53 protein-coding genes and 1 pseudogene (2 of these 54 running past the window's edge) are annotated in these 56,001 nt (G+C 68.4%); 27 read left to right on the forward strand and 27 right to left on the reverse strand.

The features are described 5' to 3' along the window. A protein-coding gene (locus tag U5771_RS06325; RefSeq protein WP_322023191.1) for an EAL domain-containing protein crosses the window boundary here: on the forward strand, positions 1-150 show its final stretch. Its footprint begins 1,137 nt before the window's first position; the window shows 150 of its 1,287 coding nt (coding positions 1,138-1,287); its start codon lies beyond the left edge, outside the window; the stop codon is at positions 148-150. A 77-nt stretch (positions 151-227) separates the two neighbouring features. Then, a complete protein-coding gene (locus U5771_RS06330) occupies positions 228-953 on the forward strand; it encodes a copper homeostasis protein CutC (RefSeq protein WP_322023192.1) in 726 nt (241 codons plus the stop codon). A gap of 94 nt (positions 954-1,047) precedes the next feature. On the opposite strand, the gene bioB is transcribed toward U5771_RS06330, so the two are convergent. The 9 genes from bioB to aceK form a co-directional block, all read right to left on the reverse strand. Continuing rightward, the gene (gene bioB / locus U5771_RS06335) at positions 1,048-2,067 is read right to left on the reverse strand and encodes a biotin synthase BioB (RefSeq protein ID WP_322023193.1); all 1,020 of its coding nucleotides are present in this window, start codon (positions 2,065-2,067) and stop codon (positions 1,048-1,050) included. A 36-nt stretch (positions 2,068-2,103) separates the two neighbouring features. Then, entirely contained in the window at positions 2,104-2,823 is a 720-nt protein-coding gene (bioD, locus tag U5771_RS06340) for a dethiobiotin synthase (protein WP_322023194.1), read from the reverse strand. After that, the gene (gene bioF / locus U5771_RS06345; RefSeq protein ID WP_322023195.1) at positions 2,820-4,031 is read right to left on the reverse strand and encodes an 8-amino-7-oxononanoate synthase; all 1,212 of its coding nucleotides are present in this window, start codon (positions 4,029-4,031) and stop codon (positions 2,820-2,822) included. Before bioF ends, bioD begins: the two co-directional genes overlap by 4 nt. After that, positions 4,031-5,374, reverse strand: a complete 1,344-nt coding sequence (gene bioA / locus U5771_RS06350; RefSeq protein ID WP_322023196.1) for an adenosylmethionine--8-amino-7-oxononanoate transaminase — start codon at positions 5,372-5,374, stop codon at positions 4,031-4,033. Before bioA ends, bioF begins: the two co-directional genes overlap by 1 nt. Before the next feature lie 578 nt (positions 5,375-5,952). After that, positions 5,953-7,227 carry a dienelactone hydrolase family protein gene (locus U5771_RS06355; protein WP_322023197.1) on the reverse strand — a complete coding sequence of 425 codons (1,275 nt, stop codon included), beginning with the start codon at positions 7,225-7,227 and terminating at the stop codon, positions 5,953-5,955. A gap of 107 nt (positions 7,228-7,334) precedes the next feature. Continuing rightward, a complete protein-coding gene (locus U5771_RS06360) occupies positions 7,335-7,772 on the reverse strand; it encodes a YchJ family protein (RefSeq protein ID WP_322023198.1) in 438 nt (145 codons plus the stop codon). 39 nt (positions 7,773-7,811) lie between these two features. Continuing rightward, positions 7,812-8,489 carry an SDR family oxidoreductase gene (locus tag U5771_RS06365; RefSeq protein WP_124615109.1) on the reverse strand — a complete coding sequence of 226 codons (678 nt, stop codon included), beginning with the start codon at positions 8,487-8,489 and terminating at the stop codon, positions 7,812-7,814. A gap of 245 nt (positions 8,490-8,734) precedes the next feature. Next, entirely contained in the window at positions 8,735-9,502 is a 768-nt protein-coding gene (gene can / locus U5771_RS06370; protein WP_322023199.1) for a carbonate dehydratase, read from the reverse strand. Between the two features lie 67 nt (positions 9,503-9,569). After that, positions 9,570-11,390: a bifunctional isocitrate dehydrogenase kinase/phosphatase gene (gene aceK, locus U5771_RS06375; RefSeq protein WP_322023200.1), complete on the reverse strand. Its 1,821-nt coding sequence runs from the start codon at positions 11,388-11,390 to the stop codon at positions 9,570-9,572. A 341-nt stretch (positions 11,391-11,731) separates the two neighbouring features. On the opposite strand from aceK, the gene U5771_RS06380 reads away from it, so the two are divergent. From U5771_RS06380 to U5771_RS06390, 3 genes are all read left to right on the forward strand, one after another. Next, the gene (locus U5771_RS06380) at positions 11,732-12,808 is read left to right on the forward strand and encodes an MBL fold metallo-hydrolase (RefSeq protein WP_322023201.1); all 1,077 of its coding nucleotides are present in this window, start codon (positions 11,732-11,734) and stop codon (positions 12,806-12,808) included. Positions 12,809-12,884: 76 nt separating this feature from the next. Then, complete coding sequence (locus U5771_RS06385) at positions 12,885-14,669, forward strand: SWIM zinc finger family protein (protein ID WP_322023320.1); 1,785 nt, start codon at positions 12,885-12,887, stop codon at positions 14,667-14,669. Between the two features lie 23 nt (positions 14,670-14,692). Then, positions 14,693-14,953 (forward strand): DUF6429 family protein, encoded by a 261-nt coding sequence (locus tag U5771_RS06390; protein ID WP_322023202.1) that lies wholly within the window; start codon positions 14,693-14,695, stop codon positions 14,951-14,953. 3 nt (positions 14,954-14,956) lie between these two features. On the opposite strand, the pseudogene U5771_RS06395 reads toward U5771_RS06390, so the two are convergent. Further along, a pseudogene (locus U5771_RS06395) lies at positions 14,957-15,142 on the reverse strand (ABC transporter ATP-binding protein); the annotation flags it as partial. Between the two features lie 300 nt (positions 15,143-15,442). Then, a complete protein-coding gene (locus tag U5771_RS06400) occupies positions 15,443-15,646 on the reverse strand; it encodes a hypothetical protein (protein ID WP_322023203.1) in 204 nt (67 codons plus the stop codon). A gap of 284 nt (positions 15,647-15,930) precedes the next feature. Between U5771_RS06400 and U5771_RS06405 the strand changes: the two genes are divergently transcribed. After that, positions 15,931-16,560, forward strand: a complete 630-nt coding sequence (locus U5771_RS06405) for a hypothetical protein (protein WP_322023204.1) — start codon at positions 15,931-15,933, stop codon at positions 16,558-16,560. A 147-nt stretch (positions 16,561-16,707) separates the two neighbouring features. Here the strand turns inward: U5771_RS06405 and U5771_RS06410 are convergent, their stop codons facing one another. The 5 genes from U5771_RS06410 to argS form a co-directional block, all read right to left on the reverse strand. Continuing rightward, entirely contained in the window at positions 16,708-18,303 is a 1,596-nt protein-coding gene (locus U5771_RS06410; RefSeq protein WP_322023205.1) for an ABC transporter substrate-binding protein, read from the reverse strand. 484 nt (positions 18,304-18,787) lie between these two features. After that, complete coding sequence (locus U5771_RS06415) at positions 18,788-19,561, reverse strand: SDR family oxidoreductase (protein WP_322023206.1); 774 nt, start codon at positions 19,559-19,561, stop codon at positions 18,788-18,790. 19 nt (positions 19,562-19,580) lie between these two features. After that, a complete protein-coding gene (locus tag U5771_RS06420) occupies positions 19,581-20,222 on the reverse strand; it encodes a thiol:disulfide interchange protein DsbA/DsbL (protein ID WP_322023207.1) in 642 nt (213 codons plus the stop codon). 69 nt (positions 20,223-20,291) lie between these two features. Then, positions 20,292-21,194, reverse strand: a complete 903-nt coding sequence (locus U5771_RS06425) for an SPOR domain-containing protein (RefSeq protein ID WP_322023208.1) — start codon at positions 21,192-21,194, stop codon at positions 20,292-20,294. Between the two features lie 98 nt (positions 21,195-21,292). Next, the gene (gene argS / locus U5771_RS06430; RefSeq protein WP_322023209.1) at positions 21,293-23,074 is read right to left on the reverse strand and encodes an arginine--tRNA ligase; all 1,782 of its coding nucleotides are present in this window, start codon (positions 23,072-23,074) and stop codon (positions 21,293-21,295) included. A gap of 201 nt (positions 23,075-23,275) precedes the next feature. On the opposite strand from argS, the gene U5771_RS06435 reads away from it, so the two are divergent. After that, a complete protein-coding gene (locus tag U5771_RS06435; protein WP_009693452.1) occupies positions 23,276-23,599 on the forward strand; it encodes a DUF1840 domain-containing protein in 324 nt (107 codons plus the stop codon). A 121-nt stretch (positions 23,600-23,720) separates the two neighbouring features. Here U5771_RS06435 and metH read toward each other — a convergent pair whose 3' ends face one another. The 5 genes from metH to U5771_RS06460 all read right to left on the reverse strand — a co-directional run bounded on the left by metH (position 23,721) and on the right by U5771_RS06460 (position 30,542). Further along, positions 23,721-26,438, reverse strand: a complete 2,718-nt coding sequence (metH, locus tag U5771_RS06440; RefSeq protein ID WP_322023210.1) for a methionine synthase — start codon at positions 26,436-26,438, stop codon at positions 23,721-23,723. Between the two features lie 46 nt (positions 26,439-26,484). Further along, a complete protein-coding gene (locus U5771_RS06445) occupies positions 26,485-27,552 on the reverse strand; it encodes a homocysteine S-methyltransferase family protein (protein WP_322023211.1) in 1,068 nt (355 codons plus the stop codon). 240 nt (positions 27,553-27,792) lie between these two features. After that, positions 27,793-28,050: a DUF3567 domain-containing protein gene (locus tag U5771_RS06450; RefSeq protein ID WP_006477667.1), complete on the reverse strand. Its 258-nt coding sequence runs from the start codon at positions 28,048-28,050 to the stop codon at positions 27,793-27,795. A 245-nt stretch (positions 28,051-28,295) separates the two neighbouring features. Continuing rightward, on the reverse strand, positions 28,296-29,543 hold the full coding sequence (locus U5771_RS06455) for a DUF3108 domain-containing protein (protein WP_322023212.1): 1,248 nt from the start codon (positions 29,541-29,543) through the stop codon (positions 28,296-28,298). A 123-nt stretch (positions 29,544-29,666) separates the two neighbouring features. Then, positions 29,667-30,542: an IclR family transcriptional regulator gene (locus tag U5771_RS06460; protein WP_124615098.1), complete on the reverse strand. Its 876-nt coding sequence runs from the start codon at positions 30,540-30,542 to the stop codon at positions 29,667-29,669. Positions 30,543-30,669: 127 nt separating this feature from the next. On the opposite strand from U5771_RS06460, the gene U5771_RS06465 reads away from it, so the two are divergent. The 6 genes from U5771_RS06465 to rfaE2 all read left to right on the forward strand — a co-directional run bounded on the left by U5771_RS06465 (position 30,670) and on the right by rfaE2 (position 36,703). Further along, a complete protein-coding gene (locus U5771_RS06465; RefSeq protein ID WP_322023213.1) occupies positions 30,670-31,662 on the forward strand; it encodes a fumarylacetoacetate hydrolase family protein in 993 nt (330 codons plus the stop codon). A 109-nt stretch (positions 31,663-31,771) separates the two neighbouring features. After that, on the forward strand, positions 31,772-32,599 hold the full coding sequence (locus tag U5771_RS06470) for an enoyl-CoA hydratase/isomerase family protein (protein WP_175909246.1): 828 nt from the start codon (positions 31,772-31,774) through the stop codon (positions 32,597-32,599). 79 nt (positions 32,600-32,678) lie between these two features. Then, positions 32,679-33,440 (forward strand): PhaM family polyhydroxyalkanoate granule multifunctional regulatory protein, encoded by a 762-nt coding sequence (locus U5771_RS06475; protein ID WP_322023214.1) that lies wholly within the window; start codon positions 32,679-32,681, stop codon positions 33,438-33,440. A 24-nt stretch (positions 33,441-33,464) separates the two neighbouring features. After that, the gene (locus U5771_RS06480; protein ID WP_322023215.1) at positions 33,465-34,691 is read left to right on the forward strand and encodes a patatin-like phospholipase family protein; all 1,227 of its coding nucleotides are present in this window, start codon (positions 33,465-33,467) and stop codon (positions 34,689-34,691) included. Between the two features lie 485 nt (positions 34,692-35,176). After that, entirely contained in the window at positions 35,177-36,055 is an 879-nt protein-coding gene (locus U5771_RS06485; RefSeq protein WP_322023216.1) for a ferritin-like domain-containing protein, read from the forward strand. 162 nt (positions 36,056-36,217) lie between these two features. Continuing rightward, the gene (rfaE2, locus tag U5771_RS06490) at positions 36,218-36,703 is read left to right on the forward strand and encodes a D-glycero-beta-D-manno-heptose 1-phosphate adenylyltransferase (protein WP_322023217.1); all 486 of its coding nucleotides are present in this window, start codon (positions 36,218-36,220) and stop codon (positions 36,701-36,703) included. Between the two features lie 16 nt (positions 36,704-36,719). On the opposite strand, the gene U5771_RS06495 is transcribed toward rfaE2, so the two are convergent. The 5 genes from U5771_RS06495 to U5771_RS06515 all read right to left on the reverse strand — a co-directional run bounded on the left by U5771_RS06495 (position 36,720) and on the right by U5771_RS06515 (position 42,114). Then, positions 36,720-36,962 carry a hypothetical protein gene (locus tag U5771_RS06495; protein ID WP_322023218.1) on the reverse strand — a complete coding sequence of 81 codons (243 nt, stop codon included), beginning with the start codon at positions 36,960-36,962 and terminating at the stop codon, positions 36,720-36,722. 229 nt (positions 36,963-37,191) lie between these two features. Continuing rightward, entirely contained in the window at positions 37,192-37,983 is a 792-nt protein-coding gene (locus U5771_RS06500) for a type III pantothenate kinase (RefSeq protein ID WP_322023219.1), read from the reverse strand. Next, positions 37,980-38,900 (reverse strand): biotin--[acetyl-CoA-carboxylase] ligase, encoded by a 921-nt coding sequence (locus U5771_RS06505; protein WP_322023220.1) that lies wholly within the window; start codon positions 38,898-38,900, stop codon positions 37,980-37,982. Before U5771_RS06505 ends, U5771_RS06500 begins: the two co-directional genes overlap by 4 nt. A 287-nt stretch (positions 38,901-39,187) precedes the next feature. Continuing rightward, positions 39,188-40,033, reverse strand: a complete 846-nt coding sequence (locus U5771_RS06510) for a tetratricopeptide repeat protein (protein WP_322023221.1) — start codon at positions 40,031-40,033, stop codon at positions 39,188-39,190. Between the two features lie 14 nt (positions 40,034-40,047). Further along, positions 40,048-42,114: a bifunctional 2',3'-cyclic-nucleotide 2'-phosphodiesterase/3'-nucleotidase gene (locus U5771_RS06515; protein WP_322023222.1), complete on the reverse strand. Its 2,067-nt coding sequence runs from the start codon at positions 42,112-42,114 to the stop codon at positions 40,048-40,050. A 306-nt stretch (positions 42,115-42,420) separates the two neighbouring features. On the opposite strand from U5771_RS06515, the gene U5771_RS06520 reads away from it, so the two are divergent. The 10 genes from U5771_RS06520 (at position 42,421) to U5771_RS06565 (ending at position 51,544) form a co-directional block, all read left to right on the forward strand. Continuing rightward, a complete protein-coding gene (locus U5771_RS06520; RefSeq protein ID WP_322023223.1) occupies positions 42,421-43,545 on the forward strand; it encodes an ABC transporter permease in 1,125 nt (374 codons plus the stop codon). Further along, positions 43,542-44,477, forward strand: a complete 936-nt coding sequence (locus U5771_RS06525; protein ID WP_322023224.1) for an ABC transporter ATP-binding protein — start codon at positions 43,542-43,544, stop codon at positions 44,475-44,477. Before U5771_RS06520 ends, U5771_RS06525 begins: the two co-directional genes overlap by 4 nt. Before the next feature lie 24 nt (positions 44,478-44,501). Continuing rightward, entirely contained in the window at positions 44,502-45,437 is a 936-nt protein-coding gene (locus tag U5771_RS06530; RefSeq protein WP_322023225.1) for an MlaD family protein, read from the forward strand. A 74-nt stretch (positions 45,438-45,511) separates the two neighbouring features. Then, the gene (locus tag U5771_RS06535) at positions 45,512-46,165 is read left to right on the forward strand and encodes an ABC-type transport auxiliary lipoprotein family protein (protein ID WP_415859391.1); all 654 of its coding nucleotides are present in this window, start codon (positions 45,512-45,514) and stop codon (positions 46,163-46,165) included. A 19-nt stretch (positions 46,166-46,184) separates the two neighbouring features. Further along, positions 46,185-47,336, forward strand: a complete 1,152-nt coding sequence (locus tag U5771_RS06540; protein WP_322023227.1) for a VanZ family protein — start codon at positions 46,185-46,187, stop codon at positions 47,334-47,336. 146 nt (positions 47,337-47,482) lie between these two features. Then, positions 47,483-47,800 carry a (2Fe-2S) ferredoxin domain-containing protein gene (locus U5771_RS06545; RefSeq protein WP_011694422.1) on the forward strand — a complete coding sequence of 106 codons (318 nt, stop codon included), beginning with the start codon at positions 47,483-47,485 and terminating at the stop codon, positions 47,798-47,800. Positions 47,801-47,813: 13 nt separating this feature from the next. Beyond that, positions 47,814-48,458: an alpha/beta hydrolase gene (locus U5771_RS06550; RefSeq protein ID WP_322023228.1), complete on the forward strand. Its 645-nt coding sequence runs from the start codon at positions 47,814-47,816 to the stop codon at positions 48,456-48,458. A 485-nt stretch (positions 48,459-48,943) separates the two neighbouring features. Then, on the forward strand, positions 48,944-50,260 hold the full coding sequence (locus U5771_RS06555) for a D-alanyl-D-alanine carboxypeptidase family protein (protein ID WP_322023229.1): 1,317 nt from the start codon (positions 48,944-48,946) through the stop codon (positions 50,258-50,260). Positions 50,261-50,309: 49 nt separating this feature from the next. Then, positions 50,310-51,236 carry a D-amino acid aminotransferase gene (locus tag U5771_RS06560; protein ID WP_322023230.1) on the forward strand — a complete coding sequence of 309 codons (927 nt, stop codon included), beginning with the start codon at positions 50,310-50,312 and terminating at the stop codon, positions 51,234-51,236. Beyond that, positions 51,236-51,544: a YbeD family protein gene (locus tag U5771_RS06565; protein ID WP_057928637.1), complete on the forward strand. Its 309-nt coding sequence runs from the start codon at positions 51,236-51,238 to the stop codon at positions 51,542-51,544. The genes U5771_RS06560 and U5771_RS06565 overlap by 1 nt, the downstream gene beginning before the upstream one ends. On the opposite strand, the gene U5771_RS06570 is transcribed toward U5771_RS06565, so the two are convergent. Further along, positions 51,528-52,517, reverse strand: a complete 990-nt coding sequence (locus U5771_RS06570) for a transcriptional regulator GcvA (RefSeq protein ID WP_322023231.1) — start codon at positions 52,515-52,517, stop codon at positions 51,528-51,530. The two genes, U5771_RS06565 and U5771_RS06570, sit on opposite strands and share 17 nt — an antisense overlap. 102 nt (positions 52,518-52,619) lie before the next feature. Here U5771_RS06570 and U5771_RS06575 point away from each other — a divergent pair, with 102 nt between their 5' ends. From U5771_RS06575 to tauA, 4 genes are all read left to right on the forward strand, one after another. After that, a complete protein-coding gene (locus tag U5771_RS06575) occupies positions 52,620-52,946 on the forward strand; it encodes a DUF2917 domain-containing protein (RefSeq protein WP_322023232.1) in 327 nt (108 codons plus the stop codon). 83 nt (positions 52,947-53,029) lie between these two features. Further along, positions 53,030-53,785: a lipoyl(octanoyl) transferase LipB gene (lipB, locus tag U5771_RS06580; RefSeq protein ID WP_322023233.1), complete on the forward strand. Its 756-nt coding sequence runs from the start codon at positions 53,030-53,032 to the stop codon at positions 53,783-53,785. Beyond that, entirely contained in the window at positions 53,778-54,770 is a 993-nt protein-coding gene (gene lipA / locus U5771_RS06585) for a lipoyl synthase (RefSeq protein WP_322023234.1), read from the forward strand. Before lipB ends, lipA begins: the two co-directional genes overlap by 8 nt. A 255-nt stretch (positions 54,771-55,025) precedes the next feature. Continuing rightward, on the forward strand, positions 55,026-56,001 hold the 5' portion of the coding sequence (gene tauA, locus U5771_RS06590) for a taurine ABC transporter substrate-binding protein (RefSeq protein ID WP_322023235.1). 41 nt of this gene lie beyond the right edge of the window; the window shows 976 of its 1,017 coding nt (coding positions 1-976); it begins with the start codon at positions 55,026-55,028; the stop codon falls past the right edge of the window.

The raw sequence follows: 56,001 nt of genomic DNA on the forward strand, positions 1-56,001 counted from the left end.
CCCGGACGCGTGCAGGTGACGCGCCCGTACCTGTCGATCAACGAGGCGCAGCCGTGCGTGACGCTGTCGGTGGCGGTGCGGATCGGCGATGCGCAGCACGTGCTGTGCGGCGATATCGACTGGCACGACGACGCGGCCGACGGCGCCTAGCGCCGGCCGGCATGCTGGCGCGGTTCACGCCGCTCGGCTAGGATGCGCGAATTGTCCTGACGATTCGCGAGCCGCCGATGAACCGAACCGCCGCTTCCTCCGTCCTCCTCGAAGTGATCGCCACCACCGTCGGCGATGCGAAGGCCGCCGCCCGCGCGGGCGCCGACCGGCTCGAACTCGTGACCGCGATCAGCGAAGGCGGGCTCACGCCGAGCGTCGGCCTGATCGAGGCCGTCGTGGCCGCCGTGGCGATTCCCGTCAACGTGATCGTGCGGCCGCACAGCCGCGCGTTCGTCTACGACGCCGACGACCTGCGCGTGATCGAACGCGACGTGCGCGCGGCCGTCGCGGCCGGTGCGAACGGCATCGTGTTCGGCGCGCTCGATGCGCGCGGCGACGTCGACCTCGATGCGCTCGAGCGCGTCGCGGCGGCCGCGGACGGACGCGACCTGACGTTCCATCGCGCGTTCGACGTGTCGCGCGACCTCAATGCCGCGTTCGACACGCTGCTGCGCGTGCCGGCCGTCACGTCGGTGCTGACCTCGGGCGGCCATCCGGCGGTGCTCGACGCGGTCGCGACGATCACGCGGCTGGTGCGGCAGGCGGCAGGCTCGACCTGCACGGTGCTGGCCGGCTCCGGCCTCACGATCGACGCGGTCGGCGATTTCGTCCGCGCCACCGGCGTGCGCGCGGTGCATTTCGGCTCGGGTGTGCGGCCGCGCGGCGAGGTGCTGGCACCGGTCGACGAACAGCGCGTTGAGCGCGTGCGCGCGGCGCTCGACGGCGCGGCGGCGCACGTGTGACGCGCACGCTGAAGCCGCACGGCGGCGATCGGGTGAAAAAAAGCCGAGGCATGCCCCGGCTTTTTCATGTGCCCGCGTCGCGCGACGTTGCCGTTTACGCGTTCTCCGCCAGCGCGTCGGCCTGGCTCGCGCGGATGCCGAGGCGCTCGAACAGCGCGCGGTCGCGCTGCGTCTGCGGGTTGCTCGTGGTCAGCAGCTGGTCGCCGTAGAACATCGAGTTCGCGCCCGCGAGGAAGCACATCGCCTGCATCGCGTCGTCGAGCTGCTCGCGGCCGGCCGACAGGCGCACGACGGCCTTCGGCATCGTGATGCGCGCGACCGCGATCGTGCGCACGAACTCGAACGGGTCGAGCGGCGCGGTGCCTTCGAGCGGCGTGCCTTCGATCGCGACGAGGTTGTTGATCGGCACCGACTCCGGATACGGGTTCAGGTTCGCGAGCTGCGAGATCAGGCCCGCGCGTTCGCGGCGCGATTCGCCCATCCCGATGATGCCGCCGCAGCACACGTTGATGCCCGCGTCGCGCACGTGGTCGAGCGTGTCGAGACGATCCTGGTACGTGCGCGTCGAGATCACCTGGCCGTAGAACTCCGGCGACGTGTCGAGATTGTGGTTGTAGTAGTCGAGGCCCGCGTCGGCAAGCTGCCGTGCCTGCTCGTTTTCCAGCATGCCGAGCGTCATGCAGGTCTCGAGGCCCAGTTCCTTCACGCCGCGCACCATCTCGGTCAGCGCCGGCATGTGGCGCTCCTTCGGGTTGCGCCATGCGGCGCCCATGCAGAAGCGGCTCGCGCCGCTCGCCTTGGCCGCGCGCGCGGCGTCGAGCACCGTGTCGACGTCCATCAGCTTCTCGGCCTTCAGGCCCGTTTCGTGGTGCGACGATTGCGAGCAGTAGCCGCAATCCTCCTCGCAGCCGCCCGTCTTGATCGACAGCAGCGTCGACAGCTGCACCGCGTTCGCGTCGAAGTGCTCGCGATGCACCTGCTGCGCGCGGAACATCAGGTCGTTGAACGGCAGCTCGAACAGCGCGACGACGTCGGCGACGCGCCAGCGCTGCGGCGCCGGAGCGGCCACGGGGATCGCGTCGGGTTGCACGGCGGCGGTCTGGGCTTGGGTCATGGTGGTTTTCCTGTCGTGAATGCGGGGATCGGGGCGTCAATGCCGCGCGTGGCGCAGCGTGTCGACGAGCGCGGCGATGTCGAGCATCGCCGCGGCGGATTCGGGGGCGGCCGGGCACAGGTGCGCGATACGGCCAAGGAGCGGCGCGCGATGCTCGCGCGCGAGCCAGTCGCGGATCGTCGCGACGTTCTCGTCGGCGTACGACATGGCCGGGTCGACGTGGTTCGCGACCCAGCCGGCAAGCGTGAGGCCGCGCTGGCGAATCGCGTCGGCAGTGAGCAGCGCGTGGCTGATGCAGCCGAGCCGCATGCCGACCACGAGCACGACGGGCAGGCCGAGCGCGACCGCGAGATCGGCCGTGTCCTGCGTGTCGTTCAGCGGCACGCGGAAGCCGCCGACGCCTTCGACCACGACGACGTCCGCGCGCGTCAGCGCTTCGCGGTGGCTCGCGACGATCGTGTCGAGGTCGATCGTCACGCCTTCCTGCGCGGCGACGATGTGCGGCGCGGCCGGCGCCTTCAGCAGGAACGGCGTGCGCAGCTCGGGCGGCAGCACGACGTTCGCGGCCGCGTCGAGCTGGTCGGCGTCCTCGTTGCGCCAGACGCCGTCGCGTTCATACGCACCGGCCGCGACGGGCTTCAGCGCGGCCGCGCGCAGGCCGTGCCGCGCGAAGCCGTGCAGCATGGCGGCCGACACGAAGGTCTTGCCGATCTCGGTGTCGGTGCCGGTGACGAAAAGGGAAAGGGGGGCCGTCATGCTGCTTCCTCGCTGGCTTCGATCAGTGCGGCTTCGAGCCGTGCGAGATCGTCGAACGAATGCGCGGCCGACAGCGAGATGCGCAGCCGCGACGTGCCGGCCGGCACCGTCGGCGGCCGGATCGCGGGCACCCACAGGCCGTGCGCGTCGAGCGAGCGCATCGCCGCGAGCGTCGCGTCGTTGCTGCCGATCACGAGCGGCTGCACGGCCGTGTGCGAATCGACCGGCTGCCAGCGCGTCGCGCGCAGCAGCGCGCGCGTGCGCTCGATCAGCGCGCCGAGGTGCGCGCGTCGCGCATCGCCTTCGTCGCCGGCGATCACCTTCAGGCTCGCCGATACCGCATGCGCGACGGCGGGCGGCGCGGCCGTCGTGAAGATGTAGCTGCGCGCGCGCTGGATCATCCATTCGATCACGGTCTCGTGCGCGATGACGAACGCGCCCGCGACGCCGGCGGCCTTGCCGAGCGTGCCGACGTACACGAGGTTCGGCGAGCGCAGCGCGGCGGCCGCGAGCGCGCCGCGGCCCTGCGGGCCGAGCACGCCGAAGCCGTGCGCGTCGTCGACGACGAGCCACGCGCCGTGGCGTTCGGCCAGCGCGACGAGTTCGGCGAGCGGCGCGAGGTCGCCATCCATGCTGAACACGGTGTCGCTCACGATCAGTTTCGTTTCGGCCTCCGACGCATCGAGCAGCGCGGCGAGCGCGGCCATGTCCGCATGCGGATAGACCTGCACGGACGCGCGCGACAGCCGGATCCCGTCGATCAGCGACGCGTGGTTCAGCGCGTCGGAGAAGATCGTCGCGTGCTTGGCCGCCAGCGCCGTCATCGCGGCGAGGTTCGCCATGTAGCCGGTGCTGAAGTACAGCGCGCGCGGCGCGTCGGAGAAGCCGCCCGCGAAGCCGGCGAGTTCGTCCTCGAGCGTCGCGTGCGCACGCGAATGGCCGCCGAGCAGATGCGAGCCGCCGCTGCCGGAGCCGTAGCGCTGCGCGCCTTCCGCGAACGCGGCGACGAGCGCCGGATGCGCGGCGAGGCCGAGGTAGTCGTTGCTCGCGAAGCCGACGATGTCGCGGCCGTCGACGCGCATGTGCGCGTCGCACGCGGTGTCGGCGGTGCGGCGCACGCGGCGCAGGCCCTGCGCATCGAGTTCGGCGAGGCCGCGCTGCAGCGTGTCGAGCAGCGGCGTGGTGGTGTCCCGCGCAGGTTGTTTCATCACGCAGCCTCCGCGAGCGTCGCGTCGAGCGTGTCGCGCGTGCGTTGCGCGAGCCACGCGATGTCGTCGTCGCTCATCACGTACGGCGGCATCAGGTACACGGTCGTGCCGATCGGGCGCAGCAGCAGTTCGCGTTCGAGCGCGCGCTCGAAGAAGCGCCGCGAGAAGCCGCGTGCCGCATCGCCGTCGAGCGCGACGTCGAACGCGAACAGCGTGCCGCGTTCGCGCAGGTGACGCACCTGCGGGTGCGCGTCGAGCGGCGCGAGCGCGGCGCGCATCGCGGCCGACTTGCGCGCGTTGCCGGCGAGCACGTCGTCGCGCGCGAACAGGTCGAGCGTGGCGACCGCCGCGCGGCACGCGAGCGGGTTGCCGGTGTACGAATGCGAATGCAGGAAGCCGCGCGTCGTGTCGTCGTCGTAGAACGCCGCGAACACGTCGTCGCGCGTGAGCACGAGCGACAGCGGCAGGTAGCCGCCGCTGATGCCCTTCGACAGGCACAGGAAATCGGGCCAGACACCGGCCTGCTCGCACGCGAAGAAGGTGCCGGTGCGGCCGCAGCCGACCGCGATCTCGTCGGCGATCAGGTGCACGCCGAATTCGTCGCACAGCGCACGCAGCCCGCGCACGTACGACGGATCGTGCATCGCCATGCCGGCCGCGCATTGCACGAGCGGCTCGACGATCAGCGCGGCGATCCGGTCGGCGCGTTCGGCGAACAGGCGCCGCACGTCGTCGAGCGCGCGGCCCGCGACGTCGGCGGCCGTCTCGCCCGGCAGCGCGCCGCGCGCATCCGGCGACGCGACCACGTGCGCGTTGCGGATCAGCGGGTCGTACGCATCCTTGAACAGCGCGACGTCGGTCACGCCGAGCGCGCCGATGGTCTCGCCGTGATAGCTGTTCGCGACGCACACGAATTCGCGCTTGTCCGCGCGGCCGCGGTTGCGCCACGCGTGGAAGCTCATCTTCAGCGCGATCTCGACCGCCGACGCGCCGTCCGACGCGAAGAACGCATGGCCGAGCGTGCGCGCGGTGAGCGCGTGCAGCCGCTCGGCGAGCTCGATCGCCGGCTCGTGCGTGCAGCCGGCGAGCATCGCGTGTTCGAGCGTGTCGAGCTGGTCCTTCAGCGCCGCGTTGATGTCCGGGTTCGCATGGCCGAACAGGTTCACCCACCACGAGCTGATCGCGTCGAAGTAGCGGCGGCCGTCGCGGTCGTACAGCCACAGGCCCGCGCCGCGCGCGACGGGAATGAGCGGCAGGCGCTCGTGGTGCTTCATCTGGGTGCAGGGATGCCAGACCGCGCGCAGGCTGCGCGCGACCCAGTCATCGGTGGCTGGCGTACTCAAGGCGACTCCGGGGGGTAAAACGGCGGCGGGCATCGAACGGGATGCCGCGCGGCGACGGACGGAAAACGCGCTGAGATTAGCGTGTTCCGCCGCGCGTTGCACTACCGGTTACAAACGCCGCACAGCCTTGTCGGACGGGAGTTCGCCGCAGATCCGAGGGGCTCGGGACGGTACGCGCCAGATGCCCCGAAATGACCGCAGATGACGACGTTCGAGTGACACCCCCCGACAGAAAAAAATCGTCGGGCAGGCGGACGCGGGAGGGCGAAAAATCGGGGCGGCAAGAGAAAAGGGGCGAGAACGGGGGCGCGAACGGGGGCGCGAAAAGGGGCGCGAAGCGCGATGCCATACGCGCGGCGGCGGGCGAACGGTGTGTGGAGTCAGGCGCGGCCGGGGTTCATGAAAGGCCGGAAAACGACACCGGAGGGCATTGCGGGCGGGGCACTCTTGATGGCTCACGTGAGCGCGGGAACGGGCGTGCGAACGCCGTTGCGGGCCGCGCGAGCATTCACGAAACGGAGGAGGGGAAAAAGGGGCGCGGGAAGAACCCGCCCCTGACGCGTGTCGCGACTCGCGCGTCAGCGCGAAGCCAGTGCGCGCGTGTCGGCGTCGTGCGTGCCGGCGTCGCCGTTGGCGGCCGTTTGCGTCCTGTTCGCGTTCCACACGACGCGATCGTTGACCGCATACAGCCGGCATGCGCCCGTACCCTGCTTCGCGCAGTTGTCGAGCGCGAGCGCCATCGGATCGTCGCCGCCTTCGGCCCACGACCATGCGCCTTCCGCGGACACCGCGAACGCGCGGCTCGGATGCTGGCTCAGGAAGCGGCGATAGCCTTCGCGGCCGGCTTCGTCGAGGAACGGCACCGCCTCGACCGCATCGATCGACGCATAGCCGGTCGCATTCGGTTCGTGCGGGTTGGCGACCGCGTAGCGCACCGAGGTCGGCAGGTTCAGTTCCGCGAGGAACGCATGCACGGCCGGCCACCACACGGGCACGCCGTCGCGGTCGACGATCAGCCGGTGCGCGTCGTCCTTGTAGCGGCCGAAATCGATGAACTGCGCGCGCGTGCCGTGCGACACGTATGCGTCGTGCATCTGCGCGACGAGCGCGGGCGTCCACACCGAATCGTTGTCGCCGTACAGCCACAGCGACCGCACGGCCGTATGCGCGCCGTACTGGTCGAACGCGTCGACGAGATTGCGCTGCCAGCCGTCGCAGAGGTCCTGGCGCAGCCCGCCGGAGAAGTTGATGATGCCGCGCACGCCGGGCGCCGCCTCGGTGCCGTACGCGACCGACACGAGGCCGCCGTGCGACGTGCCCGCGACGACGATGCGCGACGCGTCGATGTACGACTGACGCGACATGTAGCGAACCGTCGCGTCGACGTCGGCGGCCTGCGCGAGGCCGTTCTTGCCGACGTTGCAGCCTTCCTGCAGGTACGTGCCGCCCGACCCGGCGAAGCCCTGGCGGTTCGGCGCGATCACCGCATAGCCGCGGCGCACGAATTCGCGCGCGAACGCGAGCGGCCGGCTGCGCGGCTGCTGATGAAGATCGCCGGTGTTCTTGCCGTGGTTGAAGACGACGAGCGGGAACGGGCCGGGGCCGTTCGGCTTGAACAGCGTGGCCTCGAGCATCACGGCGCCCGAGGCATCGGCCGGAATGCTGATGATTTGTTCGTTGAGGTTCGCGGCGACCTGCGGGAGGCCCGAATCGCCGTAATCGAAGCGCTCGGCATGGGCGAGCGAGCCGCTGGCCGTGGCCGCGCCGGCATTTGCGCTCGGCAGCGTACCGGCCTGAGCGGCCGACAGCGCACAGGCCGCCATCCATCCCACCAATACCTTGCTGAACGCCATTCGTAAGCCCTGCCATGCAACATGACCAATCTGACGGCCATCGTAGCCCGACAAATTCAGGTTGTGCAATGCGGGAATTACCCGGCGTCTGACACGGCAACTATTTGTCAGCGTTCACTTACTTCGCCGTCGACATAGCGCCAGAAACCGTGCTCGTCGCGTGTGAAACGACTCGTCTCGTGGAGCCGGTACGCGCGCCCGCCGACCTTGTAGCGGGCCACGAATTCGACCTCCGCGCGGTGTTCGTCGAGCGGCGCATGGCGTTTGATCGCGAGGCCGAGCCAGCGCGGCGCGTCGGGCGCATTCGGGTCCGCATCGAGATCGGCCGGGCAGGTGCGCGCGTCCCAGGTCGCGCGCAGGTAGTCGGTCGCGCCGAGCACGTACGCGCTGTACCGCGAGCGCATCAACTCGAGCGCGGTCGGCGCGGCTTCGCCGCCGTCGATGAAGCGGCCGCAGCAGGCCGCATAGCGTGGCGCCGGGGCTTTGCCGGCAGGGACGGGGGACGCGCCGCCGCACGGGCACGCGTCAGGTCGGTTCAAAATCATGCGAATCGTGAATTAACGACGCCGGGTTGTGATGCCGGCTCACCAACTGAGCTCGACGCCGTCGTACTGGAAGAAACGGCCGTTGGCCTGCGACACGTCCGCGCCGGCTTCGGCGATCACGCGGCGCATGCCGGTCACGCTGGTTTCCGGATCGATCGCGGCCTGCGCGCCGCCCATGTCAGTGCGCACCCAGCCGGGATGGAGCGAGATGCACGCGGCGTGGCGCGTCTGCAGCGACGCGATGCGCAGCACGTCGTTCAGCGCGGCCTTGCTCGCGCGGTACAGCCAGCCGGTCGTGCCGGTCGCCTCGGCGATGCTGCCCATCCGGCTCGACACGACGGCCAGCACGCCGCGCGCGTCCTCGACGAGCGGCAGCAGGATCGGCAGCAGCTGCATCGGCCCGCGCACGTTCGTATGCATCACCGCGTCGAAATCCTCGGCGTCGATCGTTTCGACCCCTTCGGTGCGCGGCCCGTATACGCCCGACACGAGCACCGCGGCGTCGAGCCGTTCGCCGTCGAGCTTCCAGCCGAGCGCCGCGATCTGTTCGGGTTGCGCGATGTCGAGCGCATGCGCGTGCGCGCCGAGTTCGCGCAGCGCGGCGAGCGAGGCATCGTCGCGCGCGGTCGCGATCACGTTCCAGCCGTCGCGCCGGTATTGCCGGACGAATTCGCGTCCGAGGCCGCGCGATGCGCCGACGATCAGTACGGTTTTCATGTTCGCCGCTCCTTTGCGTTGCACCGCCGTCGCGGCAGTGTCGGTATCAGATCAGTTCGACGGCCGTCGCGGCCGCGTGACCGCCGTTGCTCCGGCTGCCGCATGCGCGCCGCGCACCCGTCGGGCGACGGGATGCCGGCGAGCGCGCCTCGGCATCATGATGCGCCTTCGGCCGGATGACGCGCGGCGGGGCGCTTGCGTGCCGCGTCCGCGCGGGTGGGTTCGTCGGTTCGTCGGGTCGTCGGTTACTTCGCGTCGCCGCACGGCTTCAGCGTGTCGGCGACCGCCTGCGCGACGTCGTCGAGCTGCGCGGCATCCGCCGCGACCATGTCGTTGTCGGGCGCGTGCTGGCCGCGCGCGGTCAGCGCCGCGACGCAGCGCTTGTAGGTCGCATCCAGCGCGTCGAAGCTCGACACGGCCATCCCGAGGTTGCGCATCCGCCCGTCGTGCACGCCGTACACGAGGCCGTGCACGGTGAGCGACTGGCCGCGTGCCCATGCGTCGTTGACGATCGTCGTGCGGCACACGTTGACGACCTGCTCGATCGAGTTCAGCTCGATCAGGCGGCGATAGCGCGCTTCGCCGACCGGCCATTCGTCGAGCAGCGACGCGTGGCGTTCGCGCACGTCCTGCACGTGATGCAGCCAGTTGTCCGCAAGGCCGACGCGGCGGTTGTGCAGCGCCGCGTTCACGCCCGAGCAGCCGTAGTGGCCGACGACCATGATGTGCTTCACGCGCAGGATGTCGACCGCGAACTGGATCACCGACAGGCAGTTCAGGTCGCTGTGCACGACGACGTTCGCGATGTTGCGGTGCACGAACACTTCGCCCGGCGGCAGGCCGATGATCTGGTTCGCGGGCACGCGCGAATCCGAGCAGCCGATCCACAGATATTCCGGCGCCTGCTGGTCGGCGAGACGCGCGAAGAAATCGGGATCGTCGGCGAGCTGGCGCTTGACCCAGGCGTCGTTGTTGTCGAACAGGTGTGAAAGCGGATTGTCTTGGATATTCATCGGTGTGGATTCCGTTGGCGGAAATCGGGTCGATAACGGGTTCGATTCGACTTGATTCGGTCGTGCGTCAGGCGGCGCGCTGCGCGTCGCCTGCGCCGTCACCGGCGTCCGGCGTCGCGTCGAAGCGCGCGGGGTAGCGCACGCTGAAGCGCAGCGCCATGTCGTACGGGTAAAAATCGGGCAACTCGCCCTGCAGCAGCTTGTCCTTGCTGGCCTGCCACAGCGCGGGTTCGAAAAAGTCGGCGTGATGCTTCATGAAGACCGTCCGCACGCGCGGGTCGCCGAGCAGGAACGGTCCGTAGGTTTCCGGAAAGATGTCGTGCGGGCCGACGGTATACCACGGTTCGCCGGACAGTTCGTCTTCCTCGTTGCGCGGCGGCGGCACGCGCCGCACGTTGCAGTCGGTCAGGTACTCGATCTCGTCGTAGTCGTAGAACACGACGCGGCCGTGACGCGTGACGCCGAAGTTCTTGTACAGCATGTCGCCCGGGAAGATGTTGGCCTTCATCAACTCCTTCACCGCGTTGCCGTATTCCTTCACGCCGTGCTCGATGTCCGCGTCGGTGCCGTTCTGCAGGTACAGGTTGAGCGGCGTCATGCGGCGCTCGATGTACAGGTGCTTGATCACGAGGTTGCCGTCCTCGTATTCGAGCAGCGACGGCACTTCCTTCTCCAGCTCGCGCACGAGCGCATGGTCGAGCCGCGAGATCGGCAGCGCGACGCTCGAATACTCGAGCGTGTCGGCCATCCGCCCGAGACGGTCGTGGCGCTTCACGAGCTGGTACTTCTCCATGATCTGCGCGCGCGTCGTTTCCTTCGGCGGCGGGAACTGATCCTTGATGATCTTGAACACGTACGGGAACGACGGCAGCGTGAACACGAGCATCACGAGGCCCTTGATCCCGGGCGCGATGATGAAGCGGTCGCTCGAATGCGACAGGTGGTGCAGCAGGTCGCGGTAGAACAGGTTCTTGCCCTGCTTCTGCAGGCCGACCGACGTGTAGATCTCGGCCTTCGGCTTGCCCGGCATGATCGTGCAGAGAAAATCCACGTAGGCGGACGGCACGCCCATGTCGACCAGGAAATACGAGTGCGAGAAGCTGAAGATGATCTGCAGCAGGTCGCGCCGCAGCAGCACGGTGTCGAGCGCGAGCAGGCCCGGGCGCACGTGGCGGATCGGCACCGCGAACGGCAGCACGCGATCGGCGTTGATGATGCGGCCGATGATGTACGCGCTCTTGTTGCGGAAGAACAGCGACGACAGCACGTGGATCTGGAAATTCGGCGCGGCGTCGAACTGGCCGAATTCGTCGGAGATCGCCTGCATCACGCAGCCGATGTCGCGCGTGAGATCCTCGAACGGCGGCTCGAGCTGGAAGTTCGTGACGATGCGCTCGAGCGTGGCCGCGAGCCCGTCGGTGCCGGGGTAGTACGCGCGATAGGTCGGCTTCGCGGCCGGCTCGTCGTTCTCGAGATATTCGGTCGAGATCGCGGGCCGCACGAAGATGAAATCGTTGCTGAAATACGAGCGGTGCAGGATCTTGCAGCACACCGAATTGAAGAACGTTTCCGCGCACTCCGGCTGGCGGTGCGACGTGAGCAGGCCGATGTAGTGCAGCTTGATCTGCTGCCACACCTCGTCGTCGATGTTCTCCGCGTCGTATTCGTCCTCCAGCACCTCGACGCATTCCTGCACGCGCTCGTCGTACGATGTGATCCGCTCGCGCGCCAGCCGCTGCAGGCCGTGCCAGTCGGTGCGCTCGTATAGCGTCTTCGCCTCGACGGCGGCTTCCCGGAAGATCCGGTAGTGGCGGTCGAAGTATTCGAGCATCGTTTGCGCGACGTCGAAACCGATCTGCGACGACAGCAGTTTGGGGAAGTGATTCATCGCGTGCAGGCTCGTTCGAGAGGGGCTGTAAGCACTCGCCATTTTAGCGCCCAAGTCGGCGTTTCAATGACTTTCGGGGGCCGGCGCCAAGCGCCGTCAATGGGCGGGTTGCTCGCCGTTGCATACCGTTCGGTGCATCTTCGCGTAAAGATACGGGTACGGAACCGATTCTGGCACGAACTTTTTTTGACCGGCCGGCGCCCGCCGGGCACGCGTTTCGCGCGACGGCGATAGAATCGACGCGATGCCCGCCGCGGCCTGCCGCCCGCGCGCTTGCACTCGCATTCGCCCCTCCGCATTCGTACCCGCATTCGCACTGATAACGACGAGACACCCCACCGATGAACGCACTGGAACACCAACTCGACTATCCCTTCGCCGACACGCTGCCCGCCGCGGGCGACACGTTCGAGGTCGCGCCCGGCGTGCGCTGGCTGCGCATGCCGCTGCCGTTTTCGCTCGATCACATCAATCTCTGGCTGCTGCGCGACGAGATCGACGGACAGGCCGGCTGGACGATCGTCGACTGCGGGATCTCGTCGGACGCGATCCGTACGCACTGGGAACAGATCTTCGACACGCATCTCGACGGGTTGCCGGTGCTGCGCGTGCTCGTCACGCACTGCCATCCCGATCACTTCGGGCTGGCGAACTGGATCTGCGAAGGCGGCGACCGGGGGCGCTGGAACGTGCGGCTGTGGATGACGCTCGGCGAATACCTGTTCGGCTGCCTGATGGCGGCCGGCAACGGCTCGAATGCCGGCGGCGCGGCCGCGGCCGATCACTTCGCGCGCCACGGGCTGACCGATCCGGCCGCGCTCGACAAGCTGCGCAACCGCCGCAGCTACTACTCGGACCTCGTGCCGGCCGTGCCGCCGCGCTACCGGCGCCTGCGCGAGGGCGACGCGGTGAAGATCGGCGCGCGCACGTGGCGCGTCGTCACCGGCTACGGCCATTCGCCTGAACATTGCGCGCTCCACAGCGAAGCGGACGGCGTGCTGATTTCCGGCGACATGGTGCTGCCGCGCATCTCGACCAACGTGTCCGTGTTCGATCTCGAACCGGAAGCGAATCCGCTCGCGCTGTACCTGGAGTCGCTCGGCCGCTACGAGACGATGGCGTCCGACACGCTCGTGCTGCCGTCGCACGGCAAGCCGTTCCGCGGCGTGCGCACGCGCATCGCGCAACTGCGCGCGCACCACGACGCGCGGCTCGACGAGGTGCGCGTCGCCTGCGCGGAGCAGCCGGCGAGCGCGGCCGACATCGTGCCGATCATGTTCCGCCGCCGCGAGCTCGACATCCACCAGATGACCTTCGCGCTCGGCGAGGCGCTGGCCCACCTGAACCTGCTGTGGCTCGCGGGCGAACTCGTGCGCGAGCAGGGTGAGGACGGCGTCATTCGCTTCGTGCGGCATTGACCATGCACACCGGCGGTCATGTATCCGGCGCTTTTGTAGAATTTCCGGTATTCGAACTCGATACCCGTCACGGCCCATGTCACGCAATATTTCCCTCGCCGACGTCATCACGCTAGCCGGCGTCCGGGCGCTGGCCGATCCGCAGTCCTTCACGCGCGGCAAGGCTTATTTCCACGACGGCGTCGTCTCGCGGCTGACCGAGCGCGGCGGCGTGCTGTCGGCGACCGTGCGCGGCACGTATCGCTATCACGTCGAGTTCGCGGTAGGCGACGATGGCGGGTTGGACTACGTGTGCAATTGCCCGGTAGGCGACGAAGGGGCGTTCTGCAAGCATGCGGTGGCGGTTGCATTGTCGTGGCTCGAAAACAGCGGCGAGGAGGTTTTTCACGACGAGGCGCCCGAACCGGCGCGCCTGCGGCGCAAACGCAAGACCCATGCGGAGCTGATTCGCGACTATCTGGAGACGCTCGACGAGGAGGCATTGCGGAACTGGCTGTTCGAGGCGGCCGAGCGCGACCGATCGTTGCGCGACAGACTATTGTTCGACGCACGTGCCGCGAATGCTGGCGACGTGGCGAGCCTGCGCGCCGCCGTACGGCAATTGACGCGCGTGTCTCGGCCGCTCGGCTGGGATGAAGCGCATACGTATGGAGAGGCCCTCGTCGAAGTGGCCGACCTGCTGCGTCGCCAGTTGGCGGGCCCGCATGCCGCGCAGGTGGTCGAACTCGCGGAGCTGGCGATTGCGGATGCCGAAGCGAGCCTCGAACAGATCGACGACTCGGACGGCAGTGTGGCGCCCGGCATCGGCGAACTGGCCGACGTGCACCTCGACGCATGCATCCGGACGCGGCCGGAGCCGGTGAAACTGGCCGAACGTTTGTTTCGCCTGCAGGCCGATGGGCAGTGGGATACGTTTCGCGACGTGCTGCCGGCCTATGCGGAACCGCTGGGCGAAGCGGGGTTGCGCCGCTATCGGGAACGGGTCGAACAGCATTGGGCCGCATTGCCTCCGCTGGCACCGGGGCGCGACGATCGGCACTCGTACGAATCCGGGCGGCTGAATCTTGAACATGCGATGGAATCGCTGGCGAAGCACGACGGGGACGTCGATGCGCTGATTCGCATCTGGTCGAAGGATTTGTCTGCGTCGTACCGATTCGCGCAAATCGCGGAATTGTGCGCGGAACATGGCCGTTTCGACGAAGGGCTGGCGTGGGCCGAACGCGGGAGAGGCGAGTTGAAGGATTCGCACGACGATCGTCTGCTACGTTTCTGCATCGACGAATACGTGCGCCGGCGTGCGTTCGATCGGGCGGACGAACTCGCGTGGCAGCGCTTTACCCACCACCCGACGGCAGATGCATTCCGCGCGTTGATGAAGGTCGCGACGGCGACGAAGCGACGCGACGCCGTGCGGGAACGGGCGATTTCGCATCTGCTGTCACTGGCCCGGCAGCGGGAAACGCCGGGGCGGGCGGCCGCGGCTGTCCGGCGCTGGGAACCGTCGCCGCGCAGCGAGCTGGTGAAGCTGCTGCTCGCCGAGCGGAGTCACGATGCGGCATGGGACGCGTTTCTCGGCGGGCCGGTCGCGGTCGATGTCTGGCCGACGGTGGCGGCGGCGCGCGCGAAGACGCATCCGGAGGACGCGATTGCGCTTTATCACCGGTATCTGCCGTTCGCCGTCGATCACGGCGCGGGCGGCGCGCGGTACGACGAGGCGTTCGGTGTCGTGCGCGACATTCGTGCGTTGCGGGCCGCGCATCGCCAGCAGGCGGCATTCGATGCGGAACTGGAAGCGATCCGCAAGACTTACCGTGCAAAACGCAACTTCATCAAGCTGCTCGCGAAGCTCGACGCTTGATCAAACTGAACAGGAGAGGGGGCATGGAGTTGAATATCGATCTGCGGGCTCTCGACGATACCGTTCTCGCACTCTTGTATCTGACGCTGCACGATGGCAATCGCGCATGGAAGAGCTTTGATTGGGGTGTGCTGAATCGGTTGCATGAGCGCGGTTTGATTGGCGATCCGATCAACAAGGCGAAATCCGTCTACCTGACCGAGGAAGGCTTGCGCGAATCGGAGTGGCTCTTCAGGCAGCGGTTCGTCGAATCGGACGTCACGCGCAACGACGAGCGACCGTGATCGTCACGCGACGGGCTCGTCACGCCACCCGTCGCGCTGCCATGGCATCGTGTGTGTCGCTGCGAGCGCCGCGAGAAACGTGGCGTCGTGCGACGCGACCACGAGCGCGCCGGGGAAGTCGGCGAGCGCGGCCTCGATCGCGCGCACCGACTCGAGATCGAGGTGATTGGTCGGCTCGTCGAGCAGCAATTGTGCGGGCGAGCACGACCTTCAACCGCCTACCGCGGCGTGGTGCCGAGCCGCTGATCGAGAAACGCTGCGATCACGTGCGTCATGCATGCACCCGAGTGATGCGGGCATGCTGCACGGCTCGTCGCGTGCCAACTTGATTTTCTGCTGATAGCGCCGGACCTATCCTGTGATGTTTCGCGCCGCGCCCTTGCGTGGCTCGCGCACCATTGACAGGATGGTTGACCGTATTCGCGTGGCGAAGCGGCTGAGCACCACGTTCGCGCATACCGAGTTATAGCGGAGCGTCGCATCGTCGTGTTACACGGGCGGCGGTTCGAATATGCTCAGGCCGAAGCCGAAGCCGAAGCCGAAGCCGAAGCCGAAGCCGAAGCCGAAGCCGAAGCCGAAGCCGAAGCCGAAGCCGAAGCCGAAGCCGAAGCTGCGTAGCGATAGTGCGGGATGCTTTGCAGGTTTGCGAGCGCCGGGGGAAATCGGTATGCCGGTGACGTAACTTGCGAACAATTGGTCGCACAGTGCGAAGTGGGGCGCGTCGAACGCGGCGACGATCGCATCGGCAAGCAGGCAGAGATATCAGGTGTGGTCTACGAATGAAAGCAGGTGTTCGAGGCTGGGCGCCGTCGATGCTGGTGAGACGGTGAAGAGTAGTCGGTGATCGAGGTGGCAGCTTGGCGCAGGAAGTGATTTCGACACAGGCCAGATTATATTGAGATGATTGACCCCGCAATCATCGTTGACGGAGAAAACACATCCCCCTATCGTTCGCATACTTTATTAGGAATGCGATCATGCGAGAAATGACCTGGTGGGGACTACTACTGTCGATAGTGTTATTTGCCGGATGCAATTCAGTTTCGATGGATGCCACGAAACGTGCCGACCTTCAACACGTCAGTATCTCGAAAAGTGTGAGCGTTCCGTCTGAACCCTATTTCACCGGCAGAGCCGACGCATGGGGTGCGGGAATGGGAGGTGCCGTGGGTGCGGCAATTGCGGCATCAGTGAAGGCTGGTAATCCCGGCCAGCAAATCAGTTATTTCCTGAAGCAGCAACAGATTGACGTCGGCAGCATCGTGAGGGCCGCTTTTGTCCATGGACTTGAATCGGATCCGAAATGGTCTCGACTCATTCGAGACGATGGAGACGCGTATTTTGACCTCAAGGTCAATCTTTATGGGCTCGCCAGTACTCCAAACCCGTTCTCGTCCGATTACAAGCCAATGCTCTCGGTTACTGCGTCGTTGATCGACAAGAACGGCAATGTGCTTTGGCGCGCAACAGACTTTGTGGCAACGCTCAATTCTGCTACGCCGGTGGCGACCTACGCGGCCTTCCTCAGTGAGCCAACTTTGCTCCGAGATGGCTTTGCCGCCGCCGCGGCAGAGATTACACGGACACTCCTGACCAAGATGAACTAATCACCGACTTTTCGAGCCGTTTTTCGGCGCAGGCAGTCCGCTCGCGCTACATTCACTGTCGCCTGTACTGCGCCGCGCGCAAGAAGAAAACCGGCGCATAACACGCCGGCCTCGATTTCAGAACGATGCGGTGACTATCGCGCCGAATTACTGCACCGCGACCGCCGCGAAGTTCTGCCGTCCGAACGGGCTCACGTGATACCCGCTCACGTTCGCACGCGTGAGCGCGGCCGCGGTCGGGTAGCCGAGCGGAATCCACAGCGCCTGGTCGTGGATGATCTTCTGCGCCGATTCGTACAGCTTCGCGCGCTTGCCCTGATCGGCGGTCGACTTGCCGTCGGCGATCAGCTTGTCGAGCTGCGCGTCGCAGAAGCGCGCGAAGTTGATGCCCGACTTCACCGCGTTGCAGCTGAACAGCGGCGACAGGTAGTTGTCCGGATCGCCGTTGTCGCCGGCCCAGCCCATGAACAGCATGTCATGCTGGCCGAGCTTCGCCTGCTTGATCAGCTCGCCCCATTCGATCACCTTCACCTCGGCCTTCACGCCGATCTTCGCGAGGTCGGCCTGCAGCAGTTCCGCGCCGGCCTTCGGGTTCGGGTTCAGCACGCTGCCGGTCGGACGCGTCCAGATCGTCGTCGAGAAGCCGTTCGGGAAACCGGCCGACGCGAGCAGCTGCTTCGCCTTCGCGGGATCGTACGCATACGGCGCGACGTCCTTCGCGTAGCTCCACGTGTTCGGCGGATACGGGTTGTTCGCGGCCGTCGCCGTGTTGTCGAACACCACCTTCAGGTAGGTCGCGCGATCGAATGCGAGGTTCAGCGCCTCGCGCACCTTGTCGTTGTCGAGCGGCTTCTTCTGCGTGTTCAGCGCGACGAACGCGGTCATGAACGCGGGCGTCTGCACGACCTTCAGCGCGCTTTCGCCCTTGGCGGCGAGCACGTCCTGCGGCTTCGGCGACAGCGCGATCTGGCATTCGCCGGCCTTCACCTTCTGCATGCGCACCGAAGCGTCAGGCGTGATCGCGTAGATCAGCCGGTCGACCTTCGGCTTCGTGCCCCAGTAGGCCGGGTTCACGTCGTAGCGGATCAGCGCGTCCTTCGTGTAGCTCTTCAGCACGAACGGGCCGGTGCCGATCGGCTTCGCGTTCAGGTCAGCCTGCTTGCCGGCCTTCAGCAACTGGTCCGCGTATTCGGCCGAGTAGATCGACGCGAAGCCCATCGTCAGGATCGGCACGAACGTCGCGTTCGGCTCGTTCAGCACGAACTTCACCGTGTTGTCGTCGACCTTCGTGACCGACTTCACGAGCTTCACGAGGCCCATCGACTGCGCGTGCGGGAAGCCGCTCGCGCCGGCCACCTTGTGCCACGGGTTCGCGTCGTCGAGCATCCGCGAGAACGTGAACACGACGTCGTCCGCGTTCAGCGGCCGGCCCGGCTTGAAGTAGTCGGTGGTCTGGAACGCGACGTTCGGGCGCAGGTGGAACGTGTACGTGAGGCCGTCGCTGCTGGCTTCCCATTTGTCGGCGAGCGCGGGTACGACCTTCTTCGCGGCTTCGTCGTACGACACCAGCGTATTGAAGATCACGTCGGCCGATGCGTTGGTCGTGACGAGCGAGTTGAACTGCACGACGTCGAAACCGTCCGGGCTCGCTTCCGTGCAGACGGTGAGCGGCTTGGCGGCGGCGAGGCCGGGAGCGGCGAGGGCGGCGGCGAGCGCGGCCGCGGCGAACAGCTTGACGTGCATAGGTTCTCCCACGTGACTTGTGATTTTTGCTGGGTGTCGGAATGCGGGCGCGGCCCGGTAACAGGCGGGGCCGGCGCGGCTGGCGGATAGCATACCGTCAAAGCGCGCGGTGCGTGAAAAAAGGCGCCGGAACGCGGTGAATTGAGCGAAAAACGGCTGCGTTCGCGACGAAATGCGTGCTGGGGCGGCGCAGAGGCGGGGCAGGGAGGCAGGGGGGCGGGGAAGCGAGGAAGCGAGGAACGAGGAGGCGAGGAGGCGAGGCAGGCGGGCGAACAACAGACGGCCGAGATGCGGCCGGGGAGCGCGCCGGTCAACGCGAATCGGCGCGCTTCCTCCGGATCGCCGGAATCGGCAGGATCGCCGCACCGGCGTGCGACGCGTCGTGTGGCCGGCAGGAGGAAGCGGCGCGCGCGGCGTCGTCACGGGGCCGCGGCGCCGAAACCGCACCGCCCGGCGCGAGCGGCGCGCCGGACACCCGATGCACTCAGTGCGCGCCGGCCTTCGGCTTGCGCGGCGCCTTCTCGAACAGGCGGTCGTAGAGCCAGCGCGGCAGCACGTGCAGCAGCTTCGCGACGACGCCCATCTGCCATGGAATCACGCGGAACGCGTGCTGCCGCGCGATCGCACGCGCGGCGCGGGCCGCGAAGCGGTCGGCGTCCATCAGGAACGGCATCCGGTACGGGTTGTGCGCGGTCATCGGCGTGCGGATGTAGCCGGGCGCGATCGTCACGACGCCGACGCCGGCCGGGCGCAACTCGACGCGCAGCGCCTCGAGATACTTGATCGCGGCCGATTTGGACGCGCTGTATGCGCCGGAGCCGGGCAGGCCGCGCACGCCGGCGACGCTCGCGACGCCGACCAGCGTGCCGTGGCGCGCGGCCGTCATCGGGCCGACGAACGGCTCGAACGTCGCGACCATCCCGTAGTAGTTGATGTCCATCACGTTGCGGAACGTGGCGAGATCGCCCTGGCCCGTGACGGCGCCCTGGCTGATGCCCGCGTTCGCGATCACGACGTCGGGGCAGCCGTGCGCGGCGATGAACGACGCGGCGGCCGTCGCGAGCGCATCGGCGTCGCGAACGTCGGCGGAATAGACGGAGACGGACAGCTTGGGGAAGCGTCGCGCGAACGCATCGAGGGCCTCGGTGCGGCGCGCGACGAGCGCGAGCGTGGCGCCCTGGCGGGCGTATTCCTCGGCCATCGCGAGGCCGAGGCCGCTCGACGCGCCGGTGATGAAGACCTTCAGCGGAGTAGTCATGCCGGCGCGCGGGCGGGGATCAGAGCTTCTTGTCCTGAACCTGCTTCACGAGGTAGTCGAGCACTTGAGCGGTGCCCGGGATGCTGTTCGTGTAAGCCGGGCCCGTCTTGTACTTGCCCTGGACGACGATCGTCGGCACGCCGTCGATCGCGTAGTTCTTCAGCAGCTCGGCCGACTGCTTCACCTGGCCCTGCACGCTGAACGAGTTGTACGCGTCCATGAACTGCTTCTTGTCGACGCCTTGCGTCGCCAGGAAGTCGGCCTGCGCCTGCGGCGTCAGCAGGTAGTTCTTCTGCTTGTGGATCGCGTTGAAGATGGCCGGCGTGACCTTCTCCGAGATGCCGAGCGCGGACACCGCGTAGAACAGCTTCGAGTGCGGGACGAAATCGTCACGGAATGCGACCGGCACGCGCTTGAAGTCGATGTTGTTGCCCTGCTTCTTCACCCAGGCCTCGACCGTCGGCTCGAATTCGTAGCAGTGCGGGCAGCCGTACCAGAAGAACTCGATGACCTCGACCTTGCCGGCCGGCGCGGACACCGGCTGCGGCGACTTCATCACCTCGAAGTCCTTGCCGGACACCGGTGCGGCAGGCGTTGCCTGGGCGAAGCCGGCAGCGGCCAGGCCCAGGGACAGAAGGAGCGTGCTAAGCAGTTTTTTCATGTTGTAGACGTCGAATCAGTTGCTCGGGTTACGAAACGTAACGGGTTCTGCGTGGGCGCGGCCGGTTGCTTACTGCTTCGTGAAACGGATCACCGCCGTGTCGACACCTGCATCGGACAAGCGCTGACGGGCCGAGTTCATATCCTCGAATTTCGAGAACGGGCCGACGCGCACGCGGAAATAGGTCACGCCGCTGACATCGCGCTTCGACACCTTCGACTCGAAGCCCTGGAAGCCCAGGCGCGCGCGCTGCTGCTCGGCGTCGCCTTCCGTCTTGTACGCGCCGACCTGCAGGAAGTAGCCGGTGTTCGCGTCGCTTGCGGTCGGCGGCTTCGCTGCCGCGGCGGACGTCGCGGACGGCGCCGGCTTCGGCGTGTTCGCGGCCAGTTGCTGTTGCTGCTGTTTCTGCGCGGCCGCCTGCTGCGCCTGCTTCTGCGCGGCGAAGCGCGCGAGGTCGTCCTCGCCGCCTTGCTGCTGCTGTTGCTGCGCCTGTTGCGTCTTCTTCGGCGGCGGCGGGTTGTCGGCCGGCTTCGGCGCGACGGCGACGCCGTTGCCCGACGACGTGTTGTTCGACGCGGTGGTGTTGCTCGAGCCCGCCGTGCCGGTCGTGCCGTTCGTGTTGCCCGACGGCGGCACTTCGACGATCTGCGGCTCGGGCAGCAGGCCGCCCTGGGTCTGGTTCGCGGCCTGGCCGGGCGCGGTATTGGGCGGCGCGGGCTGCGCGGCCTGCGGCACCGGCTGGCCGGGCGTCTTGCCCTGCAGCGCGCGGTTCGGGTCGAACTGCTGCGGCTGGCTCGCGCCGCTGTCGGCCGGCGGCGGCGCGACCTTCGACACGAACGGCGACGGCGAACGCGTGATGTAGAGCGCCACCACCACCGCGATCGCGAGGCCGACGATCAGGCCCAGCACGATTCCAAGAAATGTCCCTCCGGCTTGTTTCGATTGCTTCGAAGTTCGGCGTGGTTGTGCCATTGCTTGAGTCACCTGCAAAAAGAATCGTGAAAAGGCCGCGGCGGGCATCCGATGGCAGGTGCTCCTGCCGCGGCCATTCGCTGCCCGGTTCGGGCCGCTTACATCTTGGCGGGCGCGGACACGCCGAGCACCGCCAGACCATTCTCGAGCACCTGCCGGGTCGCGGCGAGGAGCGCGGCGCGCGCGTTGCGCGGCGCTTCGTCGTCGACCAGCACGCGCTCCGCATTGTAGAACGAGTGGAATTCACCAGCGAGATCGCGCAGGTAGAACGCGACCGCGTGCGGCGCCAGTTCGTTCGCCGCATGCGTGAGCATGTCCGGATACTCGGCGAGCTTCTGCATCAGCGACACGGCCTGCGGGCTCGTGAGCTGCGACAGGTCGGCGCCCGGCAACTGCGCCGCGTCGACGTTGTAGCGCGACTTCAGTTCGTTGAGCACCGAGCAGATCCGCGCATGCGCGTACTGGACGTAATAGACCGGGTTTTCGTCGTTCTGTTTCAGCGCGAGGTCGATGTCGAACACGAATTCGGTGTCGGCCTTCCGGGAGATCAGGAAGAAACGGACCGCGTCGCGGCCGCGCGTGATGGTCGCCTCGTCGATCTGGTCGGGTGCCGCTTCCTGGCCCGGCGCCGCGCCGCCCGACCATTCGATCAGGTCGCGTACCGTCACGTAGCTGCCCGCGCGCTTCGACAGCTTCACTTCCTGGCCGTCGCGCATCACGGTGACCATCTTGTGCAGCACGTAGTCGGGATAGCCCTTCGGAATGCCGACGTGCAGGCCCTGCAGGCCCGCGCGCACGCGCGCGATCGTGCCGTGGTGGTCGGAGCCCTGGATGTTGATGACCTTCGTGAAGCCGCGCTCCCACTTCGTCACGTGGTACGCGACGTCCGGCACGAAGTACGTGTACGTGCCGTCCGACTTGCGCATCACGCGATCCTTGTCGTCGCCTTCGTCGGTCGTGCGCAGCCACAGCGCGCCGTCCTGCTCGTAGGTCATGCCGGCCTTGATCAGCGCGTCGACCGTCTTCTCGACCCGGCCTTCGCTGTACAGTGACGACTCGAGGTAGTACTGGTCGAACTTCACGCCGAACGCCTGCAGGTCCATGTCCTGCTCGTGACGCAGGTACGCGACCGCGAACTTGCGGATCGCGTCGAGATCGTCGATGTCGCCCGCGCCCGTGACCGGCTCGCCGTCCTTCGCGGCGACCGTCTCGCGGTTCAGGTAGTCGCGTGCGATGTCGGCGATGTATTCGCCGTTGTACGCGGCTTCCGGCCAGCCCGCGTCGCCCGGCTTCAGGCCGCGCGCGCGCGCCTGCGTCGAGATCGCGAGGTTGCCGATCTGCACGCCGGCGTCGTTGTAGTAGAACTCGCGGTGCACCGCGTAGCCCTGGCTCGCGATCACGTTCGCGAGCACGTCGCCGAGCGCCGCCTGGCGGCCGTGGCCGACGTGCAGCGGGCCGGTCGGGTTGGCCGACACGAATTCAAGCAGCACTTGCTTGCCGGTTTCGCGATCCGACGTGCCGAACGCGCGACCCTGGTCGAACACGGCGGCGATCACCGCCTGCTTCGCGGCGGCCGTCAGGCGCAGGTTGATGAAGCCGGGGCCGGCGATGTCGGCCGCGTCGACGAGCCCTTGCGCGGCCGGCTGGGCCGTGAGCGCGGCGACGATCTGCTCGGCGAGCTGGCGCGGGTTCGTGCCGAGCGGCTTGGCGAGCTGCATCGCGACGTTGCACGCGACGTCGCCATGGGCGGCGACCTTCGGGCGCTCCAGCGTGATGGCCGGGGCGACGAACGCCGAGTCGGCGCCTTTCAGCGCGTGTGCGACCTGCGTGACGCTATCCGCGAGCAGGGCTTCGAGGGTCTGTTTGTGAGCTGGCAGCATGCTGGTAGAAGGCTTCGTTGGTGGCGGCCGGAAACGCCGGCCGGCCGGCGCGCTTTTTAAGCGCGCGTTTCAGGGATCGCAGAATTTTAACAGGTGCTAATATGCCGCTCAGGCGCCCCGCGTCCGCGAGGCCGGACGCCGGTCTGCCGGCGTCCCCCCAACCGCGCCGAGCAGGCACAACAAGATGAAAAGGGAATTGTCATGATTACGTTCAAGAGCAAGGCGGCACAGGATCTCGACGTGCTGAAGGATTTCGCCGTATACGTGCTGGGCCTCGTCGGCAAGCAGCTGGGCGAACGCGGTGTCATTACGCACGACGAACTGGACCACGCGATCGCGAAGCTGGAAGGTGCGGTCGCGCAGGCGAAGCAGGAGCGCGCCGAGCACGCCGGCCATTTCCACGAGGACGACGCCGACCACGCGCACCACGAAGTGCCGCCGAGCCTGGCGCAGCGCGTCGCACCGTTCCTCACGATGCTGCGCGAAGCGAAGGCCGGCGAGGCCGACGTGCACTGGGGCTTCTGAGCTTCGTTGCCCGGCTGACGCCGATCGAAAGGTTGGAACGGCAAGAACGAAGGCCCGCACGAAGCGGGCCTTTTCATTTTGTCTGACCAAAAGGGCGGCGAGCCGCCCCCGGTCGCGCGGCTCAGAGCTGCGGCGCGAGCGCGCGGCGCGCGTCGTCGAGCGACAGCGCCATCCGCCGTGCGTAGTCGTCGAGCTGATCCTGCCCGATTTTGCCGACCGAGAAGTACCGGCTGTCCGGATGCGCGAGGTAGAAACCCGACACGCTCGCCGCCGGCAGCATCGCCAGCGAATCGGTCACGCTCATCCCGATCTCCTCCGCCTGCAGCGCGGTGAACATGTCGCGCTTCACGAGGTGGTCGGGGCAGGCCGGGTAGCCGGGCGCCGGGCGGATGCCCGCGTACTGTTCGGCGATCAGCGCATCGTTGTCGAGCGTCTCGCCGCTCGCGTAGCCCCACAGCTCGCGGCGCACGCGCGCGTGCATCGCTTCGGCGAACGCTTCCGCGAAGCGGTCGGCGAGCGCCTTCAGCATGATCGCGCTGTAGTCGTCGTGGTCGGCTTCGAACTGCTTTTCCTTCACGTCGACGCCGAGGCCGGCCGTCACCGCGAACATCCCGATGTAGTCGGCGACACCCGATTCCTTCGGTGCGATGAAGTCGGCGAGCGAGCGGTTCGGGCGCATCACGCCGTCGACCACCGGGCGCACGCTCTGCTGGCGCAGGTTGCGCCACGTGAGCAGCACTTCCGAGCGCGAGTCGTCGGTGTAGATCTCGATGTCGTCGTCGTTGACCGTGTTCGCCGGCAGCAGCGAGATCACGCCGTTCGCGGTCAGCCAGCGGCCCTGGATCAGGCGCGCGAGCATCGACTTCGCGTCGGAGAACACGCGCCGCGCCGATTCGCCGACGATCTCGTCGTTCAGGATCGCCGGGTACGGGCCCGCGAGATCCCAGGTCTGGAAGAACGGGCCCCAGTCGATGTAGTTCGCGAGTTCGTTCAGGTCGTAGTTCCTGAACACGCGGCGGCCGATGAACTTCGGCTTCACGGGCTGGTAGCCCGCCCAGTCGACCTTGGTCTTGTTCGCGCGCGCCTCGGCGAGCGTGACCATCGGCTGCGCCTTGCGGTTCGCGTGCTGGTCGCGGATCCGTTCGTAATCGGACTTCAGTTCGTCGAGATACTTCGCCGCGCCTTCGTCCGACAGCAGGTTCGACGCGACCGACACCGAGCGCGACGCGTCCGGCACGTAGACGACCGGGCCTTCGTAGTGCGGCGCGATCTTCACGGCCGTGTGCACGCGCGACGTGGTCGCGCCGCCGATCAGGAGCGGGATCTTCTTCACGCGGAAGTAGTCGTCGCGCTGCATTTCGGACGCGACGTACGCCATTTCCTCGAGGCTCGGCGTGATGAGGCCCGACAGCCCGATGATGTCCGCGCCCTCGACCTTCGCCTTCGCGAGGATCTCGTTGCACGGCACCATCACGCCCATGTTGACCACTTCGAAGTTGTTGCACTGGAGCACGACCGACACGATGTTCTTGCCGATGTCGTGCACGTCGCCCTTCACGGTCGCGATGACGATCTTGCCCTTCGCGCGCACGTCGCCGCCCGCTTCCGCGAGCAGGCGCTTTTCTTCCTCGATGAACGGGATCAGGTGCGCGACGGCCTGCTTCATCACGCGCGCCGACTTCACGACCTGCGGCAGGAACATCTTGCCCTGGCCGAACAGGTCGCCGACGATGTTCATCCCGTCCATCAGCGGGCCTTCGATCACGTTGATCGGGCGGCCGCCCGCCGCGTCGATCTTCGCGCGCACCTCTTCCGTATCCTCGACGATGAAGGTCGTGATGCCGTGCACGAGCGCGTGCGAGAGCCGTTTCTCGACCGGCTGGTTGCGCCACTCGAGGTTCTCTTCCTTCTTCGCGCCACCCGCCTTGAACTTGTCGGCGATCTCGAGCAGGCGGTCGGTGGAATCCGCGCGGCGGTTCAGGATCACGTCCTCGACGCGCTCGCGCAGCTCCGGGTCGAGATCGGCGTACACGCCGAGCTGGCCCGCGTTCACGATGCCCATGTCCATGCCCGCCTGGATCGCGTGGTACAGGAACACGGTGTGGATCGCCTCGCGCACCGGGTCGTTGCCGCGGAACGAGAACGACACGTTCGACACGCCGCCGCTCACCTTCGCGTACGGCAGGTTCTGCTTGATCCAGCGGGTCGCCTCGATGAAGTCGACCGCGTAGTTGTTGTGCTCCTCGATGCCGGTCGCGACCGCGAAGATGTTCGGGTCGAAGATGATGTCTTCCGGCGGGAAGCCGACTTCGTTCACGAGGAAGTCGTACGAGCGCTTGCAGATCTCGGTCTTGCGTTCATACGTATCGGCCTGGCCGGTTTCGTCGAACGCCATCACGACCGCGGCCGCGCCGTAGCGGCGGATCAGGTTCGCGTGGTGGCGGAACGCGTCCTCGCCTTCCTTCAGCGAGATCGAGTTCACGATTGCCTTGCCCTGCACGCACTTGAGGCCGGCCTCGATCACGTCCCACTTCGACGAGTCGATCATGATCGGCACGCGCGCGATGTCCGGCTCGGAGGCGATCAGGTTCAGGAAGCGCACCATCGCCGCCTGCGAATCGAGCATCGCCTCGTCCATGTTGATGTCGATCACCTGCGCGCCGTTCTCGACCTGCTGGCGCGCGACGGCGAGCGCCTCGTCGAACTGGCCGTTGAGGATCATTCGCGCGAACGCCTTCGAGCCGGTGACGTTGGTGCGTTCACCGACGTTGATGAAGAGGGTCCCGGACGTGACGTTGAACGGCTCGAGGCCGGCAAGGCGCATCATGTGATCGGTCATGGCGGTGCGAATTCGTGTGAGGGAGGGCGGGCGTTGGTGCGGTCGGTCAGGCGGCGTCGCTGTACTGGCTCGGCCAGCGGCGCGGTTTCACGTCGGCGAGCGCCTTCGCGATCTCGGCGATGTGCTCGGGCGTCGTGCCGCAGCAGCCGCCGGCGAGGTTCACGAGCCCGGCCTGCGCGAATTCCTTCAGCAGGCCCGACGTGACGTCCGGCGTCTCGTCGAAGCCGGTGTCGCTCATCGGGTTCGGCAGGCCCGCGTTCGGGTAGCACGACACGTAGGTATCGCACAGCTTCGCGAGCTCGGCGATGTACGGGCGCATCAGCGCCGCGCCGAGCGCGCAGTTCAGGCCGAACGTGAGCGGCTTCGCGTGGCGCAGCGAATTCCAGAACGCCTCGACCGTCTGGCCCGACAGGATGCGGCCCGATGCGTCGGTCACGGTGCCCGAGATCATGATCGGCAGGCGCTCGCCGGTGTCCTCGAACAGTTCGTCGAGTGCGAACAGGGCGGCCTTTGCATTCAGCGTGTCGAAGATCGTCTCGACGAGGAACAGGTCGACGCCGCCGTCGAGCAACGCCTTCGCCTGCCGGTAATACGCGTCGCGCAGTTCGTCGAACGTGACGTTGCGTGCGCCCGGGTCGTTGACGTCCGGCGAGATGCTCGCCGTCTTCGGCGTCGGCCCGATCGCGCCCGCGACGAAGCGCGGTTTGTCTGGCGTCGTGTAGCGGGCGGCCGATTCGCGCGCGAGCCGCGCCGATTCGACGTTCATCTCGACGACGAGGTCTTCCATCCCGTAGTCGGCCTGCGCGACCGTCGTCGCGCCGAACGTGTTGGTTTCGACGATGTCCGCGCCGGCCGCGAAGTACTGGTCGTGGATCTCGCTGATGATCTGCGGCTGCGTGAGCGACAGCAGCTCGTTGTTGCCCTTGATGTCGCGCGGGAAGTCCTTGAAGCGCTCGCCGCGATACGCGGCTTCGTCGAGCTTGTAGCGCTGGATCATCGTGCCCATCGCGCCGTCGAGGATCAGGATGCGCGATTTCAGCAGCGCGGGCAGTGCGGCGCCACGCGTGTAGGGCGCGTCGAGGGGGGCGGAAGCGGCGAGAGGGGTCGCGGACATGGCGGAAGGGCGGCGAAGACGGGAAAACCGTCATTGTAGCCGGTGCGCCGGGGCGCCGCCCGGCCTCGCGCGGCGCGGGCGGCGGCGCCGGCGCGATGCGTGCTCGCGACCGTTGTCCGCCCACCGGCGGCACCAAACGAAAACCCCCGCCCGGCGAACCGGACGGGGGCTTGGATCGGAGTGCTCGCGGCGCCGCCTCAGCGCGGCGAATGGTCCGGCGATGCGCCGGGCTGCGGGTCGTCAATGCAGGACGACGGGCATCATCATCAGGCTGTCGAACTGTCCGAGGAATTCGTCCACTTCGTCGAGCGACGGTTCATCCTCGATCAGCTGCTTCACGTGTGCGCGGAATCGCTCGGCGAGCTCGCCGTCGATGAAGATCTCGCGCTGCGCGTTCTTGTCGACGATTTCGTATCCGCCGGCATTCATCAGATGGTGGCCGGCCTGCGGCGCAAATTCGACGACGCAGTAGTTGGGGCTGTTGTAGATCATTTGCATGGCGGCACTCCTCTTCGCAGTGGCATCTGGCCTTGTTGTCCCGTAGGTGGGGCAGGCCTTGCCGGTTTCAAGGGGCTTGCGCTGCACACCCCGTTCTCCCGTTTGCGTGGGGTGTATCGGGTTAGAAGCCGATATCTATCAAACGTTTCTTATTGTGATCCGGTGTACCGAAATAGTTGTTAAAGAGTGTCATCGGCCATTTTAGCGGGAGCTTTAATCGGTCGAAATTGCCGATCGGTCGATCGTCACGGCGCGGCCGGCGACGATGCGGGCGGCGCAGCCGCTGGCGCGGGCGGTTGCACGGCGGCCGGCGGCGCGGGTTGTGCCGGCTCCACGACCGGTGCGCTGGCGGGTGCGTTCGTTGCGCCTTCCGTCGCGCCGTCGGCCGGTGCACCCGGCGGGGCGAGCCGGCCATGCCACAGCAGCTCGATCTGCGAGCCGTTCGGTTCCGATTGTACGAGCCGCGCGGGCAGCCAGCCGAGCGACGGCGCGAGCCACATGTCGATGCGGCGCGTGTCGCCGTCGCGGCGCGGCAGCCGCATGAAGTGACGTGCGCGGACGATGCCGGCCTGCGTCTGCACGTCCTCGTCGCCGATCACGGTGATCGGCCAGGTCTCGCCGCTGTTGTTGTCGATCACGAAGAACTGTTGCGTGACGCCCGGCTGGTACGCGGACGGATTGCCGCGCACGAGCCCCGACAGCTGCATCAGCATGCTGAAGCGATCCTGCACGCCGTCGGGCAGCGGCGCGTTGTTCGGCGTGCGCGTGAAAACCACCTGGTGCATCTCGCGGTTGAAGATCGCGATGTCCTCCGGCCGCTTGCCGCGCTTCTCGACATAGCGGTCGGGCGCGACGCCGAACGCGTCGATGCGGCCTTCGCTGCGGTAGGTGAACGGGCCGACGAACGGCACGGGCATCGATACCGACAGATCGTAGGTGCGCCCGTCGGTGCGCCAGTGGATCGTGCCGATCATGTTCTGCATCCCGTTGTAGAACGTGTCGTACTGCAGGTCGCCGGACGGCGGCGCCGCGAACTTCACGCCGCTCGTCGCGGGGCCCGGCGTCGCGGCGCCGCTCGCGCCGCCGGCCGATGCCGCGTGCGTGCCGGATGCCTCGGCCGTGCCACTCGCGGCGGAGGCGGCGGCCGGCGGCGGCTCGCCGTGCTCGGCCGTCTGCGTCGACGTGAGGACGGGCTCGGGCGACGGTACGGGCTTCGGCGCGGGCTTCGGTGCGGCGGCGGGCGGCTTCGCCGGCGCCGGCTCGGCCGGATGGTCGACCGGCTTCGGCGCGGGCTGGCGCTCGATCGGCCGCGGCTTCAGCAGCTCGATCTGTACCGGAATCTCGGCGGGCGGGGGCGGCGTGAACGCGTCGCGGTTGCGCATCAGCCACAACGCCGCGAGCGCGTGCAGCACCAGCACGACGACGAGCGCGGCGCCCACGCGCAGCCAGTGGCGGGGCGGGGCGTGGCGAGGACGGGTGTCGGCAGGCGGCATCGGCGGTCGGAGCAAGGTTGGGGCGGTGGTGGTGCGCCGCGCGCAGCGCGCGTCACAGCCATCGGACCGCCGGATGCGCCGCGCGTTCGCGGTGCATCTCGCGGGTGTCGCGCACCCCGCGAGTCAGGCGTCGCGCGCGTCCGGACTATAGCCGAGTTCGTAAGACAGTTTCTGCGCGCAGGCGCGCAGCGCGGTGTCCATCTCGCCGCCCCACGCGATGTCGAACATGCCTTCCTGGCCGAGCGCGACGATCGCGAGCGCGAGTTCGCCGACCGCATCGAACACCGGCATGCAGAACGCATGGATCGTCGGCAGCAGCATCCCTTCGACGCGCGCGGCCTGATGCGCGCGCACGTCGGCGAGCACCGCGTCGACCTCGTCGAGCGTGCGCGGACCGCCGTGATGCGGCGAGCGGCGCGTATCGGCGAGTTCGCGCTCGAGCATCGCCGCGGTCTTGCTGCGCGGCAGGTACGCGGCGAACAGCAGGCCCGTCGCGGAGCCGAGCAGCGGCATCACGTCGCCGAGCTTCAGCGACGCCTTCGCCGGGTGGCTCGATTCCATCCAGTGCACGATCGTCGGCCCCTGGTTGCCCCAGACCGCGATGCCGACCGTCTGGTCGACGCGGTCGCGCAACTCGGTCAGCGCGATCCGCGCGAGCTTCACGCCGTCGACGCGCGCGAGCCGCGCGAGCCCCATCTGCAACGCGAAGCCGCCGAGTTCGTAGCGGCCCGACACGGGGTCCTGCGACACGACGCCGAGCCGCGAGAAGCTGACCAGATAGCGGTGCGCCTTCGCCGGGCTCATGCCCGCGCGCTGCGCGAGATCGCGCAGCATCATCGCGCGCGGCTCGCTCGTCAGCACGTCGAGCAGGCGGAAGCCGACCTCGATCGACTGGATGCCGGAGCGGACCTTCTCGCCGCCTTCGCCGTGCTCGCCGGAGCCGGTGTCGTCGGTGTCGGAATCAGCGAGATCGTCGTCGGGAAGCGGGCTGGCAGGCATGGGCAACGGGGGCGCGGCAAGGCGGCAAGGGTCGGGACGAAAACGGCGTGCACGATCGTGGCGCGCCGCACGGATTCACCATCGTAAAATAGATTCCCTCCATCGTCACTACAACGGCAGATACCCCATGAAACTTGCATCGCTGAAGGACGGCACGCGCGACGGCCAGCTGATCGTCGTGTCGCGCGACCTGCACACCGCGGCGATCGCCGACGCGATCGCACCGACGCTGCAGCGCGTCCTCGACGACTGGGCGTTCTACGCGCCGCAACTGCGCGACCTGTACGACGCGCTGAACCACGGCCGCGCACGCAACGCGTTCGCGTTCGATGCGGCGAACTGCATGGCGCCGCTGCCGCGCGCGTTCCAGTGGGCCGACGGCTCCGCGTACGTGAACCACGTCGAACTCGTGCGCCGCGCGCGCGGCGCCGAGATGCCGCCGGAGTTCTGGACCGATCCGCTGATGTACCAGGGCGGCAGCGACGATTTCCTCGGCGCGCGCGACGACATCGTGTGCCCATCCGAAGCGTGGGGCATCGACTTCGAGGCCGAGGTCGCGGTGATCACCGGCGACGTGCCGATGAGCGCCTCGCCCGACGACGCGCTGAAGGCCGTGCGGCTTGTCACGCTCGTGAACGACGTGTCGTTGCGCAACCTGATTCCGGCCGAACTCGCGAAGGGCTTCGGCTTCTTCCAGAGCAAGCCCGCCACCGCGTTCGCACCGGTCGCGGTGACGCTCGACGAGCTCGGCGACGAATGGCGCGAAGGCCGCGTGCACCGGCCGATGATCGTCCACTGGAACGGCAGGAAGGTCGGCCAGCCCGACGCGGGCACCGACATGGTGTTCCACTTCGGCCAGCTGATCGCGCATGCGGCGAAGACGCGCAACCTGCGTGCCGGCTCGATCGTCGGCTCGGGCACGGTGTCGAACAAGGACGCGAAGCGCGGCTACTGCTGCATCGCCGAGAAGCGCTGCCTCGAGACGATCGAGCACGGCGCGCCGCAGACCGAATTCATGCGCTACGGCGACACCGTGCGCATCGAGATGTTCGACGCGGCCGGCAAGTCGATCTTCGGCGCGATCGAGCAGGCGGTCGCCCCGCCCGACGGCGCGGCCTGACGCACGCGCGAAACCCGGCCCCGGCCCGCGCGCCGGGTTTCGCCTGATGTTTGCCCGCGCGGGCTTGGCTACACTCGATTCAGGCGTTTCAAGAACCCGGGAGCTGCGCATGACCGATCTCGCCGCATACGGCGGTTACGAAGCACTGAAGGTGACGCGCCGCGATCATGGCGTGCTCGACATCGTGATGAGCGGCGAGGGCGCGAACCGCAGCGGCCTCGCGACCGCGAACGAGCGCATGCATCGCGAGCTCGCCGACATCTGGCGCGACGTCGACCGCGATCCCGACACGCGCGTCGCGGTGATCCGCGGCGAGGGCAAGGGCTTTTCGGCGGGCGGCGATCTCGCGCTCGTCGAGGCGATGGCGAACGACTTCGACGTGCGCGCCCGCGTGTGGCGCGAGGCGCGCGACCTCGTCTACAACGTGATCAACTGCAGCAAGCCGATCGTGTCGGCGATGCATGGCCCGGCCGTCGGCGCGGGGCTCGTCGCCGGGCTGCTCGCCGACATCTCGATCGCCGCGAAGGATGCGCGCATCATCGACGGCCATACGCGGCTCGGCGTCGCGGCCGGCGATCACGCGGCGATCGTGTGGCCGCTGTTGTGCGGGATGGCGAAGGCGAAGTACTACCTGCTGCTGTGCGAACCGGTGAGCGGCGAGGAGGCCGAGCGGATCGGCCTCGTGTCGCTCGCGGTCGAGCCGGCCGACCTGCTGCCGAAGGCGTACGAGGTCGCGGAGCGGCTCGCGCACGGGTCGCAATCGGCGATCCGCTGGACCAAGTACGCGCTGAACAACTGGCTGCGCAGCGCCGGGCCGACGTTCGATACGTCGCTCGCGCTCGAATTCATGGGCTTCTCGGGGCCCGACGTGCAGGAAGGCATCCGCTCGCTGCGCGAGCGGCGCCCGCCCGACTTCCCCGGCGACGCACCGTTCTGACGCGCGCTATCATCGAACCAAAGGCCGCCGCGCGCGCCGTGCCGGCCGCTTCGCTCACCCAGTCAACCAGGATGCCCGTATGACGACCGATGCCTCCGGCTCCAATCCTTTCGCCGGCTTTGCCGGTTTCAAGCCTGCCGACATGCTCGACCGGATGTGGGACATGATGCGGATGTCGCCGTTCGGCGGGATGGCGTCGTTTCCCGGCGCTGCGTCGGGGCTGCCGCCGTCGCTGTCGAGCATGTCCGACATGATGGCGCCGCTCACGAGCGTCGAGGAACTCGACAAGCGGATCACCGATCTGCGCGCGGTCGAGCAGTGGCTCAAGCTCAATCTCGGGATGCTGCAGTCCGCGATCCAGGCGCTCGAGGTGCAGCGCGCGACGCTCGCGACGCTGCGCGCGTTCGGCGCGTTCGCGCAAAGCTCGATGTCGGCGGCCGAGGAGGCCGCGGTCGCGGCCGCGCAAGCGGCTTCCGCGCCGCGCGCCGACGCGCAGCAGGCGCCGCATGCCGAGGCAGCCTCCACCGCGGCCGACGCACCGCCGGCAGGCGACGCCGCGCAGCAGGCGTTCGACCCGGCCGGCTGGTGGAACCTGCTGCAGGCGCAGTTCAACCAGCTCGCGAGCCTCGCGATGACGCAGCCGGGCGCGCAGCCTGCGGCGCCGGGCGCCGCCCCGCCCGAGCAGGCCGCACCGACGGCGCGGGCGGAACAGCCCGCAGCGGCCGCGGCCGCCGCGCCGCGCAAGCCGGCCGCGAAGCGCGCGAAGCCGGCCGGCTCGGCCGCGGCGCGCGCGGCGGCCGCTTCGTCGCCCGAAACGCGTCCGCCGAAGCGCTCGACGTGACGCGAACCGGATAGCAGGTCGATCATGCGGCTCGCGCTCGTGCTGATGGGGGGCGGCGCACGCGCCGCCTACCAGGTTGGCGTGCTGAAGGCGCTGGCCGAGATCGCGCGCGAGGCCGATCCGGACCGGCATACGGTGCCGTTCACGGTGGTCTGCGGCTCGTCGGCCGGCGCGATCAATGCGACGTCGATCGCGAGCCACGCGGACGACTTTTCGCACGGCGTGCGGCGGCTGCTCGAATTCTGGGAGCCGCTGCGCGCGGACTACGTGTATCGCACCGACTGGCTCGGTATTGCCGCGGCGGGCGCACGCTGGCTCGCGGCGATGACCTTCGGCTGGGCGGCGCGCCGCTCGCCGCGCGGGCTGCTCGACAACGCGCCGCTCGCGCACCTGCTGCAGCGCGAGCTGAGCTTCCACCGGATCGAGCAGATGCTCGAAGGCCGCCTGCTGCATGCGCTCTCGGTGACGGCGCTCAGCTATTCGAGCGGCCGGCACCTGACGTTCTACCAGGCCGCCGAGCCGATCCAGGCATGGCGGCGCGCGCAGCGCACCGCGCGGCTCGTCGACCTGTCGGCGTCGCACCTGCTCGCGTCGTCGGCCATTCCGTTCGTGTTCCCGGCCGTGCCGCTCGTGCTCGACGGACAGATCGAATACTTCGGCGACGGGTCGATCCGGCAGGTCGCGCCGCTGTCGCCGGCGATCCACTTCGGCGCGGACCGGATCGTCGTCGTCGGCGCGGCCGACGCGCGCCCCGAGATTCCGGCCGCGAACGGCTCGGGGCGGGTGCGCGGTTACCCGACGCTCGCGCAGATCGGCCAACAGGTGCTCGCGAGCGTGTTTCTCGACTCGATCGGCGCGGACATCGAGCGCATCGAGCACATCAACCGGATGATCGAGCACCTGCCGCATCAGGTCGAAGTGGACAGCGGCTGGCGGCACGTCGACGTGCTTGCGATCGCGCCGTCCGAGCGCATCGAGCTGATCGCCGCGAAACACCTGAAGCAGATGCCGGCGACGATGCGCGGGCTGCTCGGCGCGATCGGCGGCAGCCAGCCGGCCGGCGCGTCGTTCGCGAGCTACCTGCTGTTCGAGGCGGCGTTCACGCGCGAACTGATCGAGCTCGGGTACCGCGACGGGCGCGCGCAGCGCGACACGCTGGCGGACTGGATCGCGGGGGCCGACGGCGGCAGCGCGCCGGCGGCCGGCACGCCGCCGGTAGGCGGTCTCGCGACGGGCGAAATACGGGTCTGACGCGTGCGATACAGGTCCGAAGCGGGCGCGGCTTACAAATTGGTTGCTTTTTCGCGACGGCCACCCGCGACCGATCGCCGCACCGCAGTTGGCGGCGCGCGACGGGGCGCGCGTCGCGGAACCGTCATGTGCGCGTGCTATCATGGCCGCCGCCGTATACACCATATCGAGCAGCCCGCCGGTCCGGCTGTCGCACGGGAACCCGTCCGGGAACCGCGTGGCGCCGGGACGGGCTCGCCACCGAGCCGGCCTGCGCCGGCCCCCACATCAGGCACGCGCGGTCGGTTCCGTTCGAGCGGAGCGGGGCTGCGGCGTGCTGCAAGGCGGCGGCGCGGCCGCCTGGCTGCCGGACGCGGAATCTGCGTCCGGGGGCTGGATTCACGCGTAAAATTAAAGTCTTGGCTGCAAAAAGCGCGTCCGCGCGCGTACGCGGCAACAGTCACGTTTAGAGAAGTCGCATTGCGCAGAACAGGGGTGGGACCATCATGAACACCATGCTTTATCCGGAACTTTACAGGTCGCTCGAAGCTGTCCGCTGGGACATGGAGAAGGACATTCCGTGGGACAAGTTCGACGCTTCGCTGCTCACCGACGAGCAGGCGAAGACGATCAAGATGAACGCGATCACCGAATGGTCGGCGCTGCCCGCGACGGAAATGTTCCTGCGCGACAACCAGCACGACAGCGACTTTTCCGCGTTCATGAGCGTGTGGTTCTTCGAGGAGCAGAAGCATTCGCTCGTGCTGATGGAATACCTGCGCCGCTTCCGGCCGGAAATGGTGCCGACCGAAGAGGAACTGCACGCGGTGCGCTTCCAGTTCGATCCGGCGCCGCCGCTCGAGACGCTGATGCTGCACTTCTGCGGCGAGATCCGCCTGAACCACTGGTATCGCTGCGCGGCCGACTGGCACACCGAGCCGGTCATCAAGCACATCTACGAAACGATCTCGCGCGATGAAGCGCGCCATGGCGGCGCCTACCTGCGCTACATGAAGAAGGCGCTGAACAATTGCGGCGACGTCGCGCGCGCGGCGTTCGCGAAGATCGGCGTGCTGATGGCGTCGGCGCGCCGCACCGAGAAGCCGCTGCACCCGACCAACCTGCACGTGAACCAGGCGCTGTTCCCGCGCGACACCGTGCAGTCGCGCCTGCCCGATCCGGAATGGCTCGAGCGCTGGCTCGACGAGCAGATCCGCTTCGACGGCGAGTGGGAAAAGAAGGTCGTCGAACGGATCCTGCACAACCTGTCGATCCTGTTCGAGCGCACGTTCGCGACCGCGCAGGAACTGAACCGCTACCGCAAGGAAGTCACCGGCCGCCTGCAGTCCGAAAGCGGCCCGTCGTCGGCCGCGCAGCCGGCCTGAGGCCGCACGGCGTCGCAGCCGGCGTGAAGCGCCGTCGGTCGCGATCGCCGCAGTGTAGTCACGCATGAAGCCCGCCCGGCCATCCGGCGGGCTTTTTATCTGGCGCCGCCGTGTTCCGTCGCGACGTGCACCGCGCGCCGCTCACGCCATCCGATACCCATCATGTCCGTTACCTTCGAACGCAAGCTGATCACCCGCGACGCCCTGGTTGCCCTGCGCGCTTCGCTGCCTTCGCCCGTCGTGTTCACGAACGGCGTGTTCGACATCCTGCACCGTGGCCACGTCACGTACCTCGCCGATGCGAAGGCGCTCGGCGCATGCCTGATCGTCGGCGTGAACAGCGATGCGTCGGTACGCATGCTCGGCAAGGGCGACGACCGTCCGATCAACCGCGAGGAAGACCGGATGGCGCTGCTCGCGGCGCTGGAAAGCGTCGATTGGGTCGTGAAGTTCGAGGAAAAGACGCCGGTGTCGCTGATCGAGGCCGTCCGTCCGGACATTCTCGTGAAGGGCGGCGACTACGACATGGACGCGCTGCCGGAATCCGCGATCGTGCGCGCCTGGGGCGGGCGTGCGCTCGCGATTCCGTTCGAGCACGACCGCTCGACCACCGCGCTGCTGAAGAAGGTGCGCGCGCAGCAGTCCTGATGCGGGTGCCGCGCCGTCAGGGCGCGGATGCCGCGAGCGGCTCGGCGGCGACGGCCGGCGCGCCGATCGGACCGCCGATCACGGGCTGATCGCTCGCCTGCGCGAGCGGCATTGCGTGCAGCGCATCCGGTTGCACCTGCCGGGACAGCATGCCCGGTTCGCGCGGGCCGGCCGCCGGCAGCGGCCCGAACACGCCGCGCACGGCGACGAACGCAAGCAGGTTCGCGAGAAAGAGAACAGCGATCAGCCAGCGCAGCATCGTCGACACTCCTCGTCGTTGTTCAGTCGTTCAACCGTTCAGTCAGGCCGGCCGCACGGCAGGCGTTGCCGTTGCCGCCGGCGATCGTTCGCGTCGGCCGGGCCGCGTGTGCAGCCGGCTGTCCGCATGGGCGAAACATCGGCGCCCGTTTTCCATCCTCACCGCGACGAAGCCCGCGGCCGGGCATCCGTCGACGCGGCCGGCGCGATCCCGGCCGGCGGCCGGCTTTTCATCCTGCCTGCGCGGCCGTTTCCGCGGCGATCAGCGCCAGCCCGGACAGGATCAGCGCATCGTGCCGCGTATGCGGCAGCGTCAGCGCGCGCGCGACGTCGTCCGCCGCGCCGCCTGCCAGCACGAGCCGCACGGGTGCCTGCCACGCATCGGCGAGATCGCGCCAAGCGCGTTCGATCAGCCCCGCCTGCGCGTACAGGCAGCCGGCCGACAGCGAGCGCGGCGTATCCACCTGGAACGGCTCGGCCTGCTCGAGCGCGAGCAGCCCGCTCGCGATGTCGGTGGTCAGCGTCGGCAACTGCGCGGTGTGCGTGCCGAGCGCGCGCATCATCAGCGCCCAGCCCGGCGCGATCAACCCGCCGGTGAAACGACCGTCCGCTCGCAGCGCTTCGAGCGTTGTCGCCGTGCCGAACGTCGCGATCAGCAGATGCTCGCCCGGAAACGCCGCGCGCGCGCCGATCAAGCCGGCCCAGCGATCGCTGCCGAGCTGTTCGGGCGTCGTATAGCCGTTCGTCACGCCGCATTGCGCGGGTTGCGAGCGGATCGTCGTGCGCGGCAGGCCCGGCCAACGCGCGTCGAGCAGCGCGTCGAGCCGTGCGGCCACGTCGGCGCCCGCGACGTTCGAGATCCATGCGCCATGTGGACGCGGCAGGGCCGACCAGTCGGGATCGGCGCCGCCGTCGCGCGTGTGGCCGAACGCGCCCGTGTCGACGAGCGTGCGCCGCGCGTCGGCGAGCGCCCACTTGATCCGGCTGTTGCCGGCGTCGATCAGCAGATGCGGTTCGTTCATTGCGCTTCGCGCAGCGATACGTCGCCGGCCGCGATCGCCTGCACGCCATCGGGCGTGTCGAGCAGCAGCTGGCCGGTCGCGTCGATGCCCGTCGCGATGCCGCGCGCGCGTTCGACGCCTTGTTCGAGCAGCACGACTTCGCGCCCTGCGTACGCGTGCAGCGCATGCCAGCGCGGCAGGAACGGCGCGAGCCCGTCGGTGCCGAACTGCGCGAGCGCGGGGGTGAGCGCGTTCAGCGCCGCGGCGAGCGTATCGGTGAGGTTGGCCGACGCGCACGCGGCCGACAGCGCGGCCGGCGGCAGGCCGCTCGCGAGCGTCGCTTCGCGCGCGCGCAGCGCATCGACCTGCGCGGCGACGGCTTCCGCGCCGCGCACGTTGATGCCGAAGCCGATCACGACGGCGGTCGCGTCGGCGGTGGTCCACACGGTTTCGATCAGGATCCCGGCGAGCTTGCCGACGATGCGTGGCGTGCCGTCGTCGGTGGCCGTCAGCAGCAGGTCGTTCGGCCATTTGAGCGCGACCCGCGTGCGGGCGTCGAGCGGCAGCGCGGCGAGGCCTTCCGCGAGCGCGACGCCGATCGCGATGCTCAGGCCGCCGAGCGCGTCGACGGGGCGCGGGACGATGCAGCCGACCGAGCACAGCAGCGCGTTGCCCGGCTGCGCGAACCACGGGCGGCCTTGCCGGCCGCGGCCGGCCGTCTGCTCGAACGCGACGCGCACGAGCGGCGCGGGCAATGCGTTCGCGGTGCGCGGCAGCGCCTTGAGGCGCGTCGCGACGTCGGCGTTGGTCGAGCCGGTGGCGGCGACGATGTCGAGCGGCCACGCGCGCGGCGCGGCATCCAGGTGCGCCTCGAGCCGGTTGCGCGCGATGTGCGCGTCGCCGGAATCGGGCGTGTCGGAGGAGGTGGGGGCGTTCATGGCGCCTATTGTAGTAGCGACAGGGGGATGGTGCGTGCCGGGCGGCGCGCGCGACAGGCGGGGCCGGGGGCAGCGGCCCGCACGCGAACTGCGCCGGGCCGTCGCCACGCGGCTTGATGCTTGTTCCAGGCGCGGGGCGAATGGATGGCGGCACGGTGACCGGCATGCACGCCCGCGCCACGCGCATCGGCCGTCGTTGCGGGCGATGCGCGGGAGGTCAGGTCATGGTCGTCGCGCAAGCCGTCATTCCGCCGTCGCGCGTTCGCGCCGGCCCTGGCGACGCACCGTCACGGCGCAACCACCCGATGCTTCAACGCATGCGCGGTCTCGATCCACTGCGCGTGGAATTCGTCCGCGTCGGGCTTGAGCCCCAGCTCGCCGTTGCGATACGCCATCGCGAGCGTCTGCACGGCTTCCGGCAGTTCGTGTTCCGCCGCACGGCGATACAGCGCGAGCGCGCGCGCTTCGTCGCGCGGCACGCCGCTGCCGTCGCGGTACGCATTCGCGAGCATGAAGTCCGCGGCCGGGATGTCCGCGCGCGACGCGCGCTCGAACCAGTGCGCGGCCTGCACGGGATCGGCGGCGGTGCCGTAGCCGCTGCGATAGATCAGCCCGAGGTAATACGCGGCCGCCGGATCGCCCTGTCCGGCCGCCTCGCCGAGCAGCGCGCGGGCGCGCACATAGTCCTTCGGGATGTCGCCGCTGCCGAGCAGCAGTGCCTTGCCGAGTGCCAGCTGCGCGCGCCGTGCGGCCGGCGCGTCGGTTTTCGCATCGGCCTGGGCGGCGGTTTCGAGCCAGCCGCGCCCCTCGTCGCGCAGCCCCGGCTCGCGTGCGTCGACGAGCGCGATGCCGAGCGCCGCCTGCGCATCGCCCGACCCGCGGCGCGCGAGGGTGCGCAACTGCGCGAGCGCGTGCGGCTCGACGGCCTGCGCGACCATCGCCTGCCATTCGTCGAGCTGCGCGGCGCTCGGCGCGGGGCCGGCGGCGCGCCAGCCGGTCGCCGCGACGACGGCCGCGACGGTCACGGCCGCCGCCGCGAGCAACGCGGCCGGCGGGAGTTTCGCGCGCAGCAGGCGTCGCGCGGCGGCGGTGAAGCCGGCCTCGGCCGGCCGCATCGTCCGGATCGGTTGCATCGCGGGTCTCGTGGTCATTGCGTGAGGTCGATCTCGTAGATGGCGAGGTTCTTGCCCGAACCGTCGTCGGCCGCGACCTGCGCGAGGCCGCTCAGGCCGGCCGCCGCCGCGTCGCCGAGGTGGTTCGGCGCGGACGTGAACTGCACGTGCGCGACCGAGCTCGCGAGCTTCGTGAAGCGCCAGCTGCGCTGTGCGCCGTCCGCCGCGCGCGTGATCGCGCCGCGCTTCTTGATGAACGAGATCAGCACGTCGCGGTTCGCGTCGGGCGACGCGAAGATCGTCTTGCTGCCGTCGAGGCCCGGGAAATTGCCGCCACCGCTCGCGCGGTAGTTGTTGGTCGCGACGATGAACTGCGCGTTCGGGTCGATCGGCACGCCCTTGTACGTCAGGTTCCTGATGCGGCTGCCGACCGGCTGCGTGACGTCGATCTCGTACGCGAGATCGGCGGACGTGAACATGTCGAAGTTGTAGCCGGGGAAGCTGCTGACGAGCGGCTGCACGGTTGCCTGGGTCGGGTCGATCGTGTTGAAGCGCTTCGCGGCCGTCTCCAGCCAGTTCTTCACGTCGCTGCCGCTCACCTTTACCGCATACACGGTGTTCGGATACAGGTACAGGTCGGCCGCGTTGTTGATCGCGAGCGCGCCCGGCGCGACGTCGGTGTAGTCGCTGCCGCCGCCGAAGCCGCTCTTGAACGGCGCGCTGACCGACAGCACCGGCAGCGACGCGTATTGCGGCAGGTTCGCCTGCACGTAGGTCTTCACGTAGTCGGCCTGCGCCTCGTTGACGATCTGGATCGCGCCGGGATCGCCGACGTCCGCGAAGTACGAATTCATCCGGTAGTCGGTCGAGCCGATCGGCGTCTTCACGTAGTCGATCGTCGCCTGGTGCTCGGCCGCGATCGCGGCGGACACCGACGGATCGGCGGCGACGTAGCTCTTGTCGGCGTTCTGGATCGGCCGCGCCTCGACGGTCGTCAGCGACTTGTCGACGCTCCACGTCTTGCCGTCGAACTTCAGGCCGAGCTTGATCACGCCGAGATGCTTGCCCCAGTAGTTGGCCATCACGGTCGGCACGCCGTTGACGGTGCCCTTCGCCTTGTCGACGCCCGGCAGGTTGAACTGCGCCACGGTGCTGTTCGCGTCCGGGAACACCTGGTGCGAGTGGCCGATCAGCATCGCGTCGATGCCGGGCACCTTCGACAGCCACCAGCTGCCGTTTTCCATGGTCGGCGAATACGTCGAGTTGTCCAGGCCGCCGTGCGAGATCGCGACGACGAGGTCGGCCCCCTTCGCGCGCATCTCCGGAATGTACTTCTCGGCCGCTTCCTTCAGGCCGGTCGTGTAGACCTTGCCGTCGAGCCAGCGCTTGTCCCAGCTCATGATCGCCGGCGGCGTGAAGCCGATGATGCCGACCTTCACCGGCGCGCTGACCGTCTTGCCGTCGGGCGTGACGGCCGTCACCGTGCGGGTCAGGATCGTGTACGGCGTGAACAGCGGCGCGTTGGTCTTCGCGCTGATCACGTTCGCGAGCACCTGCGGGAAGTTCGGGCCCGCGCACTTCTTCTGCTGAGCGGGGGCCGGCAGCCCGTCGACGTCGAACGTGTTGCCGGTCACCTGCGACAGGTACGGCAGCCCGTAGTTGAACTCGTGGTTGCCGATCCCGCCACCGTCGAACTTTGCGGCGTTCATCACCTTGTAGATCGCGAGCGTCTGGTCGCAGCCGATCGGGTTCACGAGCGCCTGGTAGTCCGACAGCGCGGTGCCCTGGATCGTGTCGCCGTTGTCGAGCAGCAGCGTGTTCGGATACTGCGCGCGCGCCTGCGCGATCAGCGTCGACACGCGCTCGAAACCGAGCGACTTGTCGGCGGCGAGCTTGAAATAGTCGTACGACAGCACGTTGGTGTGCAGGTCGGTCGTTTCGAGCAGCGCGAGCGTGGCCGTCGTGCCGGCGGGCGCCTGGGCCTGCGTCTGCGACGACGGAGCGGTGACGTCGTCGCCGCCGCAACCGGCGAGGGCGAAGGCGAGGCTGGCGAGCGCGGCGGCGGCGGTCACGCGGCGGCGGGAAAGCGGGGGGAGACGCATCGATTGTCCTGTTCGGTGTTCTGTTCTATGAATCGCGAGACGCGCAGCGAGATGGCGGCGCGGGTGCCGACGGCCTGACGTGCGGCGCGTGAGAGTATCGAAAGGAAACGTGACGGAAGAATGAAAGGTCGCGTGTCCGGCACGCCGATGCGGCGGCGTGCGCCGCGCCGTTGCGAGCCGGGCACCCGAAACCGGAGGCCGCCGGCCAGGCGCCCCTGGCCGGGCGCGTCCACGGAAATCCTCACGTCGCGGCGCCGGGCGGTTCGCTACAATGGCCGCTGTCATCCTTTTGCAAACAACCCGCCCTTGGACTTCGAGACTCCTCCCGGCCTGTCGGTCGACGCCGGCGGCCAGGGTCAGACGGTGCGCCTGTACGGCCAATGGACCGCGCTGGCGCTCGCGCGCAACCGCGGCGCGGTCGCGCGCCGCGTCGCGGGCATCGCGTCCGGGCGCGTGAACGAATGGGATCTGTCCGGCATCGAACGGCTCGATCACGTCGGCGGCCAGGCGCTGTGGCGCGTGTGGGGCCGCAAGCTGCCGGCCGGCGTCGAGCTGACCGCCACGCAGCGCACGATCTTCGAGCGGATCGAACGGCTCGACAGCCAGCGCGAGGCGCCCGAGCGCGTCGTGCGGTTCGATCCCGTCACGCGCCTCGGCCGGGCGATCTTCGCGTTCGCCGAACACCTGCAGGGCGGCATCGCGATGTTCGGCCTCGTGATCCTCGACGCGCTGTCGGTGCTGCGCCGCCCGAAGACGATGCCGTGGAAGGAAACCTCGGCGAACATCTACAGCGCCGGCGCGCAGGCGCTGCCGATCACCGCGCTGGTCGCGTTCCTGATCGGGATCGTGCTGAGCTACCTGTCCGCGCAGCAGCTGCAGATGTTCGGCGCGAACCGCTACATCGTGAACATCCTCGGGCTGTCGGTGATCCGCGAGCTCGGGCCCGTGCTGTCGGCGATCCTCGTCGCCGGCCGCTCGGGGTCGGCGATCACCGCGCAGATCGGCGTGATGCGCGTGACCGAGGAACTCGACGCGATGCGCGTGATGGGCATCCCGCACGGGCTGCGGCTGATCCTGCCGCGCGTGCTCGCGCTCGGCGTCGCGATGCCGCTGCTCGTGATGTGGACCAACATCATCGCGCTCACCGGCGGCGCGCTCGCCGCGAAGCTGGTGCTCGGCATCGACGTCAACTATTTCGTGCGCTCGCTGCCGGGCGTCGTGCCGATCGCGAACCTGTACATCGGCATCGGCAAGGGCGTCGTGTTCGGCATGCTGATCGCGCTGGTCGCCTGTCATTTCGGTTTCCGGATCAAGGCGAACTCGCAAAGCCTCGGCGAAGGGACGACGACGTCGGTCGTCTCGTCGATCACGGTCGTGATCCTGGCCGACGCGGTGTTCGCGATCCTGTTCCAGAACGTGGGGCTCGGATGAACGCGTCGAACGAATCGAACGAATCGGCGGCCGGTGCCGCCAGCGCACATGCCGCGGCAATCGGCGCAGGCGCGGTCGGTACGCAGCCGGCCGCCGCCGGGCCTGACGACCTCGTGATCGAGGTGCGCAACCTGATGAAGCGCTACGGGCGCAACATCGTTCACCAGAAGCTCGATTTCGACGTGCGGCGCGGCGAGATCGTGTCGATCGTCGGCGGCTCGGGCTCGGGCAAGACGACGCTGGTGCGGCAGATTCTCGGCCTCGAGCGGCCGACGTCGGGCACGATCAAGGTGTTCGGCGAGGACACGTTGAAGATCGACGACGCGACCGCGCGGATGATGCGCACGCGCTCGGGGATGTTGTTCCAGCAGGGCGCGCTGTTCTCGTCGATGACGGTGTTCGACAACGTCGCGCAGCCGCTGCGCGAGCTCGGCCGCGTGCCGCCCGACCTGCTGCACGACATCGTGATGCTGAAGCTCGAGATGGTCGGGCTGCCGTGCAAGCACGCGTCGAAGATGCCGGCCGCGCTGTCGGGCGGGATGGTGAAGCGGGTCGGCATCGCGCGCGCGATCGCGCTCGAGCCGGAGCTGCTGTTCCTCGACGAGCCGACCGCCGGCCTCGATCCGCAGGCGTCCGACGAATTCGTCGAACTGATCGCGACGCTGCACCGCACGCTCGGGCTGACGGTCGTGATGGTGACGCACGACCTCGACACGATGGTCGCGCTGTCGACGCGCGTCGCGGTGCTGGCCGACCGCAAGGTGCTGGTCGCGGCACCCGTCGAGGAGGCCGCGAACGTCGACCATCCGTTCATCCACGAATATTTCCTGGGGCTGCGCGGGCGCCGCGCACTGCAGGCGCTGCCGCCCGAGCGGCGCGCGAAGCTGCCGAAGGCGGCCCTCGAACCGGCGCTGTCGAGCGTCGAGCTGTAACAGGCAAGGACAAGGAACCCTCCGATGGAAAACAAATCACACGCGTTCTGGGCCGGCCTGTTCACGATCGCGCTGACGCTCGCGATCGCGGGCACCGTGTTCTGGTTCAACGTCGACCGTACCGTGCGCGTGCCGTACGACCTGCTCGCGCGCACCAACGTGACGGGGCTGTTCCCCGATGCGACCGTGCGCTTTCGCGGCCTCGACGTCGGCAAGGTGCAGTCGATCGGCTTCGACCGCGCGCATCCGGGCCAGATCCGGATCCGGATCCTCGTCGACCACGACGCGCCGATCACGCAGTCGACCTACGGCAGCCTCGGCTTCCAGGGCGTGACGGGCATCGCGTTCGTGCAGCTCGAGGATACGGGCCGCGACCTGGCGCCGCTGCCGTCGTCGCCGAAGGCGATCGCGCAGATCCCGATGCGGCCGAGCCTGTTCGACCAGATCCAGGAGCGCGGCGACGTGCTGCTGCGGCAGCTCGAGCTGGCGGCGAAAAGCGCGAACGCGCTGATGTCGCCGGAGATGCGCGAGCAGCTGCGCGCGACGGCCGAAAGCCTGCAGCACGCGGCGGACGGCGCGGCGACGCTGTCGAAGCAGCTCGCGCCGGCGGTGGCCGCGCTGCCGGAGACGATGCACCAGGTCGATCGCGCGATGGCGTCGGCGAACACGCTGCTGCAGCCGAACGGGCCGCTCGTGTCGAACCTGAACAAGGCCGGCTCGGCCGCCGAGCAGGTCGGCGTCGCGCTGAACGACCTGAACGCGCGGGTCCAGTACGACACGCTGCCGCGTTTCAACACGCTGGCCGGCAGCGTCGGCGATGCGTCGCGGCAATTGAAGGACGTCGCCGGTGAACTCGGCCGCAACCCGAGCAGTCTGTTGTTCGGTTCGCCCGGCTCCGCGCCCGGGCCCGGCGAGGCGGGTTTCGTCTGGCCGGGGGCGGGTGCCGCCGCCGGGAAATGAAGCGCATCGCCAGCCCGTCGATCGACCGGCCCGGTGCGCGACCGGGCCATGACGCCATCGAAACCGGAAACATCATGCAGGAACATGCCATGCCACGAATCCTTGATCGCGCGCTGCGTCCGGCGGCGGCCACGCTCGCGATGCTGACGCTCGTGTTCGCCGCCGGCTGCGCCGGCAACGGCGCGGCGCTGTCGAACGTCCGCTACGACCTCGGGCCGGCCACGCCTGAGTCGGCCACGCCGGTCGTGACGGCCGGTACGGGCCCCGCGCTGAAGGTGCTCGACGTCGCCGCGCCCGACGCGCTCGATACGGACAAGTTCGTCTACCGCCTCGCGTATGCGGATGCGCAGCGCATGGCCGTCTATCGCGACAGCCGCTGGACTGCGCCGCCCGCGCAACTGCTCACGCAGCGGCTGCGCGGCGCGCTGTCGGCGCGCGGCGCGGTGCTCGAAGGCTCGGACGGCGTGCGCGCGCCGACGCTGAAGGTCGACCTGAACGCATTCGAGCAGGTGTTCGACGGGCAATCGCAGAGTCACGCCGCGGTCGCAGCGCGCGCGACGCTGATGCAGGACGGCAAGGTGCTCGGCCAGCGCACGTTCGTCGCACGCGCACCGTCCAGCACGCCCGATGCGGCCGGCGGCGCGCGTGCGCTCGCGGCCGCGAGCGACGCGCTCGTGTCGCAGATCGCCGCGTGGGTCGGCGCGCAGGCGTACGCGGGCAACCCGTGACGCACCGCGCGCAGTCGCAATGAGCGCTTCGGGCACGCCGCGCGTGTCGTCGCTGGCGCGGCAGGCGTTCGCCGCGTATGCGGCGCTCATCGTCTATGCATCGCTGTATCCGTTCGACGGCTGGGTGTCGCTCGGCATCGGGCCGTTCGACTACCTGTTCGCGCCGATGCAGCGCTATGTGACCGCGTTCGACGTGGTCACCAACGTGCTCGGCTACCTGCCGTTCGGCGCACTCGGCGTGCTCGCGCTGCACCCGCGCTGGCGCGGCGTCGCCGCGACGCTGATCGTGGGCGGCCTCGGCGTGCTGCTGTCGGGCTCGATGGAGGCGCTGCAGACCTACCTGCCGACGCGCGTCGCGTCGAATCTCGACCTCGCGGCCAACGCGCTCGGCGCGCTGCTCGGCGCGGCGCTCGCGGCACCGGCCACCGGCGCGCTGCTCGACCGCGGCGCGCTGCGCCGGCTGCGCTTCGCGTGGTTCGAGACCGACGGCGCGACGCCGCTGCTGCTCGCCGGGCTGTGGCCGTTCGCGATCCTGTTTCCGTCGCCGTTCCTGTTCGGCATCGGCGACTGGCCGGCCGCGTTGTGGGAACGCGCCGACGGCTCGATGCAGGACGCGCTGCTCGCGTGGCTGCCGGCCGCGTGGCGCGTGAGCGAATGGCCCGAACGCGTCGACGGCTGGCTGTCCGACTCCGCGTGGGAAGCCGCGCTCGGCGGGCTGATGCTGTTCGCCGCGCTGGCGATCGCGTCGCTCGCGATGCGCGCCCGCGCGCCGCGCGTGCGGCTCCTGATCGCGTTCGTCGCCGCGACGCTCGCGCTGAAGTCGGCCGCGACCTTCATGCAGTCGACCACCGGCCTCGTCGTCGTGTGGGCGACGCCCGGCGCGCGGCTCGGCATCGAGCTCGGCTTCGCGGCGGCCCTGCTCGCGTTGCGCGTGCCGGCCGCGTGGCGCGCGCTGCTCGCGGCGCTCGCGCTGCTGGCCGGCGTGGCGCTCGTCAACCTGCTGCCCGTCAACCCGTTCTTCGACTTCACGCTGTCGGGCTGGCGGCAGGGCCGCTACGTGCACTTCAACAGCATCGCGCGCTGGCTCGCGTGGATCTGGCCCTACGCGGCGCTGATCTGGCTCGGCCAGCGGGTCGAGCACGCGTGGCTGCCGGTCGCGCTGCGACGCTGACGCGGCACGCGGGGCAGGGCGGCCGCGCGTCGATCGCGGGCAGCGGCGCGCGCCGCTCGTTATAATCGTTCGCACCTCCGTTGCCGCGCGCAACGGCAATCGCCCCTCTTTCCGCCCGGTCCCGCGCCGGGCCGCTCGTCACCATCATGGATTCCTACTACCAGCACCACGTCTTCTTCTGCCTGAACCAGCGCGAACCGGGCGCCGAGCGTCCGAGCTGCGCGCAATGCGATGCGCAGACCATGCAGGAATACGCGAAAAAGCGCGTGAAGGAACTCGGCCTCGCGGGGCCCGGCAAGGTCCGCATCAACAAGGCCGGCTGCCTCGACCGCTGCGAGGAAGGGCCCGTGATGGTCGTGTATCCGGAAGGCACGTGGTACACGTACGTCGACCAGGCCGACATCGACGAGATCGTCGAATCGCACCTGCGCGACGGCAAGGTCGTCGACCGCCTGAAGATCTGAGCGGGCCGGCCGAATGAACGTTCATACGCAGAAGTCGCTGATCGCCGGCCCGGTCGGGCAGATCGAAATCGCGGTCGACCTGCCGGACGCCGTGCGCGAAGGCAGCGCCGCGCCGCGCGGCATCGCGCTCGTCGCGCACCCGCATCCGCTGTTCGGCGGCACGATGGACAACAAGGTCGCGCAGACGCTCGCGCGCACGCTGGTCCAGCTCGGCTACGTGGTGTTCCGGTCGAACTTCCGCGGCGTCGGCGCGACCGAGGGCGTGCACGACAACGGCATCGGCGAGGCCGACGACCTGCTTGCCGTGCTCGCGCACATGCGCGCGCAGCCCGCATATGCGGACCTGCCGCTCGTGCTCGCGGGCTTCTCGTTCGGCACCTTCGTGCTGTCGCATGTCGCGAAGCGGCTGCGCGACGCGGGTGAGACGATCGAGCGGATGGTGTTCGTCGGCACCGCCGCGAGCCGCTGGCAGGTCGCCGAAGTGCCGGAGAACACGCTCGTGATCCACGGCGAAACCGACGACACGGTGCCGATCGGATCGGTCTACGACTGGGCGCGGCCGCAGGAGCTGCCGGTCGTCGTGATCCCCGGCGCCGAGCATTTCTTCCACCGCAAGCTGCATGTGTTGAAGCGGATCATCGTCGACGCGTGGCGTTGAGCCGCTGAACCCGACGTGCGGCGCGGCTGCCGCACGACTGCGATGTCGCCGCTCGCGCGACATCGCGCCGCATCGTGTCACGGCACGGTCGCACCTGCCCGCTTCCGCGCGGCGCAACCCGACTTGCACAGCGCCTGCGCACGCCTTTCGCGCGGCTTCGAGCGCGATTTTCCGCAGTGAAGCCGCGCTATCCTCTCGAAGCCGGTGTGCGGTCACCCGGGCCACGGTTCGCGAAAACGCCCTGCGCGGCCACGTATAATGGCCGCATTTCGCGTCGCCCGCGGCCCGGCTGGGCCCATGCGGCGCTCGTTTCGCCGCCTGTCCGCCCGCTCGCGACGGCCGCGAACCGAACGCGTCCGCACGAGTCCAACCGGCGCGTTTCGCGCCGTCCGACGCAGTCGGACGAACGCCGGAACGCCCGCCGCCTTGCCGTTCAACCCCTGCGCGTTTCGCACCGCACTTTCTGCCATCAGCCTGAATCGATCATGCGTCTGTCTCCCCAAGGCCTCAAGTCCCTCGCTTCTTCCATCGCCTTCGGCACCGCCGCGCGCAACGTCGCGCTGGGCGTGATGCTGCCCGTCGCGCTCGCGTCGACGATCGTCGTCGCCGAGGCGAAGCCGGCCGCCAAGGCCAAGGCCGCGCATGCCGCGCCGGCCGCCGCCGCCGAGCAGTTCACCGGCGCGCCCGCGACCTTCATGCCGGGCGCGGTGCCGCCGCCGGGCGTGAACGCGCGCTCGTGGGTGCTCGTCGATGCGACGAGCAACACGGTGCTCGCCTCGGGCAACGCCGACGAACGCGTCGAGCCCGCATCGCTGACGAAGCTGATGACGGCCTACCTGGTGTTCGAGGCGCTCGACAAGAAGAAGATCTCGATGGAGCAGATCGTCACGCCGAGCGTTGCGGTGCGCCGTGTCGGCACCGACGAGTCGCGCATGTTCATCGAGGCGAACAAGCCGGTGTCGGTGCACGACCTCGTGTACGGGATGATCATCCAGTCGGGCAACGACGCCGCGATCGCGCTGGCCGAGCTGGTCGGCGGCAGCGAAGGGCAGTTCGTCACGCTGATGAACGACGAGGCGGCGCGCCTCGGCATGAAGGGCACGCACTTCGCCGACGTGAACGGCATGCCCGACCCGAACCACTACACGACGGCTGGCGACCTCGCGAAGCTGTCCGCCCACCTGATCCGCGATTTTCCGCAGTACTACAGCATCTTCTCGGAGAAGGAATTCAAGTACAACAACATCCGCCAGGGCAACCGCAACCGCCTGCTGTGGCTGGATCCGACGGTCGACGGCCTGAAGACGGGCCATACGCAGGCGGCCGGCTTCTGCCTGATCGCGTCGGCCAAGCGCGCGATCCCGGGTGTCGACGGCCAGCGCCGTCTCGTGTCGGTGATGATGGGCGAGCAGAAGGAAGGCGAGCGCACGCAGGACAGCATGAAGATGCTGAACTACGGCTATAGCGCGTTCGACGCCGTGCGCCTGTTCAAGGGCGGCCAGGCGATGTCGACGCCGCGCATCTACAAGGGCAAGGAAAACACCGTGCAGGTCGGCGTGAAGGGCGACCAGTGGGTGACCGTGCCGCGCGGCCTGGGCGACAAGGTCAAGCCGGAAGTCGAGGTCAACGCGCCGCTGATCGCGCCGCTCGCGGAAGGCCAGCAGGTCGGCACCGTGAAGATCGTCGCCGACGGCAAGACGCTGTCGGAGTTCCCGGTCGTCGCGCTGCAGGCGGTGCCGGAAGCGGGTATCTTCGGCCGTATCTGGGACTCGATCCTGCTGATGTTCAGCAAGAAGAAGTAAGCGCGACGGGCCTTTGTTTTTTACGACTTCATCCCCATCTTGTATAGCCATGAGCCAAGCCGAATTCGAACCGATCGTCTACCTCAGCGTGTCGTCGCAGGAGGAGCTGGTACCGCTGTCGCAAGCCCGGGTCCCGGTGCTCGACCGCGGGTTCATCTTCGGCGATGGCGTGTATGAAGTCGTCCCCGTTTATGCGCACGATGGCGCGCACGTGCCGTTCCGGATCGAACAGCATCTGGACCGGCTCGCGCGCAGCCTGAAGAAGATCGGCATCGACAATCCGCATGACGCGGCCGGCTGGCACGCGCTGATCGAGCGCGTGGTCGCCGCGAATGCGGAGGGCCTCGGCGACGGCAACGCGCTCGTCTACCTGCAGGTGACGCGCGGCGTCGCGAAGCGCGGCCACGCGTTCCCGGCGAATACGGTGCCGACGGTGTTCGCGATGACGAGCCCGCTGCGCCTGCCGTCGGAAGCGGAGCGCGCGCAGGGCGTGCGCTGCGTGACGGCCGAGGATCGTCGCTGGCTGCATTGCGACATCAAGTCGATTTCGCTGCTCGGCAACGTGCTGATGGCGCAGCATGCGGCCGAACGCGACGCGTTCGAGACGATCCAGCTGCGCGACGACAACGTGACCGAAGGCTCGTCGTCGAACGTGTGGATCGTGAAGAACGGCGAGTTGATGGCACCGCCGCGCAGCAACAAGATCCTCGAGGGGATCCGCTACGCGCTGGTCGAGCAGCTGGCCGACGAATGCGGCATTCCGTTCGTCGCGCGCGAGATCAGTGAAGTCGAGCTGCGCGCGGCGGACGAGATCCTGATCACGTCGGCCACGAAGGAAATCCTGCCCGTCACGTCGCTCGACGACCTGCCCGTGCAGGGCGGCAAGCCGGGCCCCGTATTCGCGGCGTTGTACGACGCGTACCAGCGTGCGAAGGCACGCGAGTTTGAACAGTTTGACCTAACCCGGAGAAAGTGATGAGCGAACCGACCAAAACCATCGAGGTGACCGGCGCGATCGATACCCGGAAGGAGTCGCTGCTGGAGTTTCCGTGCGATTTCCCGATCAAGATCATGGGCAAGGCGCACCCGGAATTCAAGGACACGATCTTCAAGGTCGTGGCCGTCCACGACAACGAGATCGACGTCGAGAAGATCGAGGAGCGCGCATCGAGCGGCGGTAACTACACCGGCCTCACGATCACCGTGCGCGCGACGAGCCAGCAACAGCTCGACGACATCTACCGCGCACTGACCGGCCATCCGATGGTCAAGGTCGTGCTCTGAGCGCCGCCTTCCATCCTCTTTCCCGCGCGCACTCGGCGGGGGTCTTTCCCGCCGCGCGCCGCGCGTCCAGTTCGTCGCACAGCAACTGATACTCGGCGACTTCCTGAAGCAGCCAGGTCCTGAACGCCTGCACGCGCGGCGTGTTCAGGAGCGGCGGCGGACACACGAAAAAATAGTGCCACGGGCTCTGCCCGTCGATGTCGAACAGGCGCACGAGGCGCCCGTCCAGCAGGTCGTGCACCGCGAGCGAGCGGCGCACCAGCGCGATGCCCTGGCCGTCGATCGCGGCCAGCAGCAGGTTCGACGAATCCTGGTACAGAATCCCCCGTTTCGGCTCGGTGAGCGTATCGAGCCCCGCCGCGTCGAACCACGGCCGCCACAGCTCGTCGTCCGAGCGCAGCAGGTTGTAGTGCACGAGATCGGCGGGCGTCTGCGGCAGCTTGCCGCCGTTCAGCGTCGGCGAGCACGCCGGAAAGAACACTTCTTCGAACAGCGGCTCGACATGCAGCCCCGGATAGCTGCCGGAGCCGAAGCGGATCGCGAGGTCGACGTCGTCGCGCGCGAAATCGGTGAGCGAGTTGGTCGACTGCAGTTCGACGTCGATTTCCGGATGCCGCTCGATGAACGTGCCGATGCGCGGCGTGATGAAGCGCGCGGCGAACGACGACAGCATCGACACCACCAGCCGCCTTCCGCGGTCGCTGGCGCGCACCTCGCGCGTCGCATCGGCGATCACCATCAGCGCGGTGCGGACCTGCTGCGCGTAGCGCATGCCGGCGTCGGTCAGGCACAGCCGCTTGCCGTTGCGCGTGAACAGCTGCACGCCGAGCTCCTCCTCGAGCGCGCGAACCTGGTGGCTGACCGCGCCGTGCGTGACGTACAACTCGTCGGCGGCGCGGGAGAAATTCTCGTGACGGGCGGCGGCTTCGAACGCGCGAATCGCGTTCAGCGCAGGCAGCTGGCGGAGGTCCATTTGCTAATTTTCCTCACATCGACGTGAAAATTGGTCGTTTTGTCGGGTGCCTTGAAGTGACTACGATTGTAGCCATCGAAGCATTTATTGGCGGAGTCGATCATGCAAGAAATTTCTTCAAGCGTCACATTCGAAATCCCCGCGGGCGAGACCGTGCCGATGAAGGTGCAACGCAGCACGCGTCTGACGGTGCAATGCGGGCCGGTGTGGGCGACGCGCAGCAACGACGTCGAAGACTATTTCCTGGTCGACGGCGAGACGCTCCGGCTGCGTCGCGGTGAGCGGCTGTGGCTCAGCGCGGAAGGCGGGGAGGGCGCACACGTCGCGTTCTCGGTGTCGCGGCCGGCCGGGGAAGTCGCGCGCGGCGCGCTCGCGCGGCTGCGCAACCGCTTGAACGCGCTGCTCCACGACGGCTGGCGCACCGTCTGACGGACCTTTCCTCCGACGGATACTCGCGATCCGTCCCCTTCCTGGGCCGGCGAGACGCATGGGTTTTCGGTAAACTACCGCCCATGTCCGTCTCGCCGGTTGCCATCGTGTCCACGCCTGTCGCTGTTTCCGAATCGCCCGCCGGGTCTCCGGTTCAGCCTGCCGTGCCGGTCACCGTGCGCTGGCGGGGCAGCGAGGCCTACGAGACGAGCTTCGACGCGATGCGCGCGTTCACCGACACGCGCACGGCCGACACCGGCGACGAAATCTGGGTCGTCGAGCATCCGCCCGTCTACACGCTCGGCCAGGCCGGCGACCCGGCCCACCTGCTGGTGGCCGACAGCGGCGTGCCGCTCGTGCAGGTCGACCGCGGCGGACAAATCACCTACCACGGCCCCGGCCAGATCGTCGCCTACCTGCTGCTGGACCTGCGCCGGCGCAAGCTGATGGTGCGCACGCTCGTGACGAAGATCGAGCAGGCCGTGATCGAAACCCTCGCGGCGTATAATCTCGCTTCGGTCCGCAAGGCGGGCGCGCCGGGCATCTACGTGGCATCCGGGGTGCACGAAGGCGCGAAGATCGCGGCCCTCGGCCTGAAGATCCGCAACGGCTGCAGCTATCACGGGCTGAGCCTGAACGTGAAGATGGATCTGCGCCCGTTTCTCGCGATCAACCCGTGCGGCTATGCCGGACTGGAAACCGTCGACATGGCGAGCCTCGAGGTTGCCGCCGACTGGAACGACGTCGCCCACACGCTGGTGGGGCGTCTGATTGCCAACCTCGATGGCGAATCCGCGGCCGCCGACAAGCCGCAGGCACTGGAACATTCGAATGACTGACGTTACCGCTTCCCCCGCACCGGCCGACTCGGCCGCGACCGCTGCCTACGATCCCACCGCCAAGCAGAAGGCGCAGGCGAAGACGGCGCGCATCCCGATCAAGGTCATTCCGATCGAGAAGCTGAAGAAGCCGGAGTGGATCCGCGTGAAGGCGGCCACCGGCAGCTCGCGCTTCAACGAGATCAAGACGATCCTGCGCGAGCACAACCTGCACACGGTGTGCGAGGAAGCGAGCTGCCCGAACATCGGCGAATGCTTCGGCAAGGGCACCGCGACGTTCATGATCATGGGCGACAAGTGCACGCGCCGCTGCCCGTTCTGCGACGTCGGCCACGGCCGCCCCGATCCGCTCGACACCGACGAGCCGAAGAACCTCGCGCGCACGATCGCCGCGCTGAAGCTCAAGTACGTGGTGATCACGAGCGTCGACCGCGACGACCTGCGCGACGGTGGCGCCGCCCACTTCGTCGAGTGCATCCGCGAAACACGCGCGCAGTCGCCTGACACGCGCATCGAAATCCTGACGCCGGACTTCCGCGGCCGTCTCGACCGCGCGATCTCGATCCTGAACGCGGCGCCGCCCGACGTGATGAACCACAACCTCGAAACGGTGCCGCGCCTGTACAAGGAAGCGCGCCCGGGTTCGGACTACGCGCACTCGCTGAAGCTGCTGAAGGACTTCAAGGCGCAGCATCCGGATGTCGCGACGAAGTCGGGCCTGATGGTCGGCCTCGGCGAAACCGAAGAGGAAATCCTGCAGGTGATGCGCGACCTGCGCGCGCACGACGTCGACATGCTGACGATCGGCCAGTACCTGCAGCCGTCCGAGCACCACCTGCCGGTGCGTGCGTACGTGCATCCGGACACGTTCAAGATGTACGAGGAAGAGGCGTACAAGATGGGTTTCACGCACGCGGCCGTCGGCGCGATGGTGCGTTCGAGCTATCACGCCGATCTGCAGGCGCATGGGGCCGGGGTGGTCTGAGCGCCTCATCGGCCTCGCTGCAGTAGGCACGCAGTCGAAAAAAGCCCGCAGCGATGCGGGCTTTTTCGTTGGTGCGGCCGTCGCCCGCGCGTTCGCACGACAATCGCCACCAGATCGGACGCGCAATCCATTTCAGCGTGGAAAGCAAAGCTGAAACAGCATCGATAGCTTCGCAGGATAAGTTCGCTCCCGCCGCACCCAAAGCCCGTAAAGTCGGCTCTCCCGCAGCAAGGCCCGCATTCGAAGGAGAGCCGCATGTCCCGTTTCAGCTTCATCCGCCGCGCCGTCGTCGCGCTGACCGCCTTGGCCGCGCTGGGCGCGGCGCACGCCGAATCGCGCGAAGTCGTGATCGCGTACCAGGACATGGTCGTGCCGTGGCGCTACGCACAGGCGAGCGGTGAAGTCGAACAGGCGACCGGCTACAAGGTCAGGTTCCGCAAGCTCGACAGCGGCGCCGACGTGATCCGCGCGCTCGCGTCGGGCTCCGTGCAGCTCGGCGAGGCCGGCTCCAGCCCGATCGCGGCCGGCCTGTCGCAGGGGCTCGACATCTCGCTGTTCTGGGTGCTCGACAACATCAACGACGCCGAGGCGCTCGTCGCGCGCAACGGTTCGGGCGTGACCAGCGTCGCCGCGCTGAAGGGCAGGAAGATCGGCGTGCCGTTCGTGTCGACGTCGCATTTCCATACGCTCGTCGCGCTGCAGGCCGCCGGCGTGAATCCGAACGACGTGAAGATCGTCAACCTGCGTCCGCCCGAGGTCGCGGCCGCCTGGGCGCGCGGCGATATCGACGCGACCTACATCTGGGATCCGGTGCTCGCGAAGGTCAAGCAGTCGGGCACCGTGCTGACGACGTCGGGCCAGGTCGCGAAGGCCAGCGGCAAGGCGACCTTCGACGGCTTCGTCGTGAGCCGCCGGTTCGCGCGCGAGAACCCCGAGTTCGTCGCGCGCTTCGTGAAGGTGCTCGCGGCCGCCGATGCCGATTACCGCGCGCACGCGGCCGCATGGAAGGTCGGCTCGCCGCAGGTCGCGGCGGTCGCGAAGGTGTCGGGCGCGGACGCGCAGGACGTGCCGGCGAGCCTCGCGCTCTACGCGTTCCCGACGCCGGCCGAGCAGGCGTCGCCGACGTGGCTCGGCGGCGGCGCGCAGTCGGGCGCCGCGAAGTCGCTCGCAGCCACCGCCGCGTTCCTGAAAGCGCAGGGCACGATCCAGACGGTGCTTGCCGACTACTCGG

The organism is Burkholderia sp. BCC1977 (genome assembly GCF_905339595.1).
GTDB lineage: Bacteria > Pseudomonadota > Gammaproteobacteria > Burkholderiales > Burkholderiaceae > Burkholderia.

Bases quoted from the DNA above. Each gene is read 5' to 3' on its own strand.
- U5771_RS06530 (WP_322023225.1), top strand. From the start codon at position 44,502: ATGGAAAACAAATCACACGCGTTCTGGGCCGGCCTGTTCACGATCGCG.
- U5771_RS06465 (WP_322023213.1), top strand. From the start codon at position 30,670: ATGAAACTTGCATCGCTGAAGGACGGCACGCGCGACGGCCAGCTGATC.
- U5771_RS06550 (WP_322023228.1), top strand. From the start codon at position 47,814: ATGAACGTTCATACGCAGAAGTCGCTGATCGCCGGCCCGGTCGGGCAG.
- bioF (WP_322023195.1), bottom strand. From the start codon at position 4,031: ATGAAACAACCTGCGCGGGACACCACCACGCCGCTGCTCGACACGCTG.
- U5771_RS06445 (WP_322023211.1), bottom strand. From the start codon at position 27,552: ATGTCCGCGACCCCTCTCGCCGCTTCCGCCCCCCTCGACGCGCCCTAC.
- U5771_RS06505 (WP_322023220.1), bottom strand. From the start codon at position 38,900: ATGAACGCCCCCACCTCCTCCGACACGCCCGATTCCGGCGACGCGCAC.
- U5771_RS06525 (WP_322023224.1), top strand. From the start codon at position 43,542: ATGAACGCGTCGAACGAATCGAACGAATCGGCGGCCGGTGCCGCCAGC.
- U5771_RS06360 (WP_322023198.1), bottom strand. From the start codon at position 7,772: ATGATTTTGAACCGACCTGACGCGTGCCCGTGCGGCGGCGCGTCCCCC.
- U5771_RS06390 (WP_322023202.1), top strand. From the start codon at position 14,693: ATGGAGTTGAATATCGATCTGCGGGCTCTCGACGATACCGTTCTCGCA.
- U5771_RS06455 (WP_322023212.1), bottom strand. From the start codon at position 29,543: ATGCCGCCTGCCGACACCCGTCCTCGCCACGCCCCGCCCCGCCACTGG.
- argS (WP_322023209.1), bottom strand. From the start codon at position 23,074: ATGCTGCCAGCTCACAAACAGACCCTCGAAGCCCTGCTCGCGGATAGC.
- U5771_RS06415 (WP_322023206.1), bottom strand. From the start codon at position 19,561: ATGACTACTCCGCTGAAGGTCTTCATCACCGGCGCGTCGAGCGGCCTC.
- U5771_RS06495 (WP_322023218.1), bottom strand. From the start codon at position 36,962: ATGCTGCGCTGGCTGATCGCTGTTCTCTTTCTCGCGAACCTGCTTGCG.
- U5771_RS06570 (WP_322023231.1), bottom strand. From the start codon at position 52,517: ATGGACCTCCGCCAGCTGCCTGCGCTGAACGCGATTCGCGCGTTCGAA.
- U5771_RS06500 (WP_322023219.1), bottom strand. From the start codon at position 37,983: ATGAACGAACCGCATCTGCTGATCGACGCCGGCAACAGCCGGATCAAG.
- U5771_RS06475 (WP_322023214.1), top strand. From the start codon at position 32,679: ATGACGACCGATGCCTCCGGCTCCAATCCTTTCGCCGGCTTTGCCGGT.
- U5771_RS06330 (WP_322023192.1), top strand. From the start codon at position 228: ATGAACCGAACCGCCGCTTCCTCCGTCCTCCTCGAAGTGATCGCCACC.
- U5771_RS06355 (WP_322023197.1), bottom strand. From the start codon at position 7,227: ATGGCGTTCAGCAAGGTATTGGTGGGATGGATGGCGGCCTGTGCGCTG.
- U5771_RS06535 (WP_415859391.1), top strand. From the start codon at position 45,512: ATGCAGGAACATGCCATGCCACGAATCCTTGATCGCGCGCTGCGTCCG.
- metH (WP_322023210.1), bottom strand. From the start codon at position 26,438: ATGACCGATCACATGATGCGCCTTGCCGGCCTCGAGCCGTTCAACGTC.
- U5771_RS06385 (WP_322023320.1), top strand. From the start codon at position 12,885: ATGTCACGCAATATTTCCCTCGCCGACGTCATCACGCTAGCCGGCGTC.
- U5771_RS06405 (WP_322023204.1), top strand. From the start codon at position 15,931: ATGCGAGAAATGACCTGGTGGGGACTACTACTGTCGATAGTGTTATTT.
- U5771_RS06485 (WP_322023216.1), top strand. From the start codon at position 35,177: ATGAACACCATGCTTTATCCGGAACTTTACAGGTCGCTCGAAGCTGTC.
- U5771_RS06450 (WP_006477667.1), bottom strand. From the start codon at position 28,050: ATGCAAATGATCTACAACAGCCCCAACTACTGCGTCGTCGAATTTGCG.
- lipA (WP_322023234.1), top strand. From the start codon at position 53,778: ATGACTGACGTTACCGCTTCCCCCGCACCGGCCGACTCGGCCGCGACC.
- lipB (WP_322023233.1), top strand. From the start codon at position 53,030: ATGTCCGTCTCGCCGGTTGCCATCGTGTCCACGCCTGTCGCTGTTTCC.
- U5771_RS06410 (WP_322023205.1), bottom strand. From the start codon at position 18,303: ATGCACGTCAAGCTGTTCGCCGCGGCCGCGCTCGCCGCCGCCCTCGCC.
- U5771_RS06425 (WP_322023208.1), bottom strand. From the start codon at position 21,194: ATGGCACAACCACGCCGAACTTCGAAGCAATCGAAACAAGCCGGAGGG.
- bioD (WP_322023194.1), bottom strand. From the start codon at position 2,823: ATGACGGCCCCCCTTTCCCTTTTCGTCACCGGCACCGACACCGAGATC.
- rfaE2 (WP_322023217.1), top strand. From the start codon at position 36,218: ATGTCCGTTACCTTCGAACGCAAGCTGATCACCCGCGACGCCCTGGTT.
- can (WP_322023199.1), bottom strand. From the start codon at position 9,502: ATGAATATCCAAGACAATCCGCTTTCACACCTGTTCGACAACAACGAC.
- U5771_RS06510 (WP_322023221.1), bottom strand. From the start codon at position 40,033: ATGCAACCGATCCGGACGATGCGGCCGGCCGAGGCCGGCTTCACCGCC.
- U5771_RS06420 (WP_322023207.1), bottom strand. From the start codon at position 20,222: ATGAAAAAACTGCTTAGCACGCTCCTTCTGTCCCTGGGCCTGGCCGCT.
- bioB (WP_322023193.1), bottom strand. From the start codon at position 2,067: ATGACCCAAGCCCAGACCGCCGCCGTGCAACCCGACGCGATCCCCGTG.
- U5771_RS06540 (WP_322023227.1), top strand. From the start codon at position 46,185: ATGAGCGCTTCGGGCACGCCGCGCGTGTCGTCGCTGGCGCGGCAGGCG.
- U5771_RS06470 (WP_175909246.1), top strand. From the start codon at position 31,772: ATGACCGATCTCGCCGCATACGGCGGTTACGAAGCACTGAAGGTGACG.
- U5771_RS06565 (WP_057928637.1), top strand. From the start codon at position 51,236: ATGAGCGAACCGACCAAAACCATCGAGGTGACCGGCGCGATCGATACC.
- U5771_RS06545 (WP_011694422.1), top strand. From the start codon at position 47,483: ATGGATTCCTACTACCAGCACCACGTCTTCTTCTGCCTGAACCAGCGC.
- U5771_RS06515 (WP_322023222.1), bottom strand. From the start codon at position 42,114: ATGCGTCTCCCCCCGCTTTCCCGCCGCCGCGTGACCGCCGCCGCCGCG.
- U5771_RS06480 (WP_322023215.1), top strand. From the start codon at position 33,465: ATGCGGCTCGCGCTCGTGCTGATGGGGGGCGGCGCACGCGCCGCCTAC.
- U5771_RS06365 (WP_124615109.1), bottom strand. From the start codon at position 8,489: ATGAAAACCGTACTGATCGTCGGCGCATCGCGCGGCCTCGGACGCGAA.
- U5771_RS06380 (WP_322023201.1), top strand. From the start codon at position 11,732: ATGAACGCACTGGAACACCAACTCGACTATCCCTTCGCCGACACGCTG.
- U5771_RS06460 (WP_124615098.1), bottom strand. From the start codon at position 30,542: ATGCCTGCCAGCCCGCTTCCCGACGACGATCTCGCTGATTCCGACACC.
- U5771_RS06435 (WP_009693452.1), top strand. From the start codon at position 23,276: ATGATTACGTTCAAGAGCAAGGCGGCACAGGATCTCGACGTGCTGAAG.
- U5771_RS06575 (WP_322023232.1), top strand. From the start codon at position 52,620: ATGCAAGAAATTTCTTCAAGCGTCACATTCGAAATCCCCGCGGGCGAG.
- aceK (WP_322023200.1), bottom strand. From the start codon at position 11,390: ATGAATCACTTCCCCAAACTGCTGTCGTCGCAGATCGGTTTCGACGTC.
- U5771_RS06555 (WP_322023229.1), top strand. From the start codon at position 48,944: ATGCGTCTGTCTCCCCAAGGCCTCAAGTCCCTCGCTTCTTCCATCGCC.
- U5771_RS06560 (WP_322023230.1), top strand. From the start codon at position 50,310: ATGAGCCAAGCCGAATTCGAACCGATCGTCTACCTCAGCGTGTCGTCG.